The 56,382-nt window shown below is 70.5% G+C and carries 53 protein-coding genes and 3 tRNA genes (2 of these 56 cut by a window edge); 24 read left to right on the top strand and 32 right to left on the bottom strand.

Features of this window, described 5'->3' with window-relative positions:
- The 6 genes from ASE68_RS02500 to ASE68_RS19735 form a co-directional block, all read right to left on the bottom strand.
- Window positions 1-1,148, bottom strand: the 5' portion of a protein-coding gene (locus ASE68_RS02500; RefSeq protein ID WP_055854885.1) for a SulP family inorganic anion transporter. 499 nt of this gene lie to the left of the window's left edge; 1,148 of the gene's 1,647 nt are visible here — the first part of the coding sequence; it begins with the start codon at window positions 1,146-1,148; the stop codon falls past the left edge of the window.
- The gene (locus ASE68_RS02495) at window positions 1,145-2,077 is read right to left on the bottom strand and encodes an HAD family phosphatase (protein ID WP_055854883.1); all 933 of its coding nucleotides are present in this window, start codon (window positions 2,075-2,077) and stop codon (window positions 1,145-1,147) included. Before ASE68_RS02495 ends, ASE68_RS02500 begins: the two co-directional genes overlap by 4 nt.
- A 10-nt stretch (window positions 2,078-2,087) precedes the next feature.
- Window positions 2,088-4,454, bottom strand: coding sequence for an arylsulfatase (locus tag ASE68_RS02490; RefSeq protein WP_055854880.1), 2,367 nt, complete (start codon window positions 4,452-4,454; stop codon window positions 2,088-2,090).
- Window positions 4,455-4,553: 99 nt separating this feature from the next.
- Window positions 4,554-6,911 (bottom strand): arylsulfatase, encoded by a 2,358-nt coding sequence (locus ASE68_RS02485; RefSeq protein ID WP_055854878.1) that lies wholly within the window; start codon window positions 6,909-6,911, stop codon window positions 4,554-4,556.
- Window positions 6,912-7,056: 145 nt separating this feature from the next.
- Complete coding sequence (locus ASE68_RS02480) at window positions 7,057-7,329, bottom strand: glutaredoxin family protein (protein WP_055854875.1); 273 nt, start codon at window positions 7,327-7,329, stop codon at window positions 7,057-7,059.
- Between the two features lie 100 nt (window positions 7,330-7,429).
- On the bottom strand, window positions 7,430-7,528 hold the full coding sequence (locus tag ASE68_RS19735; RefSeq protein ID WP_003792170.1) for a 30S ribosomal protein bS22: 99 nt from the start codon (window positions 7,526-7,528) through the stop codon (window positions 7,430-7,432).
- Window positions 7,529-7,646: 118 nt separating this feature from the next.
- Between ASE68_RS19735 and ASE68_RS02475 the strand changes: the two genes are divergently transcribed.
- A complete protein-coding gene (locus tag ASE68_RS02475) occupies window positions 7,647-8,156 on the top strand; it encodes a GNAT family N-acetyltransferase (protein WP_055860549.1) in 510 nt (169 codons plus the stop codon).
- Between the two features lie 18 nt (window positions 8,157-8,174).
- Here ASE68_RS02475 and ASE68_RS02470 read toward each other — a convergent pair whose 3' ends face one another.
- Entirely contained in the window at window positions 8,175-8,615 is a 441-nt protein-coding gene (locus ASE68_RS02470) for a helix-turn-helix transcriptional regulator (protein WP_055854872.1), read from the bottom strand.
- Between the two features lie 73 nt (window positions 8,616-8,688).
- Here ASE68_RS02470 and ASE68_RS02465 point away from each other — a divergent pair, with 73 nt between their 5' ends.
- Complete coding sequence (locus ASE68_RS02465) at window positions 8,689-10,134, top strand: TrkH family potassium uptake protein (protein WP_200921651.1); 1,446 nt, start codon at window positions 8,689-8,691, stop codon at window positions 10,132-10,134.
- The gene (locus tag ASE68_RS02460) at window positions 10,127-10,795 is read left to right on the top strand and encodes a TrkA family potassium uptake protein (RefSeq protein WP_055854866.1); all 669 of its coding nucleotides are present in this window, start codon (window positions 10,127-10,129) and stop codon (window positions 10,793-10,795) included. Before ASE68_RS02465 ends, ASE68_RS02460 begins: the two co-directional genes overlap by 8 nt.
- A gap of 18 nt (window positions 10,796-10,813) precedes the next feature.
- Here the strand turns inward: ASE68_RS02460 and ASE68_RS02455 are convergent, their stop codons facing one another.
- Window positions 10,814-11,209 (bottom strand): hypothetical protein, encoded by a 396-nt coding sequence (locus tag ASE68_RS02455; protein ID WP_157421500.1) that lies wholly within the window; start codon window positions 11,207-11,209, stop codon window positions 10,814-10,816.
- A 311-nt stretch (window positions 11,210-11,520) separates the two neighbouring features.
- On the opposite strand from ASE68_RS02455, the gene ASE68_RS20055 reads away from it, so the two are divergent.
- Genes ASE68_RS20055 through ASE68_RS02425 form a run of 6 tightly spaced genes read left to right on the top strand, consistent with a single transcriptional unit; the run spans window position 11,521 to window position 19,330 of the window.
- The gene (locus ASE68_RS20055) at window positions 11,521-11,610 is read left to right on the top strand and encodes a potassium-transporting ATPase subunit F (RefSeq protein ID WP_055854859.1); all 90 of its coding nucleotides are present in this window, start codon (window positions 11,521-11,523) and stop codon (window positions 11,608-11,610) included.
- Window positions 11,610-13,283, top strand: coding sequence for a potassium-transporting ATPase subunit KdpA (gene kdpA / locus ASE68_RS02445; protein WP_055854856.1), 1,674 nt, complete (start codon window positions 11,610-11,612; stop codon window positions 13,281-13,283). Before ASE68_RS20055 ends, kdpA begins: the two co-directional genes overlap by 1 nt.
- Window positions 13,284-13,336: 53 nt before the next feature.
- Window positions 13,337-15,454: a potassium-transporting ATPase subunit KdpB gene (gene kdpB / locus ASE68_RS02440; protein ID WP_157421678.1), complete on the top strand. Its 2,118-nt coding sequence runs from the start codon at window positions 13,337-13,339 to the stop codon at window positions 15,452-15,454.
- Window positions 15,455-15,480: 26 nt separating this feature from the next.
- Window positions 15,481-16,089: a potassium-transporting ATPase subunit KdpC gene (gene kdpC / locus ASE68_RS02435; RefSeq protein WP_055854850.1), complete on the top strand. Its 609-nt coding sequence runs from the start codon at window positions 15,481-15,483 to the stop codon at window positions 16,087-16,089.
- Between the two features lie 5 nt (window positions 16,090-16,094).
- Window positions 16,095-18,602: a DUF4118 domain-containing protein gene (locus ASE68_RS02430; protein WP_055854847.1), complete on the top strand. Its 2,508-nt coding sequence runs from the start codon at window positions 16,095-16,097 to the stop codon at window positions 18,600-18,602.
- Window positions 18,599-19,330: a response regulator transcription factor gene (locus ASE68_RS02425; protein ID WP_055854844.1), complete on the top strand. Its 732-nt coding sequence runs from the start codon at window positions 18,599-18,601 to the stop codon at window positions 19,328-19,330. The genes ASE68_RS02430 and ASE68_RS02425 overlap by 4 nt, the downstream gene beginning before the upstream one ends.
- A 55-nt stretch (window positions 19,331-19,385) precedes the next feature.
- Here the strand turns inward: ASE68_RS02425 and ASE68_RS02420 are convergent, their stop codons facing one another.
- Complete coding sequence (locus tag ASE68_RS02420; RefSeq protein ID WP_162238235.1) at window positions 19,386-19,964, bottom strand: DUF402 domain-containing protein; 579 nt, start codon at window positions 19,962-19,964, stop codon at window positions 19,386-19,388.
- A gap of 33 nt (window positions 19,965-19,997) precedes the next feature.
- Between ASE68_RS02420 and rlmC the strand changes: the two genes are divergently transcribed.
- Entirely contained in the window at window positions 19,998-21,131 is a 1,134-nt protein-coding gene (gene rlmC / locus ASE68_RS02415; protein WP_055854838.1) for a 23S rRNA (uracil(747)-C(5))-methyltransferase RlmC, read from the top strand.
- 93 nt (window positions 21,132-21,224) lie between these two features.
- On the opposite strand, the gene ASE68_RS02410 is transcribed toward rlmC, so the two are convergent.
- On the bottom strand, window positions 21,225-22,532 hold the full coding sequence (locus tag ASE68_RS02410) for a DUF6596 domain-containing protein (RefSeq protein WP_235480741.1): 1,308 nt from the start codon (window positions 22,530-22,532) through the stop codon (window positions 21,225-21,227).
- A complete protein-coding gene (locus ASE68_RS02405; RefSeq protein WP_055854835.1) occupies window positions 22,529-22,918 on the bottom strand; it encodes a YciI family protein in 390 nt (129 codons plus the stop codon). The genes ASE68_RS02410 and ASE68_RS02405 overlap by 4 nt, the downstream gene beginning before the upstream one ends.
- Before the next feature lie 246 nt (window positions 22,919-23,164).
- Here ASE68_RS02405 and ASE68_RS02400 point away from each other — a divergent pair, with 246 nt between their 5' ends.
- Window positions 23,165-23,839, top strand: a complete 675-nt coding sequence (locus ASE68_RS02400; protein ID WP_055854832.1) for a flavin reductase family protein — start codon at window positions 23,165-23,167, stop codon at window positions 23,837-23,839.
- A 32-nt stretch (window positions 23,840-23,871) separates the two neighbouring features.
- On the opposite strand, the gene ASE68_RS02395 is transcribed toward ASE68_RS02400, so the two are convergent.
- On the bottom strand, window positions 23,872-25,236 hold the full coding sequence (locus ASE68_RS02395) for a beta-N-acetylhexosaminidase (protein WP_157421499.1): 1,365 nt from the start codon (window positions 25,234-25,236) through the stop codon (window positions 23,872-23,874).
- Between the two features lie 29 nt (window positions 25,237-25,265).
- Entirely contained in the window at window positions 25,266-26,117 is an 852-nt protein-coding gene (gene proC, locus ASE68_RS02390; RefSeq protein WP_055854825.1) for a pyrroline-5-carboxylate reductase, read from the bottom strand.
- A gap of 23 nt (window positions 26,118-26,140) precedes the next feature.
- Between proC and ASE68_RS02385 the strand changes: the two genes are divergently transcribed.
- Window positions 26,141-27,103 (top strand): cation diffusion facilitator family transporter, encoded by a 963-nt coding sequence (locus tag ASE68_RS02385; RefSeq protein WP_055854821.1) that lies wholly within the window; start codon window positions 26,141-26,143, stop codon window positions 27,101-27,103.
- Window positions 27,100-27,840 carry a glutamine amidotransferase gene (locus ASE68_RS02380; protein WP_055854818.1) on the top strand — a complete coding sequence of 247 codons (741 nt, stop codon included), beginning with the start codon at window positions 27,100-27,102 and terminating at the stop codon, window positions 27,838-27,840. The genes ASE68_RS02385 and ASE68_RS02380 overlap by 4 nt, the downstream gene beginning before the upstream one ends.
- A gap of 173 nt (window positions 27,841-28,013) precedes the next feature.
- On the opposite strand, the gene ASE68_RS02375 is transcribed toward ASE68_RS02380, so the two are convergent.
- Window positions 28,014-28,799, bottom strand: coding sequence for an SDR family NAD(P)-dependent oxidoreductase (locus ASE68_RS02375; protein ID WP_055854814.1), 786 nt, complete (start codon window positions 28,797-28,799; stop codon window positions 28,014-28,016).
- Window positions 28,800-28,914: 115 nt separating this feature from the next.
- Between ASE68_RS02375 and ASE68_RS02370 the strand changes: the two genes are divergently transcribed.
- Window positions 28,915-29,535 carry a TetR family transcriptional regulator gene (locus ASE68_RS02370; RefSeq protein ID WP_055854812.1) on the top strand — a complete coding sequence of 207 codons (621 nt, stop codon included), beginning with the start codon at window positions 28,915-28,917 and terminating at the stop codon, window positions 29,533-29,535.
- On the opposite strand, the gene tadA is transcribed toward ASE68_RS02370, so the two are convergent.
- On the bottom strand, window positions 29,522-29,989 hold the full coding sequence (gene tadA / locus ASE68_RS02365; protein WP_055854809.1) for a tRNA adenosine(34) deaminase TadA: 468 nt from the start codon (window positions 29,987-29,989) through the stop codon (window positions 29,522-29,524). The genes ASE68_RS02370 and tadA overlap by 14 nt on opposite strands.
- Before the next feature lie 43 nt (window positions 29,990-30,032).
- Here tadA and upp point away from each other — a divergent pair, with 43 nt between their 5' ends.
- The 3 genes from upp (at window position 30,033) to ASE68_RS02350 (ending at window position 32,945) form a co-directional block, all read left to right on the top strand.
- Complete coding sequence (upp, locus tag ASE68_RS02360) at window positions 30,033-30,665, top strand: uracil phosphoribosyltransferase (protein WP_055854806.1); 633 nt, start codon at window positions 30,033-30,035, stop codon at window positions 30,663-30,665.
- A gap of 575 nt (window positions 30,666-31,240) precedes the next feature.
- The gene (locus tag ASE68_RS02355) at window positions 31,241-32,008 is read left to right on the top strand and encodes a winged helix-turn-helix domain-containing protein (RefSeq protein ID WP_055854803.1); all 768 of its coding nucleotides are present in this window, start codon (window positions 31,241-31,243) and stop codon (window positions 32,006-32,008) included.
- 463 nt (window positions 32,009-32,471) lie between these two features.
- Window positions 32,472-32,945, top strand: coding sequence for a MarR family winged helix-turn-helix transcriptional regulator (locus ASE68_RS02350; RefSeq protein WP_055854798.1), 474 nt, complete (start codon window positions 32,472-32,474; stop codon window positions 32,943-32,945).
- 371 nt (window positions 32,946-33,316) lie between these two features.
- Here the strand turns inward: ASE68_RS02350 and ASE68_RS02345 are convergent, their stop codons facing one another.
- Window positions 33,317-33,694 (bottom strand): GNAT family N-acetyltransferase, encoded by a 378-nt coding sequence (locus tag ASE68_RS02345; protein WP_082461885.1) that lies wholly within the window; start codon window positions 33,692-33,694, stop codon window positions 33,317-33,319.
- A gap of 13 nt (window positions 33,695-33,707) precedes the next feature.
- Window positions 33,708-35,219, bottom strand: a complete 1,512-nt coding sequence (locus tag ASE68_RS02340) for a hypothetical protein (RefSeq protein WP_055854795.1) — start codon at window positions 35,217-35,219, stop codon at window positions 33,708-33,710.
- Between the two features lie 327 nt (window positions 35,220-35,546).
- On the opposite strand from ASE68_RS02340, the gene ASE68_RS02335 reads away from it, so the two are divergent.
- Complete coding sequence (locus ASE68_RS02335) at window positions 35,547-36,557, top strand: sulfite exporter TauE/SafE family protein (RefSeq protein ID WP_055854793.1); 1,011 nt, start codon at window positions 35,547-35,549, stop codon at window positions 36,555-36,557.
- A 104-nt stretch (window positions 36,558-36,661) separates the two neighbouring features.
- On the top strand, window positions 36,662-36,934 hold the full coding sequence (locus ASE68_RS02330; protein WP_055854788.1) for a hypothetical protein: 273 nt from the start codon (window positions 36,662-36,664) through the stop codon (window positions 36,932-36,934).
- Between the two features lie 163 nt (window positions 36,935-37,097).
- Here the strand turns inward: ASE68_RS02330 and ASE68_RS02325 are convergent.
- From ASE68_RS02325 to ASE68_RS02295, 7 genes are all read right to left on the bottom strand, one after another.
- Window positions 37,098-37,170 (bottom strand) — tRNA-Arg (locus ASE68_RS02325).
- A 108-nt stretch (window positions 37,171-37,278) separates the two neighbouring features.
- Window positions 37,279-37,680: an MmcQ/YjbR family DNA-binding protein gene (locus ASE68_RS02320; protein WP_055854785.1), complete on the bottom strand. Its 402-nt coding sequence runs from the start codon at window positions 37,678-37,680 to the stop codon at window positions 37,279-37,281.
- A 52-nt stretch (window positions 37,681-37,732) separates the two neighbouring features.
- A complete protein-coding gene (locus tag ASE68_RS02315; protein ID WP_055854782.1) occupies window positions 37,733-38,719 on the bottom strand; it encodes a carbohydrate ABC transporter permease in 987 nt (328 codons plus the stop codon).
- Window positions 38,719-39,696, bottom strand: a complete 978-nt coding sequence (locus ASE68_RS02310) for a carbohydrate ABC transporter permease (RefSeq protein WP_200921649.1) — start codon at window positions 39,694-39,696, stop codon at window positions 38,719-38,721. The genes ASE68_RS02315 and ASE68_RS02310 overlap by 1 nt, the downstream gene beginning before the upstream one ends.
- Before the next feature lie 122 nt (window positions 39,697-39,818).
- Entirely contained in the window at window positions 39,819-41,177 is a 1,359-nt protein-coding gene (locus ASE68_RS02305; protein WP_055854777.1) for an ABC transporter substrate-binding protein, read from the bottom strand.
- 74 nt (window positions 41,178-41,251) lie between these two features.
- A complete protein-coding gene (locus ASE68_RS02300; RefSeq protein WP_200921647.1) occupies window positions 41,252-42,952 on the bottom strand; it encodes an alpha-amylase family glycosyl hydrolase in 1,701 nt (566 codons plus the stop codon).
- 207 nt (window positions 42,953-43,159) lie between these two features.
- Complete coding sequence (locus ASE68_RS02295) at window positions 43,160-44,176, bottom strand: LacI family DNA-binding transcriptional regulator (protein WP_055860535.1); 1,017 nt, start codon at window positions 44,174-44,176, stop codon at window positions 43,160-43,162.
- A gap of 77 nt (window positions 44,177-44,253) precedes the next feature.
- Here ASE68_RS02295 and ASE68_RS02290 point away from each other — a divergent pair, with 77 nt between their 5' ends.
- Complete coding sequence (locus tag ASE68_RS02290) at window positions 44,254-44,577, top strand: hypothetical protein (protein ID WP_055854774.1); 324 nt, start codon at window positions 44,254-44,256, stop codon at window positions 44,575-44,577.
- Between the two features lie 44 nt (window positions 44,578-44,621).
- Here the strand turns inward: ASE68_RS02290 and ASE68_RS02285 are convergent, their stop codons facing one another.
- Window positions 44,622-45,017 (bottom strand): hypothetical protein, encoded by a 396-nt coding sequence (locus tag ASE68_RS02285; protein ID WP_235480740.1) that lies wholly within the window; start codon window positions 45,015-45,017, stop codon window positions 44,622-44,624.
- Window positions 45,018-45,152: 135 nt separating this feature from the next.
- Window positions 45,153-45,317, bottom strand: coding sequence for a hypothetical protein (locus ASE68_RS20485; RefSeq protein ID WP_200921645.1), 165 nt, complete (start codon window positions 45,315-45,317; stop codon window positions 45,153-45,155).
- A 305-nt stretch (window positions 45,318-45,622) separates the two neighbouring features.
- On the opposite strand from ASE68_RS20485, the gene ASE68_RS02280 reads away from it, so the two are divergent.
- Genes ASE68_RS02280 through ASE68_RS02270 form a run of 3 tightly spaced genes read left to right on the top strand, consistent with a single transcriptional unit; the run spans window position 45,623 to window position 47,797 of the window.
- Window positions 45,623-46,507: an SDR family oxidoreductase gene (locus ASE68_RS02280; protein WP_055854772.1), complete on the top strand. Its 885-nt coding sequence runs from the start codon at window positions 45,623-45,625 to the stop codon at window positions 46,505-46,507.
- 46 nt (window positions 46,508-46,553) lie between these two features.
- Window positions 46,554-46,820, top strand: a complete 267-nt coding sequence (locus tag ASE68_RS02275; protein WP_055854769.1) for a Rho termination factor N-terminal domain-containing protein — start codon at window positions 46,554-46,556, stop codon at window positions 46,818-46,820.
- Window positions 46,821-46,825: 5 nt separating this feature from the next.
- Complete coding sequence (locus ASE68_RS02270) at window positions 46,826-47,797, top strand: DNA topoisomerase IB (protein ID WP_055854766.1); 972 nt, start codon at window positions 46,826-46,828, stop codon at window positions 47,795-47,797.
- Between the two features lie 93 nt (window positions 47,798-47,890).
- Here the strand turns inward: ASE68_RS02270 and ASE68_RS02265 are convergent, their stop codons facing one another.
- Window positions 47,891-50,293, bottom strand: a complete 2,403-nt coding sequence (locus tag ASE68_RS02265; RefSeq protein WP_055854763.1) for an ATP-dependent DNA ligase — start codon at window positions 50,291-50,293, stop codon at window positions 47,891-47,893.
- Window positions 50,294-50,350: 57 nt separating this feature from the next.
- On the opposite strand from ASE68_RS02265, the gene ASE68_RS02260 reads away from it, so the two are divergent.
- Complete coding sequence (locus ASE68_RS02260) at window positions 50,351-51,298, top strand: Ku protein (RefSeq protein ID WP_055854759.1); 948 nt, start codon at window positions 50,351-50,353, stop codon at window positions 51,296-51,298.
- Between the two features lie 63 nt (window positions 51,299-51,361).
- On the opposite strand, the gene ASE68_RS02255 is transcribed toward ASE68_RS02260, so the two are convergent.
- From ASE68_RS02255 to ASE68_RS02235, 5 genes are all read right to left on the bottom strand, one after another.
- Entirely contained in the window at window positions 51,362-53,074 is a 1,713-nt protein-coding gene (locus tag ASE68_RS02255) for an MFS transporter (protein ID WP_082461880.1), read from the bottom strand.
- An 18-nt stretch (window positions 53,075-53,092) separates the two neighbouring features.
- The gene (locus tag ASE68_RS02250) at window positions 53,093-54,589 is read right to left on the bottom strand and encodes an MFS transporter (protein ID WP_157421498.1); all 1,497 of its coding nucleotides are present in this window, start codon (window positions 54,587-54,589) and stop codon (window positions 53,093-53,095) included.
- Between the two features lie 181 nt (window positions 54,590-54,770).
- Window positions 54,771-54,859, bottom strand: a tRNA-Ser gene (locus tag ASE68_RS02245).
- 110 nt (window positions 54,860-54,969) lie between these two features.
- On the bottom strand, window positions 54,970-56,286 hold the full coding sequence (locus ASE68_RS02240; RefSeq protein WP_235480739.1) for an LCP family protein: 1,317 nt from the start codon (window positions 56,284-56,286) through the stop codon (window positions 54,970-54,972).
- A 76-nt stretch (window positions 56,287-56,362) separates the two neighbouring features.
- Window positions 56,363-56,382 (bottom strand) — tRNA-Ser (locus ASE68_RS02235) (it continues 65 nt past the right edge of the window).

Raw genomic sequence — 56,382 nt, 5'->3', positions numbered from 1 at the left:
ATCTTCCACATCATCACGAGCGCCCGGATGTCGATGAGCCCGAAGACGGCGACGAACACGAGCGCGGCCAGCGTCGCTTGCGGGAGCAGCGACAGCACCGGGCCGAGGAACAGCCCCACGAGCAGCGCGAGCACCACGGTCGTGATCGCCGCGATCTGCGATCGGGCACCGGCGTTCTGGTTGACCGCGCTCTGGGAGAAGCCGCCGGCGGCGGGCAGGGTCGAGAAGAACGACCCGACGACGTTCGCCGCCGAGGTCGCGAAGAGCTCCTGGTTGCTGTCGATGGCCGGTTCGCCCGGCTTGCGGATGCCGCGTGCGACCGCCTCCGACTCCAGGAACGCCATGACGGCGATCGCCGCCGCGCCCGGCAGCAGCGCCGCGACGTGCTCGAAGCTGGGCAGCCCGGGCACGGGGAATCCCTGCGGCACCGGCGCGATCAGCTCGACGCCGGCCGGCTGCAGCACGCCGACCGCCGCGAGCACGATGCCCGCCCCGACCACGATCAAGGGCGCCGGCACGCGCGGCAGGAACCGCTTGAAGAGGAAGAGCGTGGCGACCGATGCCGCCGACAGCAGGACGGTCGCGATGTTGGCGCTGCCCAGGGCGTCGAGCACCGCGTTGAACGAGTGCACGAACCCGTGGCCGGTCGGATCCTCGGTCTCACCGAGGAGCTTCGGAAGCTGCCCGACCGCGACGGTCGCGCCGACGCCGATCTGGATTCCGACCACGGTGGGCCGGTTGATGATCTCCACGAGCGCGCCGAGCCGGAGGAGGCGCGCGACGAGCAGGATCAGGCCGACGAGGAGCGTGAGCGTGATCAGGTCGCGCGGGATGTCGTTGCTCGAGACCGTGACGCCGGCGCTCACGAACGTCGTCGCCGTGAGGGTCGCGATCGTCGACGTCGTCGAGACGCTCATCGCCCGGGAGCCGCCGAGGAGCGCGTACACCAGCATCGGGACCATGCACGTGTAGAGGCCCGCCTGCACGGGCAGGTTCGCGATCGTCGCGTAGGCCATGGCCTGCGGGACGACGACCGCGCCGGCGGAGAGGCCCGCGAGGATGTCGCGGCCGAGCCACGCGCGCTGGTAGCCGCGAAGCGTCGGCAGCAGGATCCGACGCCTCGCCGCCGGCGGCGCCGCGCTCGTCACCCCGCTGCCGGATCCACGAACACGCCAGCCCAGTCGTCCCTGACGCTCACCACGGTGTACCCGCGCTCATCGGCCGCGGCGAGCGCGGCATCCGCCCCCTTGTCGTAGGGCGGGTCGCCCCGGCCGGTGTCGTCGTCGTGGTGCACGAGCAGCGCCAGGCCGTCTCCCTTGCGGGTGAAGTCGAGCATCTGCATGTCGCCGTTCGAGTTGCCGCCCGCGATGAGCGGACGCCGGCCGATGCGACTCCAGATGCGGACCGGCTTCTGGGGGCCGTCGTCGAAGAAGTCGAGGCCGGCGGCGTATCGCACCTCGTGCGAGTCCTCGTCGTAGGCGAGTCCGAGCGCCGACCCGACGACGTGCTCCGGCGGGATGCCGTAGTACTCCTGCGTCATGGGCCGCATGAAGTCGCGTTCGCCGCCCGACACGATGTACACGGTGAACCCGTGCGCCTCGAGGTAGCGGAGCAGCTCGACCATCGGACGGTAGACGGCATCCGCGTACGGCGTGCCGAGTGTGAGGTGCTTCGCGTTCTCGTAGAAGTCGGCGACGGATGCCGCGTAGTCGTCGACGCTCATGCCGGCGGTGACGCCGACGAGCGCGCCGATGAGCACCTTGAGGTCGCTGTCGTCGCCCTCGTAGTGCTTGTCGATCGCGCCGCCGAGCCAGGCGAGGTCGCCGGTCGCGGCCGCCTTGTACGGCTGCCGGTCGGCGAGCGACGGATCGGCCTCGGCCTGCTTGCGCCACTGCTCCACGACGTAGACCAGTTGCGTCGGCATGGGCTTCTCGGTCCAGAGGGTGCCGTCGTTGTCGAACACGGCGATGCGCTCGGACTCGGGCACGGCCCCGGGCCCATCGCCGCTCACGCGCTCGACGAACTCGATGATCGCCGCACGGGTGTCGGTGTCGCGCCACGAGTCGAGGTCGGTCATGAGCGTCCTCCTACTGCTTCAGCATGGCGACGGCGAGCTTGTGCTCGTCGTCGATGAGGTGCGAGTGGTCGTCGTCGCCGAGGTCGATGCGCACCCAGCTCAGCGTTCCCGTGAACTCGTTGCCGGTGGCCGCGTAGTCGCTCGACACCGGCGAGGCGAGGTCGGCACCGACGTCGACGGTCTCGTCGAAGCTGAACTGGTACGGGATCGTGCGCTCCACGCGGCCCTCGCCGAGCTTGTCGTCGCCGGCGAACAGCGTGACGGTGCCGCCCTTCGCAACGCCGCCGCCGTCGTAGGCGAAGTGGGCGCGCAGCTCCTGGGCGCCCGCCGGCACGTCGGCATCGGATCGAACGATGTCGGTGGTGATGCCGAGCAGGTTGTAGGCGAACGCGAGCTTGCCGCCGACCGCGTAGAACGACCAGCCGCCGTAGGCGCCGCCCTGGGCGAGGATGACGCCGTCGGCGCCCGCGTCGGGCACCTCGGCCTGCGCCGTCACGGTGAACGACTTGTTCTTGATGTTGATCGTCGTGTTCTCGCTCAGCCGCCGCATGCCCGGGTAGAACTTCTGCGACGTGCCGACGACGAGCTCGGGTCGCCCGGCGATCTCGGGGTTCATGCGCTCGGCCGAGCGGATGTCCATGGGCAGCACGTTGAATCGCGCAGCCTGGATGAGGAACAGCTGCTGCAGGTGCGCAAGCTTCTCGGGCTCCTGCGCGGCGAGGTCGTTGGCCTGGGTCCAGTCCTCCTCGACGTTGTAGAGCTCCCAGACGTCGTCGTCGAGGCCGTGGCTGGAGGCCAGCCACGGATCCTTGTGCTTGGCGACGGCCGTCCAGCCCTTGTGGAAGATCGCGCGGTTGCCGAGCATCTCGAAGTACTGCGTCGTGTGCCGCTCGTCGGCATCCGCCCGCCCCTCGGCGAACGTGTAGTTCATCGCCGTGCCCTCGTACGGACGCTGGGTCACGCCGTTCACCGTCGACGGCTCGGGGATGCCCGCGGCCTCGAGCACCGTCGGGGCCACGTCGATCACGTGGCTGAACTGGTTGCGGATGCCGCCCTGCTCCACCCCGCCGTTCGGCCAGCTGACGATCGTGCCGTTGCGGGTGCCGCCCCAGTGCGAGGCGACCTGCTTGGTCCACTGGTACGGGGTGTCCATGGCGTGCGCCCAGCCCACCGCGTAGTGGTTGTACGAGTTCGGCGTGCCGATGTCGTCGATGTGCGCGGCGACGTACTCCTCGGTCTCGATCTCGTTCATGTGGTTGATCGTGAAGCCCTCGTTGGTCGTGCCGTGCATGGACCCCTCGGCGGAGGCGCCGTTGTCGCCGATGATGACGTAGACGAGCGTGTCGTCGAGGATGCCGAGCTCCTCGTAGGCGTCGAGCAACTTGCCGACGTAGTGGTCGGCGTAGGCGAGGAAGCCGGCGTACACCTCCATCTGCCGCGCGAGCGCCGGCTTGATGGTGTCGCTCATCTCGTCCCACGACGGGATGCCCGGGCTGCGCTCGGTGAGCACGGCATCGGCGGGGATGACGCCGAGCTCGAGCTGGCGGGCGAAGGTCTCCTTGCGCACCTCGTCCCAGCCCTGGTCGAACTTGCCCTTGTACTTGTCGGCCCATTCCTTCGGCACATGGTGCGGTGCGTGCGTCGCCCCGGGCGCGAAATAGGTGAAGAACGGCTTGTCGGGAGCCAGCGACTTCTGCTGACGGGTCCAGTCGATGGCCTTGTCGGTCATGTCGGCCATGAAGTGGTAGCCCTCCTCGGGCGTGCCCCACGGCTCGACCGGCGAGGTGTTCTCGTAGATGGCGGGGTACCACTGGTTCGTCTCGCCGCCGAGGAAGCCGTAGAAGTACTCGAACCCGCCACCGGGGTGGGGCCAGTGGTCGAACGGGCCGACCGCGCTCGCCTCCCAGACGGGGACCTCGTGGCACTTGCCGAACTGGGCGGTGTTGTAGCCGTTGAGCTTCAGTGTCTCGGGCAGCGGTGCGCAGTTGTTCGGTCGCACCGAGCTGTAGCCGGGCGCGCTCGTGGCGATCTCGGTGATGCCACCCATGCCCACGGTGTGGTGGTTGCGCCCGGCGAGGAGCGCCGCGCGGGTCGGCGAGCACAGCGCCGTCGTGTGGAAGCGGGTGTACTTGAGGCCCGCCGCGGCCACGCGCTCGAAGTTCGGCGTCTGCACCGGGCCGCCGAAGGCGCTCGACGCCCCGAAGCCGGTGTCGTCGATGAGCACGACGAGCACGTTCGGCGCCCCCTCGGGCGGCAGCAGCCGCTCGATCGGCGGGTAGTGCGTGTCGGGGTCGGTCGCGTCGTACGTGACCGTTCCCGTGTACGCGAGATCGGGGATCGGCAGTGCCCCCCGCTGGATGTCCTCGTTCTTCGCCATATGCGTCTTCGCTTCCCCTCGCGGCGGGCCCCCCGCCATCATCGTGCCCGGAGCAACGGTCCCGCGTGGTTCGGGCAGCGCCACGCGGCATCCGCCCTCCTACTGGTGTCGCATCGCCGCCTGCAGCCATTCCTCGGGATCGATGAGGTGGCCGTGGTCGTCGGTGCCGAGATCGATCTGCGCCCAGTCGATCGTGCCGGTGAACCGGCCCTGCTCGGTCGCGTAGCCCTCGTACGCGGGCATGCCGGTGTCGATGCCGACGTCGAGTCCCTCGTCGAACGAGAAGTACATCGGATGCGTGCGCTTCACGGTCGCGGGGGTTCCGGATGTCGCGCCGTCGATGAAGAGCGTCACGGTGCCGCCTCGGCCGATGCCGCCGCCGTCGTAGGCGAACTCGGCGCGCACCTGGTGCGTGCCCGCGCCGATCTGCGCGTCGGAGAGCGCCGTCGACCGGAGGAGTCCGCAGAAGTTGTAGTGGAACCCGAGCTTGCCGCCCTCGGCGAAGAACGACCAGCCGCCGGTGCGACCGCCCTGGGCGACGATCGCGCCGTCTATCGAGCCGTCGTCGGGCACGACCACCTCGGCCGTCACCGACCACGACCGGTTCTTCACGTTGATCGCGACGTTCTCGTTGAGGCGCGTCATGCCCTCGTAGAGACGCAGGGTCTCGCCCTGCACGATCGTGGGCCGGCCGGCGAACTCGGGGTTCATGCGCTGCGCCGCCCGGTCGTCGAGGGGGATGACGTTGTAGCGCGTCGCCTCGATGAGGAACAGCTGCTGCAGTTCGGCGAGCTTCTCGGGGTTCTGCTTCGCGAGGTTGCTCGACTGGGTCCAGTCGACGGTGGTGTCGTAGAGCTCCCAGACGTCGTCGGAGAAGTCGGGGGCCGCGCCCACGACGTCCCACGGCGTGCGGTGGCGCGTCTGGGCCGTCCAGCCCCGGTGGTAGATGCCGCGGTTGCCCATGATCTCGAAGTACTGGGTGGTGTGCCGTTCGTCGGCGGAGGCGTCGTCGAACGAGTACGCCATCGAGACCCCGTGCATCGGCACCTGCGTGACGCCGTTCACGGTGTGCGGCTGCGCGAGCCCGGCGAGGTCGAGGATCGTGGGCGCGATGTCGATGACGTGGTGCCATTGGTTGCGCACCTCCCCCTGGGCCTTCACATTCGACGGCCAGTGCAGGATCGTGCCGTTGCGCGTTCCGCCGTAGTGCGACGCGACCTGCTTGGTCCACTGGTACGGCGTGCACATCGCGTGCGCCCAGCCCACCGCGTAGTGGTTGTACGCCTCGGGCCCGCCGATCTTGTCGAGGTTCTCGGCCCAGAACTCGGGCGTCTCGTACTCGGCGCCGCCGTTGGCCGCCGTCGAGAGCATGAACGCGCCGTTGAGGCCGCCCTCGGCCGAGGCGCCGTTGTCGCCGATGATGTAGAGCACGAGCGTGTCGTCGAGGATGTCGAGGGCCTCGAGCGCGTCGATCACGCGACCGGTGTGGTGGTCGGCGTACTCGAGGAACGCGCCGTAGACCTCCATCTGGTGGGCGAGGATCGGCCGCATGGCCTCGTCGGTGTCCTCCCACGCGGGGATGCCCTCCGACCGCTCGGTGAGCACGGCGTCTTCGGGGATCACGCCGAGCGCCTTCTGGCGGTCGAACGTCTCCTCGCGCAGCTTGTCCCAGCCCTGGTCGTACTTGCCCTCGTGCTTGGCGATCCATTCCTTCGGCACGTGGTGCGGGGCGTGGGTCGCGCCGGGCGCGAAGTAGACGAAGAAGGGCTTGTCGGGCGTGAGCGCCTTCTGCTGGTTGATGTACTGGATCGTCTTGTCGGCCAGGTCGGGCATGAGGTGGTAGTCGGGGTCGGTCGGCGGCTCGATGAACCCGACGCCGTCGATGAGCGCCGGCGTCCACTGGTTGGTCTCGCCGCCGATGAAGCCGTAGAACTTCTCGAAGCCGCTGAACGCCGGCCAGTGGTCGAACGGGCCGGTCGGGCCGCTCTCCCACACGGGCACCTCGTGGCATTTGCCGAACTGCGCCGTGTTGTAGCCCGACTGCCGCAGGATCTCGGGCAGCGGAACGCAAGAGTTGGGCCTAGTCGACCGGTAGCCGGGCGACGGGGTCGCGGTCTCGGTGATCTGGCCCATGCCCACCTGGTGGTGGTTGCGGCCCGAGAGCATCGCGGCGCGCGTCGGCGAGCAGATCGCCGTCGTGTGGAACCGGCTGTAGCGCAGTCCGCCGCCGGCGAGGCGCTCGGCGGTCGGCATGGGCACCGGTCCGCCGAAGGCGCTCGAGGCGCCGAAGCCCACGTCGTCGAGGAGCACGAGCAGCACGTTGGGCGCCTGCTTCGGGGGCCGCTTCATCTCGATCGGAGGAAGCTTCTCCTCCATCTTCTTCGCGTCCATGACCATGGGCCCGGTGTGGACCTGGTCGGGAATCGGAAGGACTCCCCCTGGCAGAACGTCGCCCATGAATCGCCTTTCCCCGCATGCGAACGCGCCACCCCCCGGCGGCGCTGATCCCACCGTTTCATGCGGGTTCGGGAAAGACAAGTGTGCGCGCGCGAACGCGCAGGGAACGCTCGGACGACCGGTGTCGGGCGCGATCGCGCGCCGATCAGCCGGCGAGCAGCTTCGCCTTCAGGCGCACCGGATCGACGCGCCAGTACGCGTGCATCTCGCCGTCGACGAGCAGCACCGGGATCTCCTCGGCGTACCGTTCGGCGAGTGCCGGGTCGTCGAGGATCGAGAGCTCGTCGAGCACCGGCGGGGACCCCGCGGCATCCGTCGCCTCGATCTCGGCGATCACGGCCAGCACGACCTCGCGCGCATCGTCGCAGAGGTGGCAGCCGGGCTTGCCGATGAGGGTGAGGCGGATGTCGCGGGTCATGCCCTCAAGCCTACGGAACCGGCATCCGGGTTGCCGATGCCCGGGTACAGCGAAAAGCGCCAGGCCGTGGGCCTGACGCTCTCAGCGGTGAAGCAGCGGACTACTTCTTGTTGCGACGCTGGTGGCGCGTCTTGCGAAGCAGCTTGCGGTGCTTCTTCTTCGCCATACGCTTGCGGCGCTTCTTGATGACGGAACCCATCAGAACCTCACAGAAAAGATCGAGTCGGCCGCGCGAGTCGCAGCCGCAGGCAGAAAGCCTCGGGATAGTCTAGCCGATTCGAGCCGCGCCCCCGATCACGGTGCGTTAGCGTCGTGTGATGCCCCGTCGTGAGCCCACCATCCGCACCACTCGTGAAGAGGACTGGCAGCAGGTCCGAGAGCTCCGGCTCGAGATGCTGCGCGACACGCCGATCGCCTTCGGCGAGACCCTCGAGCACGCTGAATCGCTCGGCGAATCGGTCTGGCGCCTGCGCGGCGCACGAGGCACGACCCCTGGTCAGACCTCGGTCGTCGCGATCGACCGCGACCGCTGGGTGGGCCACATGGGCGGCTACATCCCGGATGCCGCATCCGGCCCCATGCTCGTCGGCGTCTACGTGAGCCCGGCCTACCGCGGCGACTCCCGCGGGGTCTCGCGCCGGCTGCTCGAGGCCGTCGAGGAGTGGGCGCTCGAGTTCGGCGACGCGCTGCGGCTCGAGGTGCACGAGTCGAATCAGAGGGCGATCGCGTTCTACGAGAAGCTCGGATTCAGCCTGACCGGGCACTCGCGCGCGTACGACCTCGAGCCCGGCGGCCTCGAGCTCGAGATGATCAAGCGGCTGCGCTGACGCAGCCGACGGTCGGCGCTACTTGCGCTTGTTCGGCGAGACGACCGCGCTGACCTGGTGCGCCGTCTCGGCGAACGCCTTGCCGAGGCGCGAGGCGAACGCGAGCTGCTCGGCCCGGAGGTCTTCGGAGTCGAAGGCCTCGGCGCCCGCGAGCGTCGCGGCGTCGGCCGCGGCATCCGATGACACGAAGGGGATCAGCCAGTCCTCGAGCGTTTCGAGCGGACCGCGGTCGAGGCGGTAGTAGCGGTGCTGGCCCTCTTCGCGCACGCTCACGAGGCCGGCTTCGCGCAGCACCTTGAGGTGCTTCGAGACCGTCGGCTGGCTGAGCCCGAGCGAGGCGACGATCTCGGAGACGCTGATCTCGCCGTTCGACTCGGGTGCGGTCGTCTCGCGCTCGAGCAGGACCGCAAGGATGTCGCGTCGGGTCGCATCTGCCACCACGTCGAAGATGTCCGCCATGCTGCAAGGCTAGTCATTCCGGGCGGGGAGTACCATGACTCACGCATTCCGACGACGGCACTGAGGGGGGTCGATGCGCGTTCAGCCGATGGGCCGCGGCGGTCGGTTCGACCAACGGTCATGGCTGGGGCGCCTGCGTGACGCGGTCGACGCCTTCGTCAAGAGCTCCCCCTCCCGGTTCGCGATCGTGATCTTCGCGGGCCTGATCCTCATCTTCACCCTGCTCTTCTCACTGCCGATCGCGCGCGCGGGCGAGGGATCCGGCGCGCCGCTGCACGATGCGCTCTTCACGGCCGTGTCGGTGATCTGCGTGACCGGCCTCGCGACGGTCGACATGGCCACGTACTGGTCGCCGTTCGGCAACCTGCTGGTCTTCATCGGCGTCAACATCGGCGGTGTCGGGGTGCTCACGCTCGCGTCGATCCTCGGCCTCGTGATCTCGCGCCGCCTGGGCCTGCGCTCGAAGCTCATGGCGGCGAGCGACTCGAATCCGTCGCGCATCCACGTCGGTCCCGTCTCCGAACGTCAGGCGGTGAAGCTCGGCGAGGTCGGCGGGCTGCTCGTGACCGTCGCGATCAGCGCGCTGGTCATCGAGGTGACCATCGCGATCGCCATGATCCCCAGCATGCTCGCCGCGGGATACGACGCGTTCCACTCGGTCTGGTACAGCTTCTACTACTCGGCCATGGCGTTCACGAACACCGGGTTCAACCCGAACCCCGGCGGCCTCGCGCCCTTCGAGCACGACTACTGGATGCAGACGCTGCTCATGGCCGGCGTGTTCCTCGGCAGCCTCGGATTCCCGGTGATCTTCGCCCTGGCCCGCTACTGGCGCATGCCCCGCCGGTGGAGCCTGCACGTGAAGCTGACGCTCACCACGACCATGATCCTCTTCGTGCTCGGCGCCGGCATGTTCGTGCTCCTCGAGCACGCGAACCCCCGCACGTACGGACAGCTCGACGCCGGCGCGACGGTCTTCCAGTCGTTCTTCATGTCGGCGATGACGAGGTCGGGCGGGTTCGCGACCGTCAACATGCACGACCTCTACGGCTCGAGCCAGCTCGTCAGCAGCATGCTCATGTTCATCGGCGGCGGCTCGGCTTCGACGGCCGGCGGCATCAAGGTCACCACGCTCGCCGTGCTGTTCCTCGCCGCGGTCGCAGAGGCCCGCGGCGCGCCCTCGATGGAGGCGTTCGGCCGCCGCATCCCGCGCGACATGCTTCGGCTCTCGGTCAGCGTCGTGCTGTGGGGCGCGACGATCGTCGCCGCGGCGTCGATCATCATCCTGCAGATCACGAAGGCGCCGTTCGAGAACGTGCTCTTCGACGTCATCTCCGCGTTCGCCACCTGCGGCCTGTCGACCGGCCTCACCGCCGACCTGCCGCCGTCGGGCGTCTACGTCATGGCGGCCACGATGTTCATGGGCCGCGTTGGTACAGTGACTCTCGCAGCGGCCCTCGCAGCGAGCCAGCGACGGCAGCTGTTCAAGCGTCCCGAAGAGAGGCCCATCGTTGGTTGATCGCATCAAGCACGACGCCCCGGTGCTCGTGATCGGCCTCGGCCGGTTCGGCGCCGCCACCGCCGGCCAGCTCGATCGCCTCGGGCGCGAGGTGCTCGCCGTCGACGAGAGCGAGGCCCTCGTGCAGAAGTGGTCAGAGCGGGTCACGCACGCCGTGGTCGCCGACGCGAAGTCGATCGACGCCCTCCGCCAGATCGGCGCGCAGGACTTCTCGATCGCGGTCTGCGCCGTCGGCTCGTCGATCGAGGCCTCGGTGCTCATCACCGCGAACCTCGTCGACCTGAAGATCCCGCAGATCTGGTCGAAGGCGATCTCGGCCTCGCACGGCAAGATCCTCGAGCGCATCGGCGCGAACCACGTGATCTACCCCGAGCGCGAGGCCGGCGAGCGCACCGCGCATCTCGTGTCGGGCCGCATGCTCGACTTCATCGAGTTCGACGACGACTTCGCCCTCGTGAAGATGTACCCGCCGAAGCCGATCCGCGGCAAGAACCTCACCGAGTCGGGCGTGCGCTCGAAGCACCGCGTGACCGTGGTGGGCGTGAAGAGCCCGGGCAAGCCGTTCACCTACGCGACCGAGCAGACCGTGGTCTCGAACCACGACCTCATCATCGTCTCGGGCACCGAGGGCGACATCGAGAAGTTCGCCGCGCTCGAGTAGGGCGGATGCCGCGGGCGGTCAGGCGACGAGCATCGCGATGACGCCGATGACGCCCGCGACCACGGCGAGCGCCAGGAACACGAGGCCGAGCAGCCGCAGCACGCGGCGCCCCGCCGGCGGTTCGTGCAGCCGAAGGTGCTCGGGCTCGCGTTCGCGGTAGAACGCCGGCTCCTCCTGCGGGTTCGCGACGTGGTGCCGCTCGTCGGCGCTCAGCCGGCGAGAGTGGAACTCGCCCTCGGCGAACCAGCGCACGACGCTGCCGCCCGTCTCGTCGGCGATGACCGCCTCGGTCGGCAACCAGCGTCCGTCGGCGATGCGGATGAGCAGCACCAGCAGCAGGCATCCGAGGCCGACGGCGAGGCCGACCCATCCGATGACCTCGGCGATCGCCCCGATCGTCTCCCACGCGCTCATGGTGAGAACGCTACCGGGCTGCGAGAGCGGCATTCCGACGGATGCGGCGGACGCGCCGAGGATGCCGGCCAGAGTCACCGTGAGCGGCGCATTCGGATCGCGCGCAGGGGCGTTAGGGGTCCGTGAGGATCGGCGCCGGGGCATCCGCCCGGGTGTTGTCTCAGGGGTGCAGCTGATCCGCTGCCCGCCTGCCGCGTCCGCGGCTCGCGCCCCTCCGAATCTGGAGTCCTCGTGCTCGACGTCGTCTACCTTCTCGGCATCCTCGCCGTGTTCGCCCTCGTCGGCCTCATCGCCAGGGGAGTGGAGAAGCTGTGATCTTCTTCGAACTCCTCGCCGCCGCGTTGGGCGTCGCCGCCGTGGTGTACCTCGTGTACGCCCTCGTGAAGCCCGAGCAGTTCTGATGGCCGTGGTCCTCGCCGTCGTTCAGGCGGCCACCCTCGCCCTGATCCTCGCGCTGCTCTACCGCCCGCTCGGCGACTACATGGCGCGCATCTACACGAGCGACCGCGACTGGCGCTTCGAACGCGGGCTCTACCGCCTCATCGGCGTCGACCCGCGCTCGGAGCAGTCGTGGCCGGCCTACCTGCGCGGCGTGCTCGCGGTCTCGGTCGTCGGCGTGCTGTTCGTCTACGTGCTGCAGCGCGCGCAGGCGGTGCTGCCGTACTCGCTCGGTCTGCCGGCCGTGCCGGAGGGGCTGTCGTTCAACACGGCGGCATCCTTCGTGGCGAACACGAACTGGCAGTCGTACTCCCCCGAGCTCACCATGGGGTACACCGTGCAGCTTGCCGGCCTCGCCGTGCAGAACTTCGTCTCGGCGGCCGTCGGCATCGCCGTGGCCGTGGCGCTCGTGCGTGGATTCGCCCGTCGCAACTCGGGCACGATCGGCAACTTCTGGGTCGACCTGTTCCGAGGCGCCTTCCGCCTGCTGCTCCCGCTCTCGATCATCGGGGCGATCGTGCTGATCATCGGCGGCGTCGTGCAGAACTTCAACGGCTTCACCGAGATCACGACCCTCGCCGGCAACACGCAGAACCTGCCGGGTGGCCCGGTGGCTTCGCAGGAGGTCATCAAGGAACTCGGCACCAACGGCGGCGGCTTCTTCAACGTGAATTCGGCCCACCCGTTCGAGAACCCCAGTGCGTGGACGAGCCTCTTCCAGAACGTGCTCATGCTCGCGATCCCGTTCGCCCTGCCCCGCACCTTCGGCAAGATGGTCGGCTCCAACAAGCAGGGCTACGCGATCCTCGCGGTCATGGCGACGCTCTTCGTCATCTCCCTCGTCACGCTGAGTGCGCTCGAGGCCGGTGGCAATGGCACGGCACCCGAGCTCGCCGGTGGCGCACTCGAGGGCAAGGAGGCGCGCTTCGGCATCTTCGGTTCGGCGCTCTTCGGCACCACGTCGACGCTCACGTCGACCGGCGCCGTGAACTCGATGCACGACTCGTTCACCGCCCTCGGCGGCATGATGCCGATGCTGAACATGATGCTCGGCGAGGTCGCCCCCGGCGGAGTCGGTTCGGGCCTCTACGGCATGCTCGTGCTCGCGGTCATCGCCGTGTTCATCGCGGGCCTCCTGGTCGGCCGCACGCCCGAGTACCTCGGCAAGAAGATCGGGCCGCGCGAGATCAAGCTGGCGAGCCTCTACATCCTCGTCACGCCGACGCTCGTGCTCGTGGGCACCGCCCTCAGCTTCGCGATCCCCGGCATCCGAGAGGACGTCGAGTCGGTCTCGATCTGGAACCCCGGCATCCACGGCATGAGCGAGGTGCTCTACGCGTTCACGAGCGCGTCGAACAACAACGGTTCGGCGTTCGCCGGTCTCACGGCGAACACGCCGTGGCTCAACACGGCGCTCGGCGTCGCGATGCTGCTCGGCCGATTCGTGCCGATCGTGCTCGTGCTGGCGCTCGCGGGCTCCCTCGCCGCACAGGACAAGGTGCCCGCCACCGCGGGCACACTGCCCACCTACCGGCCGCAGTTCGTCGGCCTCCTCGTGGGCGTCACGGTCATCGTGACCGCGCTCACCTACTTCCCCGTTCTCACGCTGGGCCCCCTGGCTGAAGGGTTGAACTGATCCACATGTCCACCATCACCGACCACCCCGCGACCGGGCACACGCCCCGTCAGATGGGTTCCCCTTCGAAACGCTCCACCAGCGCGTTCGGACCGGTGCAGATCGCGCAGGCACTGCCCGGTGCGTTCCGCAAGCTCGATCCGAGGCAGATGTGGCACAACCCCGTCATGTTCCTCGTCGAGGTCGGCGCCGCGCTCACGACCGTGCTCGCGATCGCCGAGCCCTTCCTCGGCGGGCCCGAGTCGTCGGGCGGCACGGCCGTGCCACTCTCCTTCACCTGGGCGATCGCCGTCTGGCTCTGGCTCACCGTGCTCTTCGCGAACCTCGCGGAGTCGGTGGCGGAGGGCCGCGGCAAGGCCCAGGCCGACACCCTGCGCCAGACCCGCACCTCGACCGTCGCCCGGCGCGTCACGGCCTACGACGAGGTCGCGGATGCCGCGGCGGAGCGATCCGCGGTCGTCGAGGTCTCCTCGGGCGACCTCCGGCTCGGCGACGTCGTCGTCGTGACGGCGGGCGAGCCGATCCCGGGCGACGGCGACATCATCCACGGCATTGCCTCGGTGGACGAATCGGCGATCACCGGAGAGTCCGCCCCGGTCGTCCGGGAGTCGGGCGGCGACCGCTCGGCGGTCACCGGCGGCACCCGAGTGCTCTCCGACCGCATCGTCGTGCGCATCACCTCGAAGCCGGGCGAGACCTTCGTCGACCGCATGATCGCGCTCGTCGAGGGCGCCTCGCGCCAGAAGACCCCGAATGAGATCGCGCTGAACATCCTGCTCGCGAGCCTCTCGATCGTCTTCGTGGTGGTCACCCTCACGCTGAACCCGATCGCCTCGTACGCGGCGACGCCGGTCTCGATCCCGGTGCTGATCGCGCTCCTCGTCTGCCTCATCCCGACGACGATCGGCGCCCTGCTCTCGGCGATCGGCATCGCCGGCATGGATCGCCTCGTGCAGCGCAACGTGCTCGCGATGTCGGGCCGCGCCGTCGAGGCGGCGGGCGACGTCACGACGCTGCTCCTCGACAAGACCGGCACCATCACGTACGGCAACCGCCGCGCGAGCGAGTTCGTGCCGATGCCGGGCGTCGACGCCGTCGAGCTCGAGCGTGCAGCGGCCCTCTCGTCGCTCGCCGACCCCACCCCCGAGGGAGCCTCGATCGTCGACCTGGCGGCCGAACGAGGCGTGCGCTTCGACACCGCCCCCACCGGCGAGGTCGTCCCGTTCACGGCCCAGACCCGCATGTCGGGCCTCGACCGGCCCGACGGCTCGAGCATCCGCAAGGGCGCAGGCTCGGCGGTCATCGCCTGGGTCGAGGCATCCGGCACCATCGCATCGAGCACCCGCGACGAGCTCGAGCAGCGCGTCGCGGCGATCTCGAACAGCGGCGGCACCCCGCTCGTCGTCGCGGCGAAGGACGCGAACGGCGAGGCGCGCCTGCTCGGCGTCGTGCACCTGAAGGACGTCGTGAAGGACGGGCTGACCGAGCGCTTCGCCGAGCTGCGGGCCATGGGCATCCGCACCGTCATGATCACGGGCGACAACCCGCTCACCGCGAAGGCCATCGCGGCTGAGGCCGGCGTCGATGACTACCTCGCCGAGGCCACCCCTGAAGACAAGATGGCGCTCATCAAGCGCGAGCAGGCGGGCGGCAACCTCGTCGCCATGACCGGCGACGGCACGAACGACGCTCCGGCGCTCGCGCAGGCCGATGTCGGCGTCGCGATGAACACGGGCACGTCGGCCGCGAAGGAGGCCGGCAACATGGTCGACCTCGACAGCGACCCGACGAAGCTCATCGAGATCGTGCGCATCGGCAAGCAGTTGCTCATCACGCGCGGCGCGCTCACCACGTTCTCGATCGCCAACGACGTCGCGAAGTACTTCGCGATCATCCCGGCGATGTTCGCGGGCGTCTTCCCCGGGCTCGCGGTGCTGAACGTCATGCAGCTCCACTCCCCCGCCTCGGCGATCCTGTCGGCGATCATCTTCAACGCGATCATCATCGTGATCCTGATCCCGCTCGCGCTCCGCGGCGTGAAGTACAAGGCCGGCGGCGCATCAGCGATCCTCAGCCGCAACCTGCTCATCTACGGCCTCGGCGGCATCATCGCCCCCTTCATCGGCATCAAGCTGATCGACCTCGTCATCAGCCTCATCCCCGGGTTCTAGGCCCGGGTGCGAAAGGAAACGACACCATGAGCTCCACTCGCACCACGGTCCGCACCCACTGGGTGGCGGTTCGCGCGATGCTCGTCTTCACCGCGGTGCTCGGCATCGCCTACACGCTCGTCGTCACCGGCATCGGGCAGCTCGTGCTGCCCGCCCAGGCGAACGGCTCCCTCGTCCGGTCGGGCGAGCAGGTCGTCGGCTCCGCCCTGATCGGGCAGTCGTTCACGGATGCCGACGGCAACCCGCTTCCGGAGTGGTTCCAGCCTCGGCCGTCGGCCGCCGGCGAGGGCTACGACGGCGGCGCCTCGAGCGGCAGCAACTGGGGCCCGGAGAACGCCGACCTCATCGCCGCGATCGAGGAGCGCAAGACGCAGGTCGCCGAGTTCAACGGCGTCGCCGAGTCGGATGTCCCGGCCGACGCCGTCACGGCCTCGGCGTCGGGCCTCGACCCGCACATCAGCCCCGAGTACGCGCTGCTGCAGGTCGCGCGGGTCGCCGGCGAGCGCGGGCTCCCCGAATCCGAGGTGCGCGAGCTCGTGGAGTCTAGGATTCAGGCACGGGATCTCGGGTACCTGGGCGAACCCACCGTCAACGTGCTGCAGCTGAACCTCGCCCTCGCCGAGCTGGAGGGGTAGCCACGATGCGGAGGGGGCGGCTTCGGGTGCTGCTCGGCGCCGCCCCCGGCGTCGGCAAGACCTACACGATGCTCGAAGAGGGTCGACGACTCAGGGGCGAGGGCCGCGACGTCGTCGTGGCCTTCGTCGAGACGCACGGCCGCAAGGCCACGGCGTCGATGGTGAGCGGCCTCGAGGTGCTGCCGCGCACCACGGTCGAGCATCGCGGCATGGGCCTCGACGAGATGGACCTCGATGCGGTGCTCGCCCGCCGGCCCGAGATCGCCCTCGTCGACGAGCTCGCCCACACCAACGCGCCGGGGTCGCGCCACGCCAAGCGCTGGCAGGACGTCGACGAGCTGCTCGACGCCGGCATCGACGTCATCTCGACGGTGAACGCCCAGCACATCGAGTCGCTCGGCGACGTCGTGCAGCAGATCACGGGCGTCGCCCAGCGCGAGACGATCCCCGACGCCGTGCTGCGCGCGGCCGACCAGATCGAGGTCGTCGACCTCGCGCCGCAGGCCCTGCGCGACCGGCTCGCGGGCGGACTCGTCTACCCGGCCGAGCGCATCGACGCCGCGCTCTCGAACTACTTCCGACTGGGCAACCTGACCGCCCTGCGCGAGCTCGCGCTGCTCTGGCTCGCCGACGAGGTCGACTCGGCGCTCAAGGCTTACCGGGTCGAGCACGGCATCGAGCGCAAGTGGGAGGCGCGCGAACGCGTCGTCGTCACGCTCACGGGCGGGCCCGAAGGCGAGACCCTCCTGCGCCGAGGAGCACGCATCGCCTCGCGCTCCTCCGGGGGCGAACTCATCGCCGTGCACGTGACGAACCCCGACGGCATGCGGGCGCGGCATCCGGGAGCCCTCGACCGCCAGCGCACGCTCGTCGAGCAGCTCGGCGGCACCTTCCACCAGGTCGTCGGCGAAGACGTGCCGCGGGCGCTCGTCGAATTCGCGCGGGCGGCGAACGCCACCCAGCTCGTCCTCGGCGTCAGCCGCAGGTCGAGACTCGCCGCGGCGTTCACGGGGCCGGGCATCGGCGCGACCGTCATCCGCGAGTCCGGCGACATCGACGTGCACATCGTCACCCATGCGGCGGCGGGCTCCGGGTTCTCGCTTCCGAAGCTCGGCGGCGCGCTCAGCCGCATGCGCCTCCTCACCGGCTTCGCCGTGGCGCTCATCGCCGGCCCGCTGCTGAGCTGGCTGCTCGCGACCTTCCACACCGAGGCGTCGATCACGAGCGACGTGCTGGCCTACCAGCTGCTCGTCATCGTCGTCGCCCTCATCGGCGGCATCTGGCCGGGCCTCTTCGCGGCCGTGCTCTCGGGACTCACGCTCAATTTCCTGTTCGTGCAGCCGACGTACACGCTCACGATCAGCGATCCGCGGCAGCTGCTCGCCCTGGTGTTCTACGTGGCCAACGCCCTGCTCGTGAGCTACGTCGTCGACCAGGCCGCGCGGCGCACCCGCATCGCCCGTCGCGCGGCGGCCGAGTCGCAGCTGCTCGCGACCCTCGCCGGCAGCGTGCTCCGCGGGGAGGACGCCCTGCAGGCGATGGTCACGCGCACCCGCGAGGCGTTCGGCCTGACCGGGGTGCGCCTACTCGTCGACGGCGAGGCCAGGGTCGCCGACGGCGAGCCGACCGGCAACGACCGCGTGACCGAGGTCCCGATCGGCTCCCGCGGCGTGCTCGAGCTGCACGGCCACGACCTCCAGGCATCCGAACGTCGCCTGCTGCAGGTCATCGCCACCCAGATGGATGCCGCGATCGAGCACGGCGCGCTCGCCACCGCGGCCTCGGCGGCCGATGCCCTCGCCGAGACCGACCGCGTGCGCTCGGCCCTGCTCGCCGCCGTCGGCCACGACCTGCGGCGTCCGCTCACGTCGGCGTCCGCGGCGATCAGCGCCCTGCGGTCCCACGAGGTCGACCTGCCCGCCGCCGAGCGCGACGAACTGCTCGCGACCGCCTCCGAGAGCCTCGACGCGCTCGCCGAGCTCGTCACCAACCTGCTCGACGTCAGCCGGGTGCAGGCCGGTGCGCTCGCGGTGATGCTGGCTCCGACCGAGATCGCCGACGTGGTCTTCCCGGCGCTCGACGAGCTCGCGCTCGGGCCGGGCGAGGTCGAGCTCGACCTCGCCGACGAACTCGAACCGGTGCTCGCCGACGGCGTGCTGCTGCAGCGCGTGGTGGTGAACCTGCTCGCGAACGCCGTGCGCCACAGCCCCGACGGCGAGCGTGTGCGCCTCGCCGCAAGCTCGTTCCAGGGCCGCACCGAGCTGCGCGTCGTCGACCGCGGCCCCGGCATCCCCGTCGAGCGCCGCCACGAGGTGTTCACGCCGTTCCAGCGCCTCGGCGACACCGACAACGACACCGGCCTCGGCCTGGGCCTCGCGCTCTCGAAGGGATTCGTCGAGGGCATGGACGGCAGACTGGAGGTCGAGGACACCCCGGGCGGCGGCCTGACGATGGTCGTCACCCTGCCGTCCGCCACCCCGCCGTCCGCCACGACCCCCGAGGAGCTGCGATGAGGATCCTCCTCGCCGACGACGACGCCCAGCTGCAGCGGGCCCTGCGCATCACGCTCGTCGCGCGCGGCTACGAGGTCGTCGCCGCGCACGACGGCGCCGAGGCGATCGACCTGGCGGCGAACGCGCATCCCGACCTGATCCTGCTCGATCTCGGCATGCCTCGGGTCGACGGCCTCGACGTGATCCGGGCGGTTCGCGCGTGGTCGAAGGTGCCGATCCTCGTGCTCTCGGGCCGCACCGACTCAGCCGAGAAGGTCGAAGCACTCGACGCCGGTGCCGACGACTACGTCACGAAGCCCTTCGCGATGGACGAGCTCCTCGCCCGCATCCGCGCCCGTGCCAGGTCGACGACCGGCGAGACCGATGCCGCCGAGTACTCGGTCGGCCCGCTCACCGTCGATCTCGCGGCGAAGACGATCAGGTCGACGGATGCCGCGGGGCGGGAGACATCCGTTCGCCTGACGCCCACCGAGTGGCGCCTGCTCGAGCTGTTCCTCAAGAACCCCGGAAAGCTCCTCACGCGGCAGATGCTGCTCAGCGAGGTCTGGGGGCCGTTCCACGCGAACGACTCGGGATACCTGCGTCTCTACGTCGCCCAGCTGCGCCGCAAGCTCGAGCCGACGCCGTCGGAGCCCCGGCTGTTCCTCACCGAGCCCGGCATGGGGTACCGCTTCGAGCCCGGTGCGCAGCTGGTCGAGGAGCGACGAACCGCTCCGCCGGTCGAGTAGCGACGAAGGAGCGTATCGAGACCTCGCGTCAGGTCTCGATACGGCGCCGGGGCGCCTACTCGACCGGCGACCGCTCCGCCAACCGCGCGAGCCACCCCGCGGCGGTCGGCCCGTCGAACGGCGGCTCGCGCCGCTGCACGGCGCGCAGCACGGCATCGGCGTCGGCACGAACCCGCGCCACCAGGTCGGCCGGGTAGCCGAAGGCCTCCGCGTGCTCGGCGAACTCGTCCTCGTCGTCGATGAACGCCGGCGCCCCCGCTCGTTCGACGACGTCGAGATCGAGGTCGACGTACGAGACCGTCGCGCCCGAGGCATCCGCTCGCCATTCGGGAACGGTCGCGAGGTCGACGTAGATGCCGAGCCCGCGCGGATGGTCCGCGTTGAACGCGGCCGCCCAGCCCGCGCGAGGGAAGAGCGACACCGAATCCCAGGTCGCGACGAACGCGTTCCCGGGCCGCGCGAATCGCGTGCCCGATGGGAACCCGACCCAGTCGCCGTGGGCGTCGGCGCCGAGCCGGATGCCGTCGAACTCCCAGTGCGGCTGCCCGAGCCACTTCGTCGCGCGGACCCGCACGGGCTCACCGGGCACGCTCGGGGGTGCGGAGGCGGTTGGACGGTCTTCGGGGGCGCTCACCCGACCACCGTATCCGCGCCTACGCTGGAACCCGTGGACTGCTCCTACTTCGACGCCGGGCGCTGCCTCTCGTGCTCGCTCATGGGGCAGCCGTACCCGTCGCAGCTCGCGGGCAAGCAGCGGCATGCAGAGCAGCTGCTCGCCGCCCACGACGGCCTCGACTGGCTGACGCCCGTCGGCAGCCGCGAAGACGGCTACCGCAACAAGGCGAAGATGGTGATCGGCGGCACGACGGCGGCCCCGACGATCGGCATCCTCGACGCCGACGGCCACGGCATCGACCTCGAGGCCTGCGGCATCTGCTCGCCGGGTCACCGGGCGGCGTTCCCCGTGATCGCCGCGTTCATCACGCGCGCCGGCCTCACGCCCTACGACGTGCCGAGCCGCACCGGCGAGCTGAAGCACCTGATCCTCACCGAGTCGCCCGACGGCGAGCTCATGATCCGCTTCGTCGTGCGTTCGACCGAGCCGGTCGGCCGCATCCGCAAGCACCTGCCGTGGCTCCTCGCCGAGCTGCCCAACGCGCGAGTGGTCACGGCGAACGTGCTGCCCGAGCACAAGGCAGTGCTCGAGGGCGAGCACGAGATCGTCTTCACCGAGGCCTCGACCCTGCCGATGCGCCTCGGCGACGTGACGATGCACCTGCGCCCCCAGAGCTTCTTCCAGACGAACACCGAGATCGCCGAGGCGCTCTACGTCGAGGCCCGCGACTGGGTGCGCGCGCTCGCGCCCGACTCGGCGTGGGACCTCTACTCCGGCGTGGGCGGCTTCGCGCTGCACATCGCGGATGCCGCGGCATCCGTCACCGGCATCGAGACCAGCGTCGAGGCGGTCGCGAGCGCCGAGCTCAGCCGAACGGATGCCGCGCTCTCACGCGTGCGGTTCGAATCCGGTGACGCGACGGCCTTCGCCCTCGGCGCCGAGGCGGCCCCCGACCTCGTGATCGTGAACCCGCCGCGCCGCGGCATCGGTCGCGAGCTCAGCGGGTGGCTCGAGGCATCCGACGTGCGCCACGTGCTCTACTCGAGCTGCAACGCCGCGTCACTGGCCCGAGACCTCGAGGCGATGCCGTCGCTGCGGCCGGTGCGCGGGCGGGTGTTCGACATGTTCCCGCAGACGACGCACTTCGAGGTGATGGTGCTGCTCGAACGCGCGACGGTCGCGTAGCGACGCAGGAGCGACCCCCTCGTCGGTCGAGGAGCGACGCAGGAGCGTCTCGAGACCACGCGCCTGACAGCCCGACAGCCCCGCAGCCCGCAGTCAGTGCGCGGCGCCCGCGCGCCCGAGGCAGAACCGGCGAACGGGCTCGGTCGACACGACGCCCGCGAGGCGCGCGTACTCCGCGGCCGCCTGTTCGCGTCGTCCGGTGCGCCAGGCGAGGTCCGCGAGTGCGAGGCTCGCGTCGAGGGCCGCATACGGTGCGGAGCCGTCGGCGAGCGCCTGCAGGTCGACCTGGATGCCGCGCAGCGCCGCCGTGCGCTCCCCCGACTCCGGCGCGAGCAGGCTGCGGTGCAGCTCGGCGGCGAGGCGTCCGGCCGTGACCGACGGCGAGCCCCAGACGCGCTCGAGCGCGCCGTAGAAAGCGACGACGCGGTTCCAGTCGGTCTCGGCGAAGCTCGGTGCCGAGGTGTGCAGGCCGGCGATCGCGGCCTCGAGCACGAACCGCCCGTCGCCGCGGTCGGCCGCAGCCGCCGCGTCGTCGAGGCCGGCCTCAACGAGCCGCCGGTCCCATCGGCTCCGGTCGACCTCGTCGAGCGGCAGCGCGGCGCCGTCGGCGTCGAGGCGGCCGGGGCGCCGGGCAAGACCGAGTCGCACCACGGCGCGGAGCCCGCGCACCTCGGGGTCGTCGGGGTACTCGGCGACGAGCGCGTCGGCGATCGAGAGCGCCTGGCGGCCGAGGTCGTCGAGCGGGCTCCGGGGGTCGAGCACGTCGCGGTGCGCGACGGTGAACATGCCGGCCACGCTCGCGAGCACGACGGGCAGCCGCACGCGGCGCTCGGGCGCCTCCGGCACGTGGAAGCGCCCGCGGGCCTCGGCGAGCGCGCGCTTCGCCCTCGTGAGACGGGCTGCTGCAGCAGACGGCTGGATGCCGAGGTGCGCCGCGATGCGCGGCACGTCGAGCCCGCACACCACCCGCAGCGCGAGCACGAGCCTCGCCTGCTCGGTGAGCGCCGGGTCGCACGCCACGAACAGCAGCGCGACCCGGTCGTCGAGGGCGTCCGCGACGGGCCGATCGCGAGCGGATGTCACGGACGAGGCATCCGGGTCGGCGACGCCCTGCCGCAGCGCGCCCGCGAGGTCGCCAGCCAGGCTCTGCACGTGCCGCTGCTCGACGGCCGCACGCCGCCGGTCGTCGATCCACGCCCGCTTGCCGACGGCGGTGCACCACGCGGCGAGCGACCCGAGCGGGCGCCCGTCGCCGCCGGCCTGGGCGACGGCTCGTGCGATCGCCTCGGCCGCGTACTCCTGCGCATCGTCGAGGCTGCCGGTGAAGGCCGCCAACGCGCGCACGATCCGCGGCCAGGCTTCGACGAAGTCCTCACCCAGGTCGGCGATCGGATCGGTCACGAGATCGGGAACACCTTGCGCCACTCGATGTGGCCGCCGGTCGGCACGAGCGCGGCGATGCGACGGGCGAGCGACTCGTCGTCGGTCTCGACGACGTAGTACCCGGACACGACCTCGCTCGTGTCGGGGTACGGCCCGTCGGAGTAGACCGCGTCCGTCTCGACGCGGTCGCCCGCGCCGGGCGTCACGCGGCCGCCGTGCCGTGCGTTCTGCAGGGCGGAGGCCCCGACGATGCGGGCGCCGAGGCGTTCGACGGCCTCCTGGAACACGCGGTGCTCCGCGAAGTTGTTGTGGGGCTCTCCGCCGGGCACGCCCGTGCCGCCGCCGAGGAACGCATCGGAATCCCAGTCCGGTTCGTGGATCAGGTACAGGTAGGTGTCGGTCATGATCTCTCCTTGGGTCTACGCCCTTGCAGTCCGTGACGAGGTCCGTCACACCATGGTGACGAGAAGACCCTCCGAAAATCGACATCCGGCACGAAATACCCACCGCTTCGAGACGGATCGATCGCCGGGCCCGGCCGGAACGGCGCGGCGGGCGGCGACGGCGATCGGAACGCGAGGTCCGGAACCCGCGAGCCGCCGAGGCGCCGAGGCGCGACGCTGGAACCCCGACCCAGGAAGGCGGACCCCGTGGGCGACGTCAGCACCCTCGTTCCATCCGCGCGACGCCACGTCGCGATCTCACCGGCGATCCTCTACTTCGGCACGCCGGTCGCACTGCTGTCGACCGTCGACGCGGACGGGCATCCGAACCTGGCGCCGAACTCGTCGGTGTGGTGGCTCGGCCAGACGGCGATGGTCGGCGTCGCGGCCAGGAGCCAGACCGGCCGCAACCTCCTCGCCACCGGCGAGCTCGTCATCAACCTCCCCTCCGTGTCGGAGGTCGACGCGGTCGATCGACTGGCCCTCACGACGGGTCGCGATCCGGTCTCGGCGCGCAAGGCATCGGCCGGCTATCGGCACGTGCGCGACAAGTTCCGCGCGGCGGGCGTGCACCGGCTCGCATCCGAGACCGTCGCCCCGCCCCGGATCGCCGAGTTCCCGGTGCACGTCGAGGGCCGCGTGCGGGCGATGCATCCGCTCGACGGCGTGACCGACCCCGGCAGCGCCGACGTCATCGCCTTCGAGATCGAGGTCACGAGGGTGCACGTGCTCGAGCGGCTGCGGATGTCGGGGCACCCGAATCGCGTCGACCCCCGTCGCTGGCGTCCGCTCATGATGAGCTTCCAGCGCTTCTTCGGCCTCGGCGCCGAGGCGATGCCGTCGAGGCTGTCGGCGATCGACGAGGAGTGGTACCGAGGCTGACCACTCTCACTGCCCGTGACGTCGGAAGCGGGTCAGCTGGAACGGCGCAGGGTCGCGGTCAGCTCCTCGAGCTCGGCGATGCGCGACGCCCGGTCGCGGGGCGCGCCGGGCACGCCGGGCCGCTGCTGGTCTGGGCGGGGGCCGTCGAGCGGGCGGGCGTCGACGCCCTGCTCGTCGAGCCACGCGAGGTAGGCCGGCAGGCGGGCCTCGAACGAGGCCCGGTCGAGCGGGCCGCCGTTCCAGGCCACCTCGGCGAAGGCCCCGAGCCGCGGGAACACGGCGTAGTCGAGCCGCTCACGGCTGTCGAGGTGCTCGGTCCAGACGTTCGCCTGCACGCCGACGACCCGCTCGCGCAGGGTGGTCGGCGCATCGGCGGGCACGGGGTCGAACGTCGCGACGTCGGCGAGCGAGAGCACGGTGCCGACCGGGATCGGCTCGTCCGCGGCATCCGACTGCCGGTAGTCGAAGTAGGTCCAGAGGTCGGGGCAGAGCACCACGTCGTGGCCGAGGCGCGCGCCGAGCTCGGCACCGACGGGCCCGCGCCACGACGCGACGACGGCATCGGCGGGAAGAACGGATGCCGCGGCATCCGCACCGCCGGCACCAGCGCCGGCGCCGACGCCACCGCCCGAGCCCTCGAGCATCTCGTCCCACCCGATGACCCGTCGGCCGCGAGCGGCGAGGTGCCCGGCGACCTGCGCGAGGAACCACGCCTGGAGCTCCTCCTCGGTGGCGACCCCGCGCTCGGCCATGAGCTCCTGCGTGCGCTGGTCGTCGGCCCAGCGCTGCTTGCGCACCTCGTCGCCGCCGAACCCGACAACGTCGGAGTCGAACACGTCGCACAGCTCGTCGAAGACCTCGAACACGAAGGCGAGCGTGGACTCTTCGACGTTCAGCACCTCGTCGTTGATGCCGTACCGCGTCCACGGCTCGAGGTTGCGCGCCCGCACGGCCTCGACGTCGCCGACGCCGAACTCGGGATACGCGGCGAGGACGGCCTTCGCGTGCCCCGGCACGTCGACCTCCGGCACCACCCGGATGCCGCGGGCGGCCGCATACGCGACGAGCTCGCGCAGGTCGTGCTGCGTGTACGAGCCCTCATGCGGCACGCCGTCGAGCGTCGAGTCGGGGCCGTGACCGAGCTGGGACTCCGAACGGCGTCCGCCGACCTCGGCGAGCCGCGGATACGCCCGCACCTCGAAGCGCCAGCCCTGGTCGTCGGTGAGGTGCAGCTGCAGCACGTTGAGCCCGTGCGCAGCGAGAAGGTCGACGAAGCGGAGCAGGTCGGGCAGCGGCCGGAAGTGCCGTGCGACGTCGAGCATCACCCCTCGCCAGGCGAACCGCGGCTCGCCGCTGAAGTCGAGCGGCGCGAGCGCGACCGCGACCGGTACCGGCACCGACGAAGACGAAGACGAGGACGAGTCGCTCACGCCCCGGCCGCCAGCTCGCGGGCGCGAGCGAGCGCGGCATCCGTCGCCTCGTCGAAGAGGCGCTCGAGCCCGGCGCCCTCGAGCACGGCGACGGCCCGCTCGGTCGTGCCCTTGGGGCTCGTGACGCGTCGACGCAGCTCGGTCGGGTCGACGTCGGATGCCGCGAGCAGCTCGCTCGCGCCGCGGAACGTGCCCTGCACCATGAGCGCCGCCTGCTCGGGCGTGAAGCCCTTGCCGACCGCGGCTGCGGTGAGCTGCTCGATCAGGTAGAAGACGTAGGCGGGGCCGGAGCCCGAGATCGTCGAGAGCGCGTCGATCTGCTCCTCTGGCACGACGATCACGTCGCCGACGGTCTCGAAGAGGGTCACGGCGAGCGCGAGGTCGTCGTCGCTCGAGCGCGTGCCCGCGGCGACCCCGGTGACCGCCCGGCCGACGAGGGCCGGCGTGTTCGGCATCGAGCGGATCACGGCGACCGTCGACGGCAGCAGCGACTCGAAGGTGGCGACGGTGACGCCCGCGGCGACCGACACGACGACCGCGTCGGGCTCGAGCGCATCGGCGATCTCGCGCAGCAGGTCGGGCACCATGGCGGGCTTCACGGCGACGACCACGAGCTTCGCCCCGGCGACGGCCGTGCGGTTGGCCGCGGCATCCGTCTCGGTGGCGTACGCCGTGACCCCGTCGAGCTCCGCGAGCTCGGCCGCGTTGGCCGCGGACCGGTTCGTGGCGCGGATGCCGCCGTCGATCTCGATGCCCGGCTGCAGCAGCCCGTGCAGGACGGCCTTGGCCATGGATCCGGCGCCGAGGAAGGCGATCGTGGGCAGCGTCACGGGCGATCGATCAGGCATGCATCCCATCCTAGGATTGGGCCATGAGCGCATCAGGCGGCAGCAAGGCGATCGTCGCGGCATTCCTCGCGAACCTCGGCATCGCCATCACCAAGTTCATCGCATGGTTCTTCTCCGGATCGGCATCGATGCTCGCCGAGGGCATCCACTCGGTCGCGGACTCCGGCAACCAGTTGCTGCTCATGCTCGGCGGGCGCAAGGCGCAGAAGGCAGCCGACAAGGAGCACCCGTTCGGCTACGGCCGCGAGCGCTACGTCTATGCCTTCGTCGTCTCGATCATCCTCTTCTCGGTCGGCGGCGTCTTCTCGATCTACGAGGGCATCGACAAGCTGACGCACCCGCACGAACTCGAGAACGCCTGGCTGCCGATGCTGGTGCTCACGATCGCGATCGTGCTCGAATCCATCTCGCTGCGCACCGCGGTCAAGGAGTCGAACCACGTGCGCGGTCGCCAGAGCTGGGTCCAGTTCGTGCGCCGGGCGAAGGCGCCCGAGCTGCCCGTCGTGCTCCTCGAAGACGTCGCGGCCCTGATCGGCCTCGTCTTCGCCTTCGCCGCCGTCGGGCTCACCGTGATCACCGGCAACCCGACGTTCGACGCGATCGGCACGCTCCTCATCGGCACGCTCCTCGTGGTCGTGGCCGTCGTGCTCGGCATCGAGACGAAGTCCCTCCTCGTCGGCGAGGGCGCGACCGACGACGACGTCGCCAAGATCGAGCAGGCCATCACCGCCGGCCCCGAGATCGAGCGCATCATCCACATGAAGACCCTCTACCTCGGCCCCGACGAGCTGCTCGTCGCTGCCAAGCTCGGCTTCGCGTCCGACCAGTCGCTGCTCGAGGTCGCGGCCGCGACGAACGTCATCGAGCAGCGCATCCGCACGGCCGTTCCCGCGGCCAGGGTCATCTACATCGAACCCGACGTCTGGGTCGACCCCAACCTGGTCGCCCCGCCCACCGACGCCATCGTCATCAAGGGCCTCGAATGACGGATGCCGCGGCATCCGCCCGACGCACCGCCCTCGTGCTGCGGCACGACTCCGCCATCGGCCTCGGCAACCTGGGGCCCACGCTCGAGGCGCACGGCTACGAGGTCGTCACGATCGACGCGCCGGTGACGGATGTCGCGGCGCTCGATCCGCTGGCCGCCGACCTCGTCGTCGTGCTCGGCGGTGAAGAGGGCGCCTACGAGACCGACCGCTACCCCTACCTCGCCGACGAGCTCCGGCTGCTGCGCACGCGCATCGAGGCCGAGGCGCCGATCTTCGGCGTCTGCCTCGGCGCGCAGATGCTCGCCGCGGCGCTCGGCGCGAACGTCTACCCCGGCGAGCGCAAGGAGGTCGGCTGGCTCGAGGTCACGCCGACCGCGGCTGGTTCCGATTCCCCCGTTCGACACTTCGCCGGCGTGCCGGCCGTGCAGTGGCACGGCGACACGTTCGACCTGCCAGAGGGCGTCGAGCGGCTCGCCTCCAGCGACCAGTACGCGAACCAGGCGTTCCGCCGGGGCGAGTGGCTGCTCGCTGTGCAGTTCCACCCCGAGGTCACGGCCCGCATCCACGAGGACTGGCTCACGGCTTGGGGCGACGAGCTGCCCGCGTACGGGCTCACCAGCGCACAGCTGCGTGCGGAGCGCGCGCACCTCGGACCTCGCGCGGAGGCGGCATCCGCAGCCCTGCTCGGCGACTACCTCGACGGCATCGAGTCGCGCGCCGAGGCCGCCGCCTGACCCGCGCGCACGCATCCACGCAAGGCATCGCACGCACGGCATCGCACGCGATTCAGGCGAAGGACGCCGGATCAGGATGGAATCGCGTGATCCGTCCTGAGCCGGCGACCTTCGCCTGATCAGACGTTCGCCTGATCCGGCACGTCCCTCCGGATCAGGCGCCGCCGACCGGCTCAGAAGTGCGTGCCGCCGTCGATCCGCACCTCGGTGCCCGTGACGAACGCGCCGTCATCGCTCGCGAGCATCGCGACGACGCCGGCGACGGCCTCGGGTCCGGCGAAGCCCTGCGTGATGGCGGGGGCGAGCTTCATGAACAGGCCGAAGTCGGCGTCGGCGGGAAGGCCCGGGCCCTGGCTCTGCTTGCTCTCGCCGGATCCGTCGGTCATGCCCGACGAGATCGAGCCCGGCTGCACCGAGTTGAAACGGATGCCCTGCTTCGCGTACTCGGCCGCGAGTGCGTGGGTCATGGACTGCACGCCGCCCTTGCTGGCCGCGTAGGCCGACATGTACGGGTGCGCGAACGCCGCCGACGTGGAGCTGAAGTTCACGACGGCGGAGCCGTTGCCCTCGAGCAGCGCGGGGATCGACTCGCGGATCATGAGGAACGTGCCGACGAGGTTCACGTCGATGACCTGCCGGAACTGCTCGAGGGTCGTCTCGTGGGTGTGCGAGGAGCGCAGGATGCCGGCGGCGTTCACGAGCACGTCGAGTCCGCCGAGCGCGGCGACGGCCGCGGCCACGCCCTCGCGAACGGATGTCTCGTCGGAGATGTTCACGACGACGGTGGTGAGGCGCGTGCCGGTGCCACCGGCCTTCGCAACGGTGTCGGCGAGGCCGGCCTCGCTCACGTCGGCGGCGACGACCGTGCCGCCTTCGGCGAGGATGCGGAGGACGGTGGCCTGGCCGATGCCGGACCCTCCTCCGGTGACGAGTGCGCGGCGACCTTCGTAGCGGTTCATTGCTGGCGACCTTTCGAGTCCGATGGTGATTTCACAACACGCTACGCCTGCATGACACGTTGTGCCACTTCGGCGTGACGCGTCACCGCGGCATCCGATCGCGTACGCTTCGAGGGTGGACGAGAAACCCCCGACGCTGACCGAGCGTCGCAAGGCCGCGACGCAGCTCGAGCTCGCCCACGCGGCCGCCCGCCTGTTCACCGACCGCGGGGCCGACGCCACCACCGCCGAGGAGATCGCGGCCGCAGGGGGCGTCGCGCTCCGCACGTTCTACCGCTACTTCCGCACGAAGGAGGATGCGGTCGCGCCGCTGCTCACCGTCGGCGCCGACCGGTGGCAAGCGCTGCTCGCGGCATCCGACCGCTCGCTCGACCCCCTGACCGCGATCGAGCACGCGATCGTCGAGGCGCTCACCCCGACCGCCGACGAGACCGACGGCGCGCACTGGATGCGGGGCCTCCTCCGGGCGGGTGTCGACGACCCCGCCCTGATGACCGTCTGGTACCGCGTGAACCGCGAGTCCGAGGCGAAGCTCCACGGCGTGATCGCCGAGCTCTCGGAGCCCGCGATCGACGCGGTCACCACCCGGCTGGTCGCCGCAGCGGCGACCGACGCGATCCGCGTCGCATTCGAGACCTGGGCCGAGTCGGATGCTCCTCCGCACGGCCCCGCGGCTCCCGCAGCGCTCGCAGCGCAGAACTTCAGGCGCCTCTCGGCCGGACTCAGGGACGCCTGACCGGATCTCCGAAGAAGTCGAGCAGCACCTTCGCCGCGGCATCCGCCTCGACGCCGGCGAAGACCTCGACGCGATGGTTGAGGCGCCGGTCGCGCAGCACGTCGTAGAGCGAGCCGGCCGCCCCCGCCTTGTCGTCCCAGGCGCCGAAGACCACGGTCGGAACGCGCGCGGCGAGGATCGCGCCCGCGCACATCACGCACGGCTCGAGGGTCACGACGAGCGTGCAGCCCTCGAGCCGCCACTCGCCGTGCACGGCCGCCGCATCGCGCAGGGCCAGCACCTCGGCGTGCGCGGTCGGATCGCCGGTGATCTCCCGCTCGTTGTGCCGGGCGGCGATGATCCGGCCGTCGGCGTCGACGACGATCGCGCCGACGGGAACGTCGCCCGTCGCGGGCGCGAGCGCGGCCTCGGCGAGCGCGGCACGCATCCACTCGCGATGGATCGGCTGCTCCATCGGCCCTCCCTCTGCAATGACGCTGCGAACTAGACTCGAGCCTATGCGAGTCCACGTTGCCGACCACCCGCTCATCACCCACAAGCTGACGGTGCTCCGCGACGTGAACACCCCGTCGCCGGTGTTCCGGTCGCTCGTCGAGGAGCTCATGACCCTCCTCGCCTACGAGGGCACGCGCGGGGTGCGGGTCGAGCCGGTCGACATCGTCACGCCGGTGGCGCCGACCACGGGCCTGCGCATCGCCGAGCCGAAGCCGCTGATCGTGCCGATCCTGCGCGCCGGCCTCGGCATGCTCGAGGGCATGGTCAAGCTCCTGCCGAGCGCCGAGGTGGGCTTCCTCGGCATGGCCCGCAATGAGGAGACGCTCGAGCCCACGACGTACGCCGAGCGCCTGCCCGACGACCTCTCCGACCGCCAGTGCTTCGTGCTCGACCCGATGCTCGCCACGGGCGGCTCGCTCGCGGCCGCCATCCAGTTCCTCCTGAAGCGCGGGGCGACGGATGTCACGGCCATCTGCATCCTCGCGGCGCCCGAGGGCCTCGCCTTCATCGAGAAGGAACTCGAGGGCCACGACGTGACGATCGTGCTCGGCGCCCTCGACGAGCGCCTCAACGAGCTCGGCTACATCGTGCCCGGACTCGGCGACGCCGGCGACCGCCTCTACGGCACGGTCTGACCCGCCGCGTGCACCCGTGACCGCCCGTCGCGCCCGGCGTCGGACTCCTCGGTGACATCTGGCGCACGCACAGGCTATGCTCCACGGCACCCCGGCCTCTCGCCGAAGGATCTTCGGCTGATTCGCCCCATGCCGAGATTCAGACGTAGATCATTTTTTTTACGGTCTCGATTTCGCAGGTTCTTCTGCAGCAGAGGTCGGGTCGGCTGATCCTCCCGGATGCCGGTGTGCAGCCTGCACCGTCTGCGCCGTCACGATGCGTCACGCGACCGTCACGGATTGACACATCGGAGCCCGTCGGATTGACTATCGCTCATGACTGACACCGCACGCACCCTGACCGCCCCCGAGGCTCTCAGGACGACCGGCATGATGATGTCGGCGCGTGCGCCCATGTGTTGTCGAATGTGCCGCTGACCGCGACCTGACCGCCGAGTCGCCGTAGCCGATCACCTCTTCGATCGGCAGCGACTCCCGAACCCCGTTCACCCGGGTTCGCACTCCGGCCCTCCGGCCATCGCTCCACCCCGTCATACGGGGTGTTCGCTGCACCTTCTTCACGCAAGGAACCCATCATGTCGCTCGCTCTCGCTCCCGTTCGCACCACGACCACCATCGACCGCACCGCGGCCCCTCGCATCAGCGGCTCCGCGATCCGCAGCGCGGCCCCGCTGCAGGCGCCGTCGCCGACCGCCGCACCCCTCGCCGACCGGGCCCCCCGGGTTCGCGCCGTACCCGAGGGCACCGAGGCCCGCGGCTTCGTGCTCTACGTCGGCATCGACGAGACCAAGGCCGACGTCGACGGCACCACGCTGCACCGCATCGTCGAGGCCCTCCGCGCCCTCACCGGCGAGATCGCCCCGTCGGCCGAGACCTACGCGGCGGTCGCCCTGGCTCCGGCCGGAGCCGGCGGTCGCGACGTCGACGTCGTGCGCCTCGCCCTGCAGGACCCGGCTGCGCTCGCGAAGCAGCGCGACGCCGGCGACGCCCGCACCGATGCCGACCGCCACCCCAACGGGGTGATCATCGACATCTCGCGCAAGCGCGTGCTGCTCGACGGCGAGCCCGCCGGCCTCACCTACAAGGAGTTCGAGCTGCTGCAGTTCCTCGTGCTCCGGGAGGGCCGCACGATCGACCGCCACGAGCTCATCGACAACCTCTGGGCGGGCGAAGAAGAGGTGCCGAGCGAGCGCACCATCGACGTGCACGTGCGTCGCCTGCGCTCCAAGCTCGCGCACTACCAGGACATCGTGCGCACCGTGCGCGGCGTCGGCTACCGCTTCGACCGTCACGCCGACGTGTCGATCCGCCAGGCCTCGACGCCCTCGCCCGACCTCTACTGACGCGCGATCCGGCCGATCTCGGGGAGGCGCACCCCCGCGGTGGGCGCGTCGCGCGCGGTCTCGCCGTCGACGCCATTCGAGCGGCCTGGGCGCCTCGATCGGGCGCTCGGTGGGCGCTCGGTGGGCGCTCGGTGGGCGCTCGGTGGGCGCTCGACGGGCGCCCGGAAAAAGGTTTCCGAAAAATCACAGATTGATAACTAGCGCCCGTTACCTATCCGTTATATATTCGTTGTGCACCGACTGTTTGCTGTGGCGGTCGGTGTGGAATGTGATTGCAGGACACTCTTGGTGCAAGGGTGAGGGTCGGACGTCAGCCTCTACGTCCGGCCCTCATCCATTTCCGGGCCTGACCCATTTCGAGCACTCGGTTGCCTATTCTGGATACCGAGTCCCGACGCCGCATCGCATCACCGCTTCGCGCCGCCGCGGACTCCGTCGCGGAACATCGAGCCGAAGGAGTCGCGTGACCGACCGAGTGATCGCCGTCACAGCCTGGGAATCCCTCTTCCGGGCGCAGGTCACGGTGATGCGCGCCCTCGCAGACACCTTTCCCACCGGGCTCATCTCGCTCAACGAGTACGACGTGCTCTTCAACATCTCGCGGTCGCCCGGCCGCCGCCTGCGCCTGAAGGACCTCAACCGCTCCGTGCTCATCAGCCAGCCGAGCGTGAGCCGCATGCTCGACCGCCTGGCCGCCCGCGAGATCGTGACCAAGTCACCCGACCCCGACGACGGCCGGGGCACCATCGTGGCCATGACCGACGAGGGCTTCGCGCTCTACCGGCGCGTGGCCCTCGAGCACATGGTCGCCATCGAGCGCAACGTCGCGGCCGGCCTCGACGACGAGGAGCTCGTGGCGCTCACCGACCTCTGCCGTCGCATGCGGCTCGCGATCGCCGACCCGCTCGTCGGCGAGTCGGCCGAAGCCCGCTCCTGACGGCCGCCTGAAGCAGGCGAGCACGCCCCGCTCGTGGTGCGGGACAGTGGGACGGGAACCCTACCTCCCGCCCCACTGCGGCCTCTCTGGAGGCCTCCCCCAGCCGAGCGACCCGAACTGAGCTCGGCGAGGCTTTCCAGAGGGAAAAGGGATCATTTCCTGATCCCCGAACCACGCAGGGCGGATCGGTCGGTTCGGGCCGACTCTGGGCTGATCGAATGCTATCCCCGCGTGCGCCCGGGGCACATCGCCCCGAAAGAGGGCCACTTCGCCGCCGCTTCGCGGGCCGTCGAGACGTGACGGCCTGCGCCCGTCGAGCAGGGCTCCGCAGAGCCGGTGCACGCACTCGCTCAGAGCCGGTCGACGCGCGCTCAGGGCCAGTCGACGGATGCCTCGTACTCGGCGTGGTGGCGCAGGTACTCCGCGATGAACGGGCACCGGGGCACGATCCGGAGGCCACGGGCCACGGTGTCGTCGAGGGCGAACTTCGCGAGGCGGCTTCCGATGCCCCTGCCGCCGAACGCCGGATCCACGATGGTGTGCGTGAACGTGACCGCCGACGGCGACGAGACGAACACCGCGACGCCGGCCTGAGCCCCGTCGACGGTCACGACGTAGCGGCGCGCGGCATCCTGGCGTTCGATCTCGATGACCTCCTCGCGCGCACCGGCGCGCTCTGGAGCACCTTCGGCGGCATCGCCGACGGGGGCTTCGTTCTCGATCGGTTCGGGTCGGCCGGTGTCGCTCATGCGCTGAAGCTCCTCAACTCGGGGTGGGTTCCAACTCTGCACCCTCGGGCGGCGCGCCACTGCGCGCGCCATGCGCGACATCCGGTCCGCGAACGCGCGCGACGAGGCGCGCTGCGCCGGCGCGGGCACCGAGCCGCGCGGAGGCGCGAGCGGGCGACGGATGCGACCCGGTAGGGCCGGCGGGTCCGGTTGACGCCTCGGTCATCGCGGCGTGCACGCGACGGGCGACGGTGCGATGCGCGACGTGCACGGCCGCGAGCGCCGCGCCCGCGGCATCCGTCGCCGTCGCCGTCGCCCTGATGGTGCCCGGCTCGCGCGACATGACCGTGATGGCGATGAGCCAGATGAAGATGAGCGAGAACGCGATGATCTCGAAGACCGTGAGGCTGAAGATGTGAAGTCCGTCGTAGAGCACCATCGCGCCCGCCTCGACCACGACGAAGACGACCGACATCACGATGAGCCGCAGAGGCGCGGCCGGCACGAGCAGCCGCATGCCGAGGGCCGGTACGGCGAAGCACACTGCGGCGCCGAGGGCGAAGCCGTTGTGCAGGACGGTCGCGGTGTCGATCGGCACGAGTCCGACCCCGGCGAGGCAGAGCCCGAGCAGCACGATGAAGACGCGCAGCGCACGGATGCCGCCGGCCGGGGCGCCGAAGCGGGGCGAGGCGAGTCCGCTCGTCAGCGCGCGGGCCAGCATGACCATGGCGAGCCCCGAGAGCACCGCGCCGGCGTTGAACGAGAAGGCCGCCGCGTCGTCGGTCGTGCCCAGCGTGCTGAAGTTCAGCGCCCACCACGGGCCGGTGCCGGTCAAGCTCATGCTCGCGATCGCGCCCGCCGCGAGCGTGAGCGCCGCGAGGTTGAAGGTGCGGTAGGCGTGATCGTGCACGGCCACCCGATGCAGGCAGAAGACCGCGAGGGCGAGCCCGCCGCCGAGCACGACGGCGACCACCCACTGCCCGCCGGGCACCGGATTGAAGGCCGCGGCCGAGAAGTGCACGCCGAGGGCCGCGACGCCGAACCAGGAACCAGCGGCGAGCACGGCGCGGTTGCCCGGCGTCGAGCGGATGCCGAGTCCGTGCATGAGCTCGACGCCCGCACGCGACGCCGAGGCGATCGTCAACGCCACGAGGACCCCGACCGCAGCGCAGACGCCGATGAGGATCGCGCCGGCGTGGCGATCGTGCCATGCCGCGTCGACGGGCGCGTCGAATCGCGGGGCGAACAGCTGGAACACGGCAATGCCGATGAAGAGCGAGATGAGCGTCGTGAGCACACGTCGCATGACCGCCGCGGTGGCGTGGTCGCGGATCTCGTCGAGACGCCGGCGGGCCTCGCGGCGCTTGGCGGCGGCATCCCGTCGGTCTTGGACAGGAGACCGGTCCTGGCCGTGCTGCCGCTCGTGCCCATCGACGGGGCGCCACGGCGCGGTCACGGCTCGCTGACGGGTGCGTCGGGCATCTTCGCCCGCCCCGCCGGGCATCGGCCGCTCGTCGATGACGGCGGTCGCCACTGCCGACGCCACCCGATGACCCCCTGTGAACCGTGCGGCCATACTCCGAGCCTTCGCGGTCGGCTTCCACAACTGTGCACATGAGCGTAACCGGACAGACCGGCACCGCCTAGCCCGGCCGCCGTCGATGGAGGCGGTGCACAGCGAATCCACAGGATGCGGAGACTCCCCTCCGCACGCACGAGGGGACGCGCGTCGCGAATCGAGAACGACCGTGTTCCCGTGTTACGTCGCGCTGCGTCACGTGGGGACTTGCTTCGACATGACGGTTGTCGGCCCGCCGCGCACCCTCATAGATTCCCGGATGATCCAGTCCCCATCTCTCGGAAAGAAGGCGTGATGCAGACCCTCGTACTCCTGGCGCTCGTCGGGTTCGCCGCCCAGCTCGTCGACGGCGCGCTCGGCATGGCGTACGGCGTCACGTCCACCACGCTGCTGCTCGCGATCGGGGCCAACCCCGCCGCGGCGAGCGCGTCGGTGCACCTCGCCGAGATCGGCACGACCCTCGCCTCCGGCGCCTCGCACTGGCGGTTCGGCAACGTCGACTGGAAGGTCGTGCTCCGCATCGGCATCCCGGGCGCGATCGGCGCGTTCCTCGGCGCCACCGTGCTGTCGTCGCTGTCGACCGATGCCGCGAAGCCGCTCATGGCCGGCATCCTGCTCGCGCTCGGGGCCTACCTGCTCGTGCGCTTCACGTTCCGCGCCCTGCCGAAGGTCGACTCGGCGAAGCCGCTGCGCCTCCGGTTCCTCGCACCGGTCGGCCTCGTCGGCGGATTCCTCGACGCCACCGGCGGCGGCGGCTGGGGCCCGGTCGGCACGCCCGCCCTGCTCGCCTCCGGTCGCATCGAGCCCCGCAAGGTCATCGGCTCGATCGACACGAGCGAGTTCCTCGTCTCGGTGGCCGCGAGCATCGGCTTCTTCATCGGCCTCGGCGCCGAGGGCTTCGACCTCGGCTGGGTGCTCGCGCTCCTCGCCGGCGGCGTCCTCGCCGCGCCGCTCGCCGCCTGGCTCGTGCGCAAGCTGCCGCCTCGCCTGCTCGGCTCGCTCGTCGGCGGGCTCATCGTCTTCACGAACGCACGCACGATCCTCATCACCGCCGAGGCGTCATCGCTCGTGACCAACTCGGTGCTCATCGCCATCGTCGTGATCTGGGCCGCAGCCGTGGCCTTCGCGGTGCGCACGCTGCGCAACGACCGGCGGCTCGAGGCCGAGGCCGGCGCCTCCGACGCAGCCGCCGATGCCGACGTGGTGACGGATGCCGCGACGGCCGGCTCCACCGACGATGCGGTCACGACCGATCAGCGCCTGGTCGCCGAGAACGCGGGCCCTACGGGGACCGACCCGCGCTGACCCGACGGCACGTCGACACGAGGCCCCCGATCCGCGGATCGGGGGCCTCGCCCGTTCGTGTCAAGCCCGTGACGCGCGGGCGTCGCACCACGTACGGTCGCAGGATGAGCGACACCGATCTCCCCACCCCGCCCTCGGACACGCCCGACGGTTCGACGAACATCTCCGATGAGCGCAAGCGGTACACCGAGCAACTGGGTGACGGTTCACCGACCGGCCACGCCACGGAGGATCCCGAGCAGGACACCGACACCGCCTCGGGCGGCGACCCCGACGACGAACGCGATCCCGACGCGCCCACCAAGCCCGAGGACGTCGATCTCGAGACGGGCACGGACGCCGACGGTGCACCCATCGAGAACCCATCGGGCGGATGAGACCGCCGCGCGACCGCACGCAGGTCGCGCACAGGTCGCGGGGCCGCATGCTCGTCTTGCAGCCGCATGCAGGTCGCGCAGCCGCACGCGCCCGGGAAACGAAGAACGGCCCGCCGAAGCGAGCCGTTCTGCACTGTCTCAACCAGTACTGGTGCATTGCACGTGCGCCCGGAGGGATTCGAACCCCCAACCTTCTGATCCGTAGTCAGATGCTCTATCCGTTGAGCTACGGGCGCGTATGTTGAGTTTGGTGCTGCTCTGCGCTGTGTCCAGCAGCAGGCAACCCCGTTACTCTATCCCACACTTCGCGCGGGCGCCAATCGAGCGCGAGCCGCCCCGACCGTTCACAGCGACCGCTCAGCAGTCGGCCGCAGCGCGTCGAGCGCCGTCAGTTGCCGCTTGAGCGCGACCTGACGGTACGAGGTCTCGATGAGCTCGGCCAGCAGCTGCCAGTCGGTGTGCGGGGCGTCGAGGTCGGTGCCGACCCAGTGGTTGCGGTCGAAGTACGGCACGCCGTAGAAGCGCTCGTCTTGCACGAGCGCGCGGTGCTCGTCGGGGTCGGTCTTCACGACGATCGAGAACGGGCGATCCATGCTCGCGCCGAGGTACGTGAAGATCGGCTTGGCCGCACGGAACGTCGGCCGGCCCCACGCCTCGACCTCGACGGCCTCTGGCAGCTCGAGGCAGAGGCCCCGCACGCGTTCGACGAGCGGATGCCGCGGGTCGACGACCTGGGGATGCTCCACGGCGGGCAGCCTACGCCCGCCCTGCGACATCCGTCATCCGTCACCCGGGCCGTCACCCCTTGACCGCACCCCCGAGTCCGGCCGAGCGCAGGAACACGCCCTGGAAGACGAGGAACAGCGCGACTGGGATGAGCGTCGAGATCGCGAGCGCCGCCAGGAACACGTCGAGCTCGATCGACTGCTGCACCGCAGGAAGGCGCACCGAGAGCGGCTGCACGGCGGGGTTCGGCAGCACGAGCATCGGCCAGAGGAAGTCCTTCCACGCGGCGATGATCGCGAACACCGACACGACCCCGAGGATCGGCTTCGACATGGGCAGCACGATCGACCAGAACAGCCGGAACGGTCCGGCGCCGTCGGTGCGCGCGGCCTCGAACACCTCGCGGGGCAGGGCGTCGAAGAACCGCTTCACGAGCAGGATGTTGAACGCGTTCGCCGCGGCGGGCAGCCACACGGCGAGGTAGTTGTTCAGCAGCGAGACGTCGCCGAGCAGCGGCGGGTTGACGATCGTGAGGTAGAGCGGCACGAGCAGCACGACGGCCGGGATGAACATGGTCGCGAGGATCGCGCCGTTCAGGATCGGCGCGTACTTCGGGCGCAGCACCGACAGGGCGTATCCGGCGGTCGTGGCGACGACCAGCTGGAACGCCCACGAGCCCGCGGCGATGACGATCGTGTTCCAGAAGAACTGGTCGATGTGCACGTCGTTCCACGCCTGCGGGATGTTCGCCCAGTCGATGCCGTTCGGCCAGAGCGCGAGGGGCTGGCGCAGCGTGTCCTGCGTCGGCGTCACGGCGGCCTTGGCGAGCCAGAGCAGCGGTCCGAGGCCGGCCACGACGAGTCCGACGAAGAGCACGAGGTGCACGCCGGACATGCCGACCTTGATGCCCCGCTTCTTGCGCTCGGAGTCCGAGACGATGCCTCGGTCGCCCTGCTCGTCGTTGCGCCGGGCGCGGCGCCGGCCGAAGACGCCGCGGATGCCCTCCGCGGCGTGCGGCGCGTCGACCCGTTCGAAGACCTGGGGCTGGGTCGTGGTCATCAGGAGCTCCAACGTTCGGTGAGCTTGAAGTACAGCCAGCTGAGCAGGGCCAGCACGACGGCGAGCATGACGCTCAGGGCGGTCGCCTCGCCGTAGTCGCCTCCGAGGCTGTTCTGGAAGGCGTAGCGGTAGATGAGGAGCAGGATCGTCACGGTCGCGTTGTTCGGCCCGCCGCCCGTGAACAGGTAGGGCTCGAGGAACACCTGCGCCGTGCCGATGATCTGCAGGATCAGCATGATGAAGAGGATGCCGCGCAGCTGCGGCAGGGTGACGTGCCAGATCTTGCGCCAGATCGAGGCGCCGTCGACCTCGGCCGCGTCGTACAGCTCGGGCGGAACGCTGAGCAGCGCGGCGAGGTAGATGATGATCGATCCGCCGGCGGCGGCCCAGGTCGCCTCGAGCACGAGCGACGGCATCGCCGTGGCGGGCGACTGCAGCCAGGGCTGCGGCGGGATGCCGACCCAGCCGAGGATCGTGTTAAACAGGCCCGTCGGGCTGGCGTCGAAGAACACCTTCCAGAGCAGCACGGCCACGACCGGCGGGATCACGACCGGCAGGTAGGCCAGTGCGCTGTAGAAGCCCTTGCCGCGGCGCACCTCGCTCATCAGCACGGCCATGATGATCGGCAGCGGGAACCCGAAGAGCAGCGCGAGCCCGGCGAAGTACAGGGTGTTGACGACCGCGGTGCCGAGCAGGGGGTCGCTCAGCACGTTGGCGAAGTTGTCGAGGCCGACCCACGTCGGCGGGTCGAGCAGGTTGGTCTTCTGCAGGCTCATGATCACCGACTGCACGATCGGCGACCAGCTGAAGAACCCGAAGACGAAGAGCATCGGCGCGAGGAACACGAGCGTCGAGAGTCCGCCGCCGCGCACCCAGGTGCGGAGGTTGCGCGTGCGTTTCGGGCGATCGGATGCCGCGGGCGGCACTGGATCGCCCGCAGGCGGGGTGGTCGCCGGCGGTTTCGCGGTGAGGGTCATCGGTGATCCTTCATCGGGGACGGAGGTGGGCGGGCGTGGTGGGTCTCGAGACGCTGCGCTCCTCGACCGGCGAGGGGAACGCCGGTCGAGGAGCGCTGGGCGCGGATCGAGACCTGCGGTTCCTACTGGTCGAGCAGCGCCTGCGCGTCGACGTCGGCCTTCGCGAGGAGGGCGTCGATGTCGGCGTTCTGGTCGGTGAGCACGGCCTGCACGACGGTGTCGAGCAGGGCGTAGATCTCCTGCGTCTTGCTCTTCGGCTCACCGACGGGGGTCTGGTCCCAGACGCCCTCGATGAACGGCGTCATCTGGTCGCGCGGCACGTTGATGTACGGCTCGATCCAGGTGAGCGACTGCTCGTACGTCTCGCGGTCGAGCACGGGCAGCACGGGCGTGCCGACGGCCTGGTCGCTCTCGGAGAGCGTCTTGGCGTCGAGCACCGCGGCGTCCTCGTTCAGGAGCTTCTGCATGTAGTACCAGTCGATCCAGGTGACGGCCGCGGCCTTCGTCTCGTCGTCGACCGTGGGGCTCACCACGGCGATGTCGCCGCCGCCGAGCGTGCCGCCGCCGTTCTCGACGGGCACGACCGTGAGGCCGTAGTCGTCGGGGTTCAGCGAGAAGTCGCGCACGAGCGCGGTGTAGACGTCGGAGCCCGACGAGTACATGCCGATGTTGCCGGCCGCGAACTCCTGGTTGATGGTGCCCCAGTCGAGCAGCATGTTCGAGCCGAGCGAGTTGTCCTCCCAGCGCAGGTCGTGCAGGAACTCGAGCGCCGACTTGGTGCCGTCGTTCGCGATGGTCGACGTGTAGGTGCCGTCGCCGTTGTCCTCCTGGATGCTGCCGCCGCGCGCGACGCTCGCCGCGGTGAGCTGCCAGCCGCCGGTGTTGTTCTGGGTCATCTCCATGAAGCCGGCCTTGCCGGTCTTCTCGGAGATGGTCTTCGCGGCCTCGCGCACCTCGTCCCACGTGGTCGGGGGGTTGTCGGGGTCGAGTCCGGCCTCCTCGAAGAGCGTGCGGTTGTAGTGCAGGCCCATCGCGTACGCCTGACGCGGGAACCCGTAGATGCGGTCGCCGTCGGTGACGGCGTCGAGGATGATCGGGTTGAACTTGTCGGTGTAGCCGAGCTCGTCCATCTCGTCGGTGACGTCCATGAGCTGGCCGTTCTCGAGCAGCGTCTTCGAGTCGGTGAACGGCACGGTGAACACGTCGGGCAGGCTGCCTCCGGCGAGCTGAACGGCGAAGGTCGGGCCTTCCCACTCGTACTCGACACCGATGATGTCGATGTCCTCGTGCTCCTTCTCGAACTGCTTCTCCTGCTCGGCGAAGGCTGTGTACGCGGCCTCGTCGGCCCCGGGCGGGAACGTCGCGACGCGCAGCTCGGTCTTGCCGCTGTCGCTCGAGGCGCCCGCGCTGCAGGCGGCGAGCGAGCCCACCATCGCGAGCGCGGCGAGGCCGGCGATCGCGACTGTTCTCGGTGACTTCATTGTCCAGTCCTTTCGGTGCTGTGATGCGGTGTGGTGTGGGATGCCGCGATGTGGTGCAGGCGCGGCCTCGACGGTCAGGCGGTTCGGTGCAGCCAGGCCGTGGAGTCTTGGGGCAGCAGTCCGCCGACGAGCGGCGCGCTGCTGAGGAGGATGCGGTCGTGGTCGGGCAGCGCGATCGGGGCGGTGCCGAGGTTGGTGACGCTCACGACGTCGTCGCCACGGCTGAACGCGAGCACGCCGGGTTCACTCGGCAGCCAGGTCATGGGTCCGTCGCCGAGCGAGTGCTCGCGCTTGCGGATGCGCAGGGCCTGCCGGTAGAGCCAGAGCATCGAGCCGGGGTCGGCCTCCTGAGCCTGCACGGTGAGCGCGGCCCAGTCGATGGGCTGCGGCAGCCACGGTGCGGCGACCGTGCCGTCGACGCCCGTCCCGGCGCGGCCCGCATCGGGGCTGAATCCGAACGGGGGCTCGGTGCCGCGCCAGGGCAGGGGCACGCGGCATCCGTCACGCCCGGGGTCGACGCCGCCCGAGCGGAAGTGCATGGGGTCCTCGAGCACGTCTCGCGGCAGCTCGACCTCTGGCAGGCCGAGTTCGTCGCCCTGGTAGAGATAGAGCGAGCCGGGCAGGGCGGCCGTGAGCAGCGCCGCAGCCCGCGCCCGACGGCGCCCGAGCTCGGTGTCGGTCGGCGTGCCGAAGCGCTTCTTGGCGAACGCGAAGCTCGAGTCCTCGCGGCCGTAGCGGGTGACCGGCCGGGTCACGTCGTGGTTCGAGAGCACCCAGGTGCTCGGGGCGCCGACGGGGGCGTGCGCCGCGAGCATGAGGTCGATCGAGGCGCGCAGTTCGTCGGCCTGCCACGGGCGGGTCATGAAGTCGAAGTTGAAGGCGGTGTGCATCTCGTCGGGGCGGAGGTAGGCCGCGAAGCGGGCGGCATCCGGAACCCAGACCTCGCCGACGAGCACGCGGGTGCCCTCGTAGGAATCGGCGATGCGCCGCCACGCACGGTAGACGTCGTGCACCTCGTCGCGGTCCTCGGTGGGGTGTTGGCCCGGTGCGACCTGCGCAGGCACCTCGGGCAGGGTCGGGTCCTTGATGAGCAGGCCGGCGGAGTCGATCCGCACCCCGGCCACGCCGCGGTTGAACCAGAACCGCAGCACGTCCTCGTGCTCGGCGCGCACGTCGGGGTGGTTCCAGTTCAGGTCGGGCTGCTCGGGGGTGAACAGGTGCAGGTACCACTCCCCCGGCGTGCCGTCGGGGTTCTGGGTGCGAGTCCACGTGTCGCCCTGGAAGTTCGAGGTCCAGCTCGTCGGCATCTCGTCGCCGTGCTCGCCCTTGCCCGGGTGGAACCAGAAGCGCTCGCGCTCGGGGCTGCCGGGCCCGGCCGCGAGGGCCTCCTGGAACCAGGGATGCTCGCTCGAGATGTGGTTCGGGACGATGTCGATGATCGTGCGGATGCCGAGGGCGAGCGCCTCGCTGATGAGCAGCTCGGCATCCTCGAGCGTGCCGAAGGTCGGGTGGATGTCGCGGTAGTCCGAGACGTCGTAGCCGCCGTCGGCGAGGGGCGACGGGTACCACGGGTTGAACCAGAGCGCGTCGACGCCGAGTTCCTTGAGATAGCCGAGCCGGCTGCGCACGCCGCGGAGGTCACCGGTGCCGTCGCCGTCGGAGTCGGCGAAGCTGCGCACGTAGACCTGGTAGATCACGGCGCTTCGCCACCACAGGGCGTCATCGGTCGGCAGGGCAGTGGCCGCCGAGCCGAAGGTGGTGAGTGGCGTGGTCACGCGGTGGTCTCCTCTGCGAGCGGGTGGGCGCCACGTCAGAAGAGGACGACGGCGTCGATGTCCGTCAAGGTATTGAAGGCAACAGGATGATGCAACTATTCAACAACCCAGCAGAAGTTTGCGACTACTTGCGTGAAATTGCGGATCACGCTTGCAGATTCCGCGCAAGCGGGCGCCGCCGAAGGCGGCCTGCGGGGCGAGCGCGGGTCAGCGCGGCGAGCGCGGCGCGGGCGCCGTCGACGCGCGCACCACGAGCTCCGGCGCGAAGAACACCTCGTCGCCGATGCTTCGCTCGCTCGACATCTGGCGCATGAGCAGCTCGATGATCATCTTGCCCATCGCCTCGATCGGCTGGCGCACGGTCGTGAGCGGCGGCTCGGTGCAGTTCATCAGGGCCGAGTCGTCGTAGCCGATCACCGAGACGTCGTCTGGCACGCGCAGCCCGGCCCGGCGCACCGCGCGCACGGCGCCGAGCGCCATCGGGTCGCTCGCGCAGATGATGCCCGTGACGCCGGCGGCGATGAGCTTGGTCGCGGCCGTCTGCCCCGACTCGAGCGAGTACAGGGAGTGCACGACGCGGTCGTCGCCGAGCTCGATGCCGTGCCGCTCGGCCATGCGCACCGCGGCCTCGTGCTTGCGCCGCGACGGGATGTGGTCGCGTGGGCCGAGCAGGATGCCGATGCGCTCGTGCCCGAGCTGCAGCAGGTGTCCGAACGCCTGCTCCATCGACGTGACGTCGTCGCACGAGACCGTGGCGAAGCCGATGCCGTCGACCGGCGCGTTCACGAGCACCGTCGGAAGCTTCAGCTCGCGCAGGCGCTCGTAGTGCTCGTGGTTGGCGTCGGCCTGCGCGTATGCGCCGCCCGCGAAGATCACGCCCGAGACCTGCTGGTGCAGCAGCAGCTCGACGTAGTCGGTCTCGGAGATGCCGCCGGCCGTCTGGATGCACAGCACGGGCGTGTACCCGTTCTGCGCGAGGCCGCCGCCGATCGACTCGGCGAGTGCGGGGAAGATCGGGTTCTGCAACTCGGGCATCACGAGGCCCACGAGCCTGGCCCGTTCGCCGCGCAGCTTCGTCGGCCGCTCGTAGCCGAGCACGTCGAGCGCGGTGAGCACCGCGTCGCGCGTCGAGGCCGAGACGCCGGGCTTGCCGTTCAGGACCCGGCTGACCGTGGCCTCGCTGACACCGACCTTGCGCGCGACATCCGCCAGCCTCCTCGACATGAGCGCCATGCTACGGCAGGTCACGCAAGAACTCGACAGACGTCTGGATGCCGCCGCAACCCGACTAGAGTCGGCGCATGGGACGGCTCATCTACAATTCCTCACCGCGCGAACTCGAGATCGACGATCGCACGCTCGCCCACCTGCGCATCGCGATCCTCAACAAGCTGCGCCGATCCGAGAGCTTCTCGCTCACGTGGGAGCACGGGGTCGCGAACGGCAGCGGGCGCACCACGCTCTGGATGCACGAGTCGATCCCGCTGCAGTTCGTGTTCAGCGGAAACCGGCCGCCCAAGCTCAACCGCCTGTGGATCGAGCAGCTGCTCCTCACGGCCAACAGCGCGTCGGGCCTGCAGTACGTGCCGGAGCCCGACGAAGACGACCCCATCGACGACGACTGAGGTCTCGGGGCGCCGGCTCGGCGCCCTCACGACGCGGGCGCTCGTCAGTCCTTCGAGGGCTCGGCCTCGTGGTGCTCGATCTCCTGCACGTCGACGCCGACCTGCACGGGCTGATCGGGCTGCGTCGCGATCGGGTCCGTGTCGAGGTGCTCGGGAACCAGGCGGATGCCGCCCGTGCTGTTGGCCGACCGCATCAGGTCTTCGATCCATTCGCGGCTGAGAGCCGGCGTCTCGGGCTCATCGAAGACGAAGCGCAGCGGGATCGACGGGTGCAGCCAGAGCGTGCTGCGCCCGCGGGGCTGGTCGTCGGGGTGCTGCCAGGAGAGCGTGAAGCTCTCGCCGCGGCGCAGCTTGGTCGTGATCGCGACCTTCACGTGCGCGAGCGCGCGGTCTTCGATGCCGATGGGCGTACCGGAGTCGCCGTAGTAGAGGGTTCCCACCCGTGAATCATAAGTCGACGAACCCCCGATCGCGGCATCCTTTCGGACGACGCGACCGCACAGCGATGCGGGCCAGCACACGACAACGGCGCGGGCCCCCGTGAGGGTGCCCGCGCCGTTGAAGTTGTCGCGTCGTTAGACGGTCTTCTTGCCACCGAGGAAGCGCAGCAGCCACACGATGAGCGCGATGACGAGCAGCACGACGCCGACCCACAGCAGGAAGTTCAGCGACTGCACGAATCCGCCGGTGAACAGCAGGATGATGGCGACGATGGCGATGATGGCGACGAGGATGTTCATGATCTCTCCTTCTCATGACCCGCAGCCCGGGTATTGGCTGCAGACGTTCGGCCTCCGTGATCAGAGATCGTCGGAACCTCGGGGCGGATGCGCTCCGTGGACTCCACGTTAGGGGTCCTGAGGATTCGCTGCGGGGGGTTGACCTATGTCCGGGAGTCCTGCTACATAGGCCGACCCGCGCGCTCCCGCCCCCTCGCGTGCCCCGGCACCGACGCGAACTCCGCGACCCGCGGCGTTGTCAACCCCGGGCCGCGCCCCGACGGATCGCCGTAGCGTGGGCACGGATTCGCTAGGGAGATCCGACGATGTTGAACACCAGACTGATCGATCCGACCACCAAGCACACCACCGATCCGTTCCCCAGGCAGGAGCAGGATCCGCCGGGCATGACCGAGCGCATGGCGCCGCAGCCCGATCACGGAGAGCAGAGCTACCGGGGAGCCGGCCGATTGAACGGGAGGCGCGCCCTCATCACGGGCGGCGACTCCGGCATCGGCCGCGCCGTGGCCATCGCCTTCGCACGAGAGGGGGCGCAGGTCGCGATCTCGTACCTGCCGAGCGAGCAGGCCGATGCCGAGGAGACGGCGGTCTGGGTCGCCGACGCCGGCCGCGATCCGCTGCTGCTGCCGGGAGACCTCCGCAGCGAGCAGCACTGCAAGGACCTCGTCGCCGACACGGAGGCGGCCTTCGGCGCCCTCGACCTGCTCGTGTTGAACGCCGCCCACCAGCGCAACCGCGGCGGCATCGAGCAGATCCCGACCGAGGACTTCGAGCGCGTCATGCGCGTGAACCTCTTCGCCCCCGTGTTCCTCGCTCGCGCGGCCGTTCCGCACATGCAGGCCGGTTCGTCGATCATCAGCACGTCCTCGATCCAGGGCTTCGACCCGTCGTCGTCGCTCGTCGACTACGCCATGACGAAGGCGGCCCTCGTCGCGTTCACGAAGGCACTCGCCGAAGAGCTCGGGCCCCGCGGCATCCGGGTGAACGCCGTCGCCCCAGGGCCGATCTGGACTCCGCTGATCCCGGCCACCGGTTGGCCGGACCACCTTCCCGGCTTCGGCCACGACACCCCGCTCGGACGGGCGGGACAGCCCGCAGAGCTCGCAGGCGCGTACGTCTATCTCGCATCGGATGACGCATCGTACGTCTCGGGCGCGGTGCTGCCGGTGACGGGCGGGCGGGGACTGTGACCCCGTCCGCCTCCCCTCGGTCGACGAACAGGAGAGGAGACCGCGAATGCCAGGACGCAGGAACGCCTCGCTGAAGGATCCGGAGCTCTACGAGACCCTCCGCGACGAGGGGGCCTCGAAGGAGAAGGCCGCGCGCATCTCGAATGCCGCCGCCGCGCAGGGTCGCAGCGCGATCGGCCGCAAGGGCGGCGAGAGCGGCGACTACGAGGACTGGACCGTCGCCGACCTGAGGAAGCGCGCGAAGGACCTCGGCCTCACGGGCTACAGCGGCAGGCGCAAGGCCGAGCTCATCTCGATGCTTCGAGACCACTGAGTCGGATGCCGCGGCTCAGGCACGTCGAACCGTACGCCGCACCCGGGTACACCCGGGTGCGGCGTGGTCGCGGGTTCGCCTACGTGCACGCCGACGGCGGCTCGGCCGGGCGTGCCGAGCGGGCGAGGATCATCGACCTCGCGATCCCGCCGGCGTGGAACGAGGTCTGGATCGCCGACCGGCCGAACGCCCACATCCTCGCCGTCGGGGTGGATGCCGCGGGCCGGCGCCAGTACCTCTACCACCCGGCCTGGCGCGAGGCGCAGGACGCCATGAAGTTCGAGCGGATGCTCGAACTCGCGCGGGTGCTGCCGGCGGCGCGGCGCTCGGCCGCGCGGGATCTCGCCCTCCCCGACCTGCCGCGCGAGCGCGTGCTCGCCGCGGCGTTCCGCACGCTCGACGCCGGTGCGATCCGCGTGGGCTCGGAGGAGTCGCTCGCCGGCTTCCGCAGCCGGGGGCTGACGACCCTGCTCGTGCGCAACGCCGCCGTCGAGGGCGACGCGGTGCGGCTGCGCTTCCGGGCGAAGGGCGGCATCCGCCAGGACCTCGCGATCCCGGATGCCGCGCTCGCCGGGTTCGTCGAGCGTGCCCGGGAGCGGTCGGCGGCCGGGCGCCTCTACGCGTGGATCGACGGTCGCCGATTCCGCGCGCTCGGCCCGGTGGACGTCAACGAGCACATCCGGCTGCAGACGGGGGGCGACTTCACCGCGAAGGACTTCCGCACCCTGCGCGGCACGGTGGCCGCAGCCGAACGCCTCGCCGAGCTCGGGCCGACGACGACCGCGCGGGCCGGCCGCGACGCGATGCGCGACGCCGTCGAGCATGCGAGCTCCGTGCTCGGCAACACGCCGACGATCGCGAAGGGCAGCTACATCGACCCTCGCGTCTTCGCGGCCTACGAGCAGCAGCGCACGCTCTCGTTGCGCGGGGCGCGCGAGCGCGCGCTGCTCGAGCTGCTCGCCGACGACGAGGACTGAGTCGGGCCCACGGCGGCTCGCGCCTCCTCGGCCCGCGCCTCCTCGGCCCGCGCGTCCTCGGCCCGCGCGTCCTCCGTTCTCGAGGCCGGCGCCTCAGTCCTCCCGCACGACCTCTTCGGGCGTCTTGTCGGGTCGCAGACCCCGCCAACGCGGATGCCGCGCGACGCCCGTGCTCGTCCACTCGGCGAGCTCGATCTCGCCGACGAGCTGCGGCTCCACCCAGACGGCGTCTGCTGCGTCCGCATCGGGCACCGCGACGAACGGGGAGGTGTCGCGCTGCGCCTCGTCGAGCCGCACGAGCAGGCGTTCGGTCTCGAGTTCGCGCAGGCCGCTGCCGACCCGCCCGGCGTACTCGAGCCCGCCATCGCCGGGGATGCCGACGAGCAGCGAGCGGATGCGGCCGGTGCGCGAGCCGATGCCCCTGCGGTAGCCGCCGATGACGACCTCCTGCGTGCGCGTGAGCTTGAGCTTCAGCCACTGCTCCGAACGGGTGCCCGGCTGGTAGGTGGACTCCGGGCGCTTCGCCACGAGCCCTTCGAGCCCGAGGCTCCTGGCCTCCTCGAGTGCCGATGCGGGGTCGCCTTCGGCGAGCGCGGGCACCTCGACGGGCACGCCGTGCGCGGGTCGCACGAGCCGCTCGAGCCGGCGTCGCCGCTCGCGGTAGGGGGCATCCGTCACGTCGTCGCCTGCGATCTCGAGCACGTCGAAGAGCAGCAGGCGCACCGGAGCGGATGCCGCGAGCCGCTGCGCCTCTCGAACGCGGGTGAGGTTCATGCGCGACTGCAGCAGCTCGAAGCTCGGACGCCCGTCGTCGTCGAGTGCGACGAGTTCGCCGTCGACGAGCGCATCGCCGCGGAGCGCGCGCGGGAGGCCCGCGAGCTCGGGGTACCTGGCGGTGACGTCGTTGCCGTTGCGGCTGATGATGCGAAGGCCTCCGCCGTCGACGCGGGCGAGCACGCGGATGCCGTCCCACTTGTGCTCGAGCGCCCAGTCTCCACGGGCCAGCAGGCCGAGCGATCCCGGCGAGGCCAGCATCGGGCGCACGAGGATCGGCTCGACCTCGCCGGGCGGGGCCTCCGCCCGACCGGCCGATTCGACCTCCGCCGGGGGCCGCTGGTCCTTCATGCGGTGCATGAGCCAAGTGCTCTTCTCGCCGTCGCCGTCGGTGCGGATGAGTGCGAGTCGCACTGCGCCCAATGGCCCGCCCGGCCGCCCCTGCACGTCCACGATGACCTCGTCGTCGCGCCACTTCTCGGTCGCGAACGTGCCGGAGTCCCAGATCGTCACGCTGCCGGCGCCGTACTCTCCCGCCGGGATGGTGCCCTCGAAGCCGCCGTACTCCATGGGGTGGTCCTCGGTCTGCACGGCGAGGTGGTTCACGCCCGGGTCGTCCGGCACGCCCTTCGGCACCGCCCAGCTCTTCAGCACGCCGTCGCGCTCGAGCCGGAAGTCGAAGTGCAGGCGCCGCGCGTGGTGCTCCTGGATCACGAACCGCGGCGCTCCCCCGCTCGACTCGCCCCAGCTCGAGCCGGGCATGGGCTCGGGCGTCGCGCCGTGCGTGCGCATCGACAGGTAGGTGGCCAACGGGCCGGCCGCCGCGGCACCGGACTCGGCGAGCGACGCGATCGGGTCGATGCCGGATGCCACGCGCGCGAGCACCTCGTCGGCCTCGAGGTGACGCAGGCCGGGGTCGTCGAGCTCCTCCCACGTGCGCGGTGCGGCCACCGTCGGGCGGGCGCGACCGCGGAGCGAGTACGGCGCGATCGTCGTCTTCTTGCCGTTGTTCTGGCTCCAGTCGATGAGCACGCGGCCCGAACGCACGAGCTTGCTCATGCTCGACACGATGAGGCCCTGGTGATCGGCCTCGAGGGCGCGTGCGAGTTCGCGTGCGACATCCGACACCTGCTCGGAGGTCTGCCGCCCGTCGAGCGAGGCATAGAGGTGGATGCCCTTGCTGCCGCTCGTGACCGGCACCGCGTCGAGCCCCATGCCGCCGATGAGGTCGCGCACGAGCCGGGCGACCTCGGCGCACTCCGCCAGGCCCATGCCCTCGCCCGGGTCGAGGTCGAACACGATGCGGTCGGGATTCGCCGGCTGCCCGTCGGGGGCGAACCGCCACTGCGGCACGTGCACCTCGAGCGACGCCTGCTGCGCGAGCCACACGAGCGAGGGACGGTCTGAGGCGATCGGATACGGCTTGTCGCCGTCGGAATGGCGGATCACCCCGCGGCGCAGCCACTCGGGCGCGTGCTCGTCGAGGGTCTTCTCGAAGAAGGGCTTCTCGGGGGTATCAGCCGTGCCGACGCCGTGCACCCACCTGAGCCTGGTCACCGGCCGACCCGCGACGAGCGGCACCATGACGGGCGCGACCTCGGCGTAATAGGCGATGACCTCGCCCTTGGTCATGCCCGTCTCGGGATACATGACCTTGTCGAGGTTCGTCAGCCGGAGCCTCCGGCCGTCGACCTCCACCAACTGCCGCGCACCCTCGGCCATGCCCCCATCCTGCCATCGGGGGTTCCCCGGCGGCGGGAACGGGTGTTCACTTGAGGAATGCGAGCCGTCTGGAAAGGGGCGGTCACATTCGGCCTGGTCAATGTGCCCGTCAAGCTCTACAGCGCCACCGAGGACCACGACGTGTCCCTGCACCAGGTGCACGACGCCGATGGCGGGCGCATCCGGTACCAGCGCATCTGCGAGATCGACGGGCAGGTCGTCGAGTACAAGAACATCGACAAGGCCTACGACGACGGCGAGCGCACGGTCGTCATCACCGATCAGGACCTCAAGTCGCTGCCCGCCGAGCGCAGTCGCGAGATCGAGGTCGTCGAGTTCGTGCCGACCGACCAGATCGACCCGATCATGTTCGATCGCAGCTACTACCTCGAGCCCGACTCGGCGTCGTCGAAGGCCTACGTGCTGCTGCGCGAGACGCTCGAGTCCACCGACCGCACCGCGATCGTGCGCATGGCCCTGCGGCAGAAGACCCGGCTCGCCGCGCTGCGCGTGCACGGCAAGGTGCTCATGGTGCAGACGCTGCTCTGGAGCGACGAGGTGCGCGAGGCCGCGTTCCCCGCGCTCGACGAGGCCGTCAAGGTGACCGCCAAGGAGCTCGAGCTGTCGAAGCAGCTCGTCGAGAGCCTGGTCGCCGAGTTCAAGCCCGACGAGTACGTCGACGAGTACCAGCAGGAACTCCGCACCCTCATCGCCGCGAAGCTCGAGCAGGGCGACGCCCTCGACACCGCGGCGACCTTCGGCGAGCAGCCCGACGAGGAGGGCGGCGAGGTCATCGACCTCATGGAGGCCCTGCGACGCTCGATCGCCTCGAAGCGCGGTGGGGCGGATGCCGCGGGCGAGGCGTCGTCGACATCTGCGAAGCCGAAGAAGGCCGCGTCCGGTGCGAAGGCGAAGTCGGCGACGAAGGAGAAGTCGGCCGCGAAGGAGTCGTCGCCGACGAAGGCGAAGACCGAGAAGCCCAAGGCCCGAAAGGCCGCGTCATGAGACCTGAGCAGCCCGTCGAGGGCTTGGCCCTTCCACGATGACCCCGAGCGCGGGTCCTGTCGGTCAGGACTCGCGCTCGGCTGCGTCTGCGGCTGCGCCTGCGTCTGCGTCTGCGGCGGGGGCATGCGAGATGTCTGCGGATGCCGACGGGGTGGCCGCGGCATCCGTCGACGCGCCGTCGCCGTCACTGTCGCCGTCTTCGTCGTCGCGTCGGCCCGACCCGAGCGAGAGCGTCGCGAAGAAGCCGACCACCAGGAATCCGGCGGCAGCGAACGCCGCGTAGCGGGTGCCGGTGCTGAACGCCTCGGCCGCGTCGGCGCCGATCTCGGCGGTCTTCGGGTTCGCCTCGAGCCCGGCGATCGCCGCGCCGGCGCTGTCGACGACGGCCGAGACGGTCTGGTCGCGCTGCGCCTCTGGCAGCCCGCGCTCGTCGAGGCTGGCGTCGAGCACGTTCGCCGTCGTGGTGAACAGCACCGTGCCGAGGATCGCGATGCCGAGCGCCGAGCCGAGCTGCCGCGAGGTCGACTGCGTGCCCGAACCGGCGCCGCTCTCGGCCACGGGCACGTCCTGCAGCACCACCCCGGTGAGCTGGGCGGTCGCGAGGCCCACGCCGAACCCGTACACGAAGAGCGCCGGCAGCAACCACTGCCACGTGGCATCCGGAGCGATGACCAGGCCGACCCACACGACGCCGATGATCTCGAGCGCGATGCCGAGGCGCACGATGAACACGGCCGGGAGGCGGCCGGACATCGCACCCGCGAAGCCGCTCGCGCCGAACGAGCCGACGGCGAGCGCGAGCAGCACGAACCCGGTCTGCAGGGCGTCGAAGCCGAGCACGAACTGCAGCCAGAGCGGCAGCGAGAGGATGATGCCGAACTCACCGAGCGAGACGATGAGCGCGGCGATGTTGCCGTTGCGGAACGACGGGATCGCGAAGAGCGCGAACGGCAGCATCGTGGGCTTGCCGAGGCGCATGCGCCGCCGGCCCCAGAGCACGAACGCGATGAGCCCGAGCAGCGCGATCGCGAACGCGAACGGGATCGGCGAGATCGCCAACGGCCACTCCCAGTCGCCGAACGAGATGTCGTCCTCTGCGAGCCACCAGCCGTAGGTGCGCCCCTCGATGAGCGCGAACACGAGCGCACCGCTCGTGATCACCGAGAGCACTGCGCCGACGATGTCGATGCGCCTCGGTTCGCCAGGGGCACGCGACTCGTCGATCGTGAGCAGCACGCCGATGATGATGATGATCGCGAACGGGATGTTGATGCCGAACGCCCAGCGCCACGAGAAGTCGGTCGTCAACCAGCCGCCGAGCAGCGGGCCGATCGCCGCCATGCCGCCGATCGTCGAGCCCCACACCGCGAAGGCGATGCCCCGCTCGCGCCCCCGGAACGTCGCATTGATGAGCGAGAGCGTCGTCGGCAGGATCATCGCGCCGCCGACGCCCTGCACGAGCCGCGCCAGGATCAGCAGCTCGCCCGTGGTCGCGAAGGCGGCCGCCACCGACGACAGCGCGAAGATCACGACGCCGATGATCAGCATCCGCCGGCGCCCGAACCGGTCGGCGAGCGTGCCGAACACGAGCAGCAGCGCGGCGAACACGAGCGTGTACGACTCCTGCACCCACTGCACCTGCGTGGAGGTGATGCCGAGGTCGTCGACGATCGCCGGAATGGCGACGTTCACGATCGTCGAGTCGACGATGATCAGCGACACGGCGATGCTGATGAAGACCAGGCCGAACCAGCGGCGGCGGGGTGAAGTGCTCACGTGGGAACCCTAGCCGGGTCAGTGCACGGGCACCGCGACCGGCGCCGCCGAGTCCTCCGGCGCCTCGGCGTCGTAGGCGAGCTGCCGCAGTCGGGCCCCGCGCACCATGCAGATCGCGATGACGGATGCCGCGACCATGCCGATCGCGGCGGCGATGAAAGTCGCTCCGTACCCGTCGGTGAACGAGGTCGCCGCGTCGGCACCGGCAGCCCTGCTCGAGGTGGAGACGGCCACGTAGAGGGCGGTGAAGATCGAGACGCCGATCGAGCCGCCGATCTGCATCGCCGAGTTCGCCGTCGCGGATGCCGCTCCCGCGTCGTGCGGCGCGACGCCGAGCAGCGCGAGGTTCTGCAACGGCACGAACACGAAGCCCATGCCGATGCCCATGAGGATCATGCCGGGCAGCACCTGCACCGCGTACACGCCGTCGGCGGTGATGAAGCTGAGCCAGACGAGGCCGGCCGCCACCACGAGCGGGCCGGCGATCATCAGGTGCCGGGGGCCGAATCGCGCCAGCAGGCGGGTGACGACCGGTGCCGTGACCATGATCGCGAGCGTCAGCGGCAGGCTCGCGAGCCCGGCGCTGAGCGGCGACATCCCGAGCACGATCTGCAGGTGGAAGGTGAGGTAGAGCGTCGCGCCGATCATGACGCTGCCCGCCACGGCCTGGATGAGGAACGCGCCGCCGCGGATGCGGTCGGCGATCACCCGGATCGGGAGGAGCGGCTGCGCGACCTTCGTCTCGATCCAGAGGAAGAGCGCGAGCAGCACCACGCCGGCCGCGAGGAAGCCGATCGTCGAGACTTGGCCCCAACCGCCCTCGGCGAGGCTGAAGCCGTACACGAGCGACCCGAGGCCGAGCGTGACCGTCACCGCACCGACGAGGTCGTAGCGGTTCTCGCCGTCGGCCCGGCTCTCGGAGAGGAAGAACAGGCCGCCGACGAACCCGACCACCACGAACACGAGGTTCACGAGCAGGCACCAGCGCCAGTCGACGAACTCGGTGAGCAGACCGCCGAGCACCAGCCCGACCGCAGCGCCGGCACCGGCGATGGTGCCGAACACGGCGAAGGCCACGTTGCGGTCTCGTCCCGAGGTGAACGTGACGGTGAGCAACGCGAGCGCGGCCGGGGCGAGCAGTGCGGCGAACGCACCCTGCAGACCGCGCGCGATGATGAGTTCCGTCGCCGACTGCGCGAGGCCGCCGTAGAGCGAGGCCGCGCCGAAGCCGACCATGCCGACGAGCAGGGTGCGCTTGCGCCCCCAGTAGTCGGCGATCCGCCCGCCGAGCAGCAGCAGCGCGCCGAACGTCAGCGAGTACGCGGTCACGACCCACTGGCGGAGTCCGTCGGAGAGGCCCAGCTCGAGCTGCGCATCGGGCAGCGCGATGTTGACGATGGTGCCGTCGAGCACGACCATGAGCTGGGTCAGCGAGAGCACGATGAGGCCCAGCCAGCGGTTCGGGATGCGGGCGTTCGGGATGCGGGCGTTCGGGATGCGGGCGCGCGAGGACATGGAAAAACCTCCGGGTGTCGTGTGAGGATGCCGGAGGTTTCAAGCCTCGGACCACGTGCTGAACGCTGCGTGACCGCTCTGGCCGGGGGCCAGACAGGTCTTCCACAGTACCGGATGCCGCGGCCGGAAGACCCCGCGAACGACGAAAGCCCCTCACGAGGAGGGGCTTTCGGGAAGAGCGCGGAGACGAGGGGATTTGAACCCCTGGTCCCCTTACGGGGACTCCACCTTAGCAGGGTGGTGCACTCGGCCGGACTATGCGACGTCTCCTCGCGAGCGCTTGCACGCGCGCGACTGCCATCATAACCCGGGGATGCCGCGAAACACGATTCGGCGCCGGGCGGGGGCGTGCGCCGGCCGTCGACCGGTCGGCGGCCCGCCTACTGGTCTTCGAGCGGGCGGCCCGCGGAGCAGCGGGTCTCGGCGGCCGTCTGGCCGGTGACGTCGCTCGGCAGCGCCTCGGTCGACGGCGCCGGAGCGGCGGGGTCGGCCGGGGCATCGGCCGCCGGCTCTTCAGCCACGGGCTCCTCGGCCGCGGGCGCGGCCGGGTCGGCCGCCGGGTCGGCGGGGATCGTCGTCGGGTCGGCCGCGGAGGCGAAGGAGGCCTGATCGGCGTCGGGGTCGAAGTTCACGGGGATGTCCTGCTGCAGGGCGAGGTTGACGATCTCGGCCGAGTCGGAGGGCAGGACGCCGCCGTCGGTGGTACCCGTCGGGTACTGGATGAAGGCGATCTTCGCGAGGTCGACGTCTTTCATCGCGACGGCGATGGAGACGAGCGTGGTGGGGTTCGCGAGCGTGTCGGAGAGCTGCATGTTCGCGAGCGCCGCCTTGGCGATGCCGAACAGGGCAGCGGGGTCGGACAGCGTGCCACCGGTCTGCACCTTGCGCGCGAGCGCCGAGAGGAAGACCTGCTGATTCGAGATGCGGCCGAGGTCGGAACCGTCGCCGACGCCGTGCCTCGTGCGCAGGAACTGCAGGGCCGGAAGGCCCTGGAGCTCGACGTTGCCCGCCGGCAGGTAGAGGTCGGTGTGCTCGTCTTCGATCGGCTCGGCGATGCACACCTCGACGCCGCCGACGGCTTCGGACAGCCCCGCCACGCCGAGGAACTGCACGACACCAGCAAAGGGGATGACCGTGCCGGTGAGGTCCTCGACCGTCTTCACGACGCAGGCCATGCCGCCGTACTCGAGCACGGAGTTGATCTTCACCGAGGAGAGCGCCGAGAGCGGTTCGCCGGCGGGGTCTTCGGGGTCGGTGCACTCGGGCACGCTCACGAACATGTCGCGCGGGAAGCTGATGACCTCGACGTGCGAGTGGTCTTCGGAGATGTGCATCAGCATGGTCACGTCATTGAGGACCGCGGTCTCTTCGTCGGGGTCGCCGAAGCCGTCGCCCTGGCCCTCGCGGCTGTCGCTGCCGATGACGAGCACGTTGATGCCGCCGGGCATCGCGCCGATGTCGGGAACGCCCTCGAGCACCTCGGCATTGCCGAGCGACACGGTCGGCTTCGCGGTGTTCGCGAGGTCCCATGCGGCGTACGCGGCGACCGCCGTGCCCGAGACGAGGGCGACGGCGAGCACCGATGCCGTGATCTTGCCGAGCGAGCGCAGCACGCTGTGCGGACGCAGGCGGCCGTGCCGTGCGAGGGAAGGGTTCTTGGCGGCGGTGCGGGAGCTGAACTGGCGATCGTCGGTCACGGTCACCTCTCTCGGTAGGTCGTCGTCGCGGCGAAGCGAGCGGTTCGGGTCGGCGGGGGGACATGCGACACGAGTGCGGAGGGCGTGGGATTCGAA

Source organism: Agromyces sp. Leaf222, from assembly GCF_001421565.1.
Classification (GTDB): Bacteria; Actinomycetota; Actinomycetes; order Actinomycetales; family Microbacteriaceae; genus Agromyces.
The sequence above is the reverse complement of the archived record's forward strand: the minus strand, read 5'-3'. Positions and strand labels throughout refer to the sequence as shown.

Bases quoted from the DNA above. Each gene is read 5' to 3' on its own strand.
- ASE68_RS02495 (WP_055854883.1), bottom strand. From the start codon at position 2,077: ATGACCGACCTCGACTCGTGGCGCGACACCGACACCCGTGCGGCGATC.
- ASE68_RS02490 (WP_055854880.1), bottom strand. From the start codon at position 4,454: ATGGCGAAGAACGAGGACATCCAGCGGGGGGCACTGCCGATCCCCGAT.
- ASE68_RS02485 (WP_055854878.1), bottom strand. From the start codon at position 6,911: ATGGGCGACGTTCTGCCAGGGGGAGTCCTTCCGATTCCCGACCAGGTC.
- ASE68_RS02480 (WP_055854875.1), bottom strand. From the start codon at position 7,329: ATGACCCGCGACATCCGCCTCACCCTCATCGGCAAGCCCGGCTGCCAC.
- ASE68_RS19735 (WP_003792170.1), bottom strand. From the start codon at position 7,528: ATGGGTTCCGTCATCAAGAAGCGCCGCAAGCGTATGGCGAAGAAGAAG.
- ASE68_RS02475 (WP_055860549.1), top strand. From the start codon at position 7,647: ATGCCCCGTCGTGAGCCCACCATCCGCACCACTCGTGAAGAGGACTGG.
- ASE68_RS02470 (WP_055854872.1), bottom strand. From the start codon at position 8,615: ATGGCGGACATCTTCGACGTGGTGGCAGATGCGACCCGACGCGACATC.
- ASE68_RS02465 (WP_200921651.1), top strand. From the start codon at position 8,689: ATGCGCGTTCAGCCGATGGGCCGCGGCGGTCGGTTCGACCAACGGTCA.
- ASE68_RS02455 (WP_157421500.1), bottom strand. From the start codon at position 11,209: ATGAGCGCGTGGGAGACGATCGGGGCGATCGCCGAGGTCATCGGATGG.
- kdpA (WP_055854856.1), top strand. From the start codon at position 11,610: ATGGCCGTGGTCCTCGCCGTCGTTCAGGCGGCCACCCTCGCCCTGATC.
- kdpB (WP_157421678.1), top strand. From the start codon at position 13,337: ATGGGTTCCCCTTCGAAACGCTCCACCAGCGCGTTCGGACCGGTGCAG.
- kdpC (WP_055854850.1), top strand. From the start codon at position 15,481: ATGAGCTCCACTCGCACCACGGTCCGCACCCACTGGGTGGCGGTTCGC.
- ASE68_RS02430 (WP_055854847.1), top strand. From the start codon at position 16,095: ATGCGGAGGGGGCGGCTTCGGGTGCTGCTCGGCGCCGCCCCCGGCGTC.
- ASE68_RS02425 (WP_055854844.1), top strand. From the start codon at position 18,599: ATGAGGATCCTCCTCGCCGACGACGACGCCCAGCTGCAGCGGGCCCTG.
- ASE68_RS02405 (WP_055854835.1), bottom strand. From the start codon at position 22,918: ATGACCGACACCTACCTGTACCTGATCCACGAACCGGACTGGGATTCC.
- proC (WP_055854825.1), bottom strand. From the start codon at position 26,117: ATGCCTGATCGATCGCCCGTGACGCTGCCCACGATCGCCTTCCTCGGC.
- ASE68_RS02385 (WP_055854821.1), top strand. From the start codon at position 26,141: ATGAGCGCATCAGGCGGCAGCAAGGCGATCGTCGCGGCATTCCTCGCG.
- ASE68_RS02380 (WP_055854818.1), top strand. From the start codon at position 27,100: ATGACGGATGCCGCGGCATCCGCCCGACGCACCGCCCTCGTGCTGCGG.
- ASE68_RS02375 (WP_055854814.1), bottom strand. From the start codon at position 28,799: ATGAACCGCTACGAAGGTCGCCGCGCACTCGTCACCGGAGGAGGGTCC.
- tadA (WP_055854809.1), bottom strand. From the start codon at position 29,989: ATGGAGCAGCCGATCCATCGCGAGTGGATGCGTGCCGCGCTCGCCGAG.
- upp (WP_055854806.1), top strand. From the start codon at position 30,033: ATGCGAGTCCACGTTGCCGACCACCCGCTCATCACCCACAAGCTGACG.
- ASE68_RS02355 (WP_055854803.1), top strand. From the start codon at position 31,241: ATGTCGCTCGCTCTCGCTCCCGTTCGCACCACGACCACCATCGACCGC.
- ASE68_RS02345 (WP_082461885.1), bottom strand. From the start codon at position 33,694: ATGAGCGACACCGGCCGACCCGAACCGATCGAGAACGAAGCCCCCGTC.
- ASE68_RS02335 (WP_055854793.1), top strand. From the start codon at position 35,547: ATGCAGACCCTCGTACTCCTGGCGCTCGTCGGGTTCGCCGCCCAGCTC.
- ASE68_RS02330 (WP_055854788.1), top strand. From the start codon at position 36,662: ATGAGCGACACCGATCTCCCCACCCCGCCCTCGGACACGCCCGACGGT.
- ASE68_RS02315 (WP_055854782.1), bottom strand. From the start codon at position 38,719: ATGACCACGACCCAGCCCCAGGTCTTCGAACGGGTCGACGCGCCGCAC.
- ASE68_RS02310 (WP_200921649.1), bottom strand. From the start codon at position 39,696: ATGACCCTCACCGCGAAACCGCCGGCGACCACCCCGCCTGCGGGCGAT.
- ASE68_RS02305 (WP_055854777.1), bottom strand. From the start codon at position 41,177: ATGAAGTCACCGAGAACAGTCGCGATCGCCGGCCTCGCCGCGCTCGCG.
- ASE68_RS02295 (WP_055860535.1), bottom strand. From the start codon at position 44,176: ATGTCGAGGAGGCTGGCGGATGTCGCGCGCAAGGTCGGTGTCAGCGAG.
- ASE68_RS02290 (WP_055854774.1), top strand. From the start codon at position 44,254: ATGGGACGGCTCATCTACAATTCCTCACCGCGCGAACTCGAGATCGAC.
- ASE68_RS20485 (WP_200921645.1), bottom strand. From the start codon at position 45,317: ATGAACATCCTCGTCGCCATCATCGCCATCGTCGCCATCATCCTGCTG.
- ASE68_RS02280 (WP_055854772.1), top strand. From the start codon at position 45,623: ATGTTGAACACCAGACTGATCGATCCGACCACCAAGCACACCACCGAT.
- ASE68_RS02275 (WP_055854769.1), top strand. From the start codon at position 46,554: ATGCCAGGACGCAGGAACGCCTCGCTGAAGGATCCGGAGCTCTACGAG.
- ASE68_RS02270 (WP_055854766.1), top strand. From the start codon at position 46,826: ATGCCGCGGCTCAGGCACGTCGAACCGTACGCCGCACCCGGGTACACC.
- ASE68_RS02265 (WP_055854763.1), bottom strand. From the start codon at position 50,293: ATGGCCGAGGGTGCGCGGCAGTTGGTGGAGGTCGACGGCCGGAGGCTC.
- ASE68_RS02260 (WP_055854759.1), top strand. From the start codon at position 50,351: ATGCGAGCCGTCTGGAAAGGGGCGGTCACATTCGGCCTGGTCAATGTG.
- ASE68_RS02250 (WP_157421498.1), bottom strand. From the start codon at position 54,589: ATGTCCTCGCGCGCCCGCATCCCGAACGCCCGCATCCCGAACGCCCGC.